53 protein-coding genes, 2 pseudogenes and 1 riboswitch (1 of these 56 cut by a window edge) are annotated in these 57,671 nt (G+C 35.1%); of the genes and pseudogenes, 43 read left to right on the forward strand and 12 right to left on the reverse strand.

The genetic code is table 11. The annotated features are described in order from the left end of the window. Together ACFQZ1_RS22650 and ACFQZ1_RS22655 are read left to right on the forward strand one after the other, a co-directional pair. Window positions 1-293: pseudogene (locus ACFQZ1_RS22650) on the forward strand (VOC family protein); the annotation flags it as partial. Between the two features lie 188 nt (window positions 294-481). Further along, window positions 482-1,519 (forward strand): annotated as a pseudogene (locus ACFQZ1_RS22655) (serine hydrolase domain-containing protein). A 94-nt stretch (window positions 1,520-1,613) separates the two neighbouring features. On the opposite strand, the gene ACFQZ1_RS22660 reads toward ACFQZ1_RS22655, so the two are convergent. Then, entirely contained in the window at window positions 1,614-3,071 is a 1,458-nt protein-coding gene (locus tag ACFQZ1_RS22660) for a serine hydrolase (protein ID WP_377884399.1), read from the reverse strand. A 268-nt stretch (window positions 3,072-3,339) separates the two neighbouring features. On the opposite strand from ACFQZ1_RS22660, the gene ACFQZ1_RS22665 reads away from it, so the two are divergent. From ACFQZ1_RS22665 to ACFQZ1_RS22685, 5 genes are all read left to right on the forward strand, one after another. Next, the gene (locus tag ACFQZ1_RS22665; protein ID WP_377884400.1) at window positions 3,340-4,296 is read left to right on the forward strand and encodes a thymidylate synthase; all 957 of its coding nucleotides are present in this window, start codon (window positions 3,340-3,342) and stop codon (window positions 4,294-4,296) included. Between the two features lie 20 nt (window positions 4,297-4,316). After that, on the forward strand, window positions 4,317-4,805 hold the full coding sequence (locus tag ACFQZ1_RS22670) for a dihydrofolate reductase (protein ID WP_377884401.1): 489 nt from the start codon (window positions 4,317-4,319) through the stop codon (window positions 4,803-4,805). A gap of 244 nt (window positions 4,806-5,049) precedes the next feature. Beyond that, complete coding sequence (locus tag ACFQZ1_RS22675; protein WP_377884402.1) at window positions 5,050-7,044, forward strand: penicillin-binding transpeptidase domain-containing protein; 1,995 nt, start codon at window positions 5,050-5,052, stop codon at window positions 7,042-7,044. Between the two features lie 1,012 nt (window positions 7,045-8,056). Beyond that, a complete protein-coding gene (locus ACFQZ1_RS22680) occupies window positions 8,057-8,695 on the forward strand; it encodes an NAD(P)H-binding protein (protein WP_377884403.1) in 639 nt (212 codons plus the stop codon). Window positions 8,696-8,802: 107 nt separating this feature from the next. Further along, window positions 8,803-10,233, forward strand: a complete 1,431-nt coding sequence (locus ACFQZ1_RS22685) for an IS4 family transposase (RefSeq protein ID WP_377884404.1) — start codon at window positions 8,803-8,805, stop codon at window positions 10,231-10,233. Between the two features lie 314 nt (window positions 10,234-10,547). On the opposite strand, the gene dnaN is transcribed toward ACFQZ1_RS22685, so the two are convergent. Beyond that, complete coding sequence (gene dnaN, locus ACFQZ1_RS22690) at window positions 10,548-11,678, reverse strand: DNA polymerase III subunit beta (RefSeq protein ID WP_377884405.1); 1,131 nt, start codon at window positions 11,676-11,678, stop codon at window positions 10,548-10,550. A gap of 1,069 nt (window positions 11,679-12,747) precedes the next feature. On the opposite strand from dnaN, the gene ACFQZ1_RS22695 reads away from it, so the two are divergent. Together ACFQZ1_RS22695 and ACFQZ1_RS22700 are read left to right on the forward strand one after the other, a co-directional pair. Continuing rightward, a complete protein-coding gene (locus ACFQZ1_RS22695; RefSeq protein ID WP_377884406.1) occupies window positions 12,748-13,383 on the forward strand; it encodes an FMN-dependent NADH-azoreductase in 636 nt (211 codons plus the stop codon). A 113-nt stretch (window positions 13,384-13,496) separates the two neighbouring features. Next, window positions 13,497-14,216 (forward strand): lysophospholipid acyltransferase family protein, encoded by a 720-nt coding sequence (locus ACFQZ1_RS22700; protein WP_377884407.1) that lies wholly within the window; start codon window positions 13,497-13,499, stop codon window positions 14,214-14,216. A gap of 30 nt (window positions 14,217-14,246) precedes the next feature. On the opposite strand, the gene trhA is transcribed toward ACFQZ1_RS22700, so the two are convergent. Further along, window positions 14,247-14,903: a PAQR family membrane homeostasis protein TrhA gene (gene trhA / locus ACFQZ1_RS22705; protein WP_377884408.1), complete on the reverse strand. Its 657-nt coding sequence runs from the start codon at window positions 14,901-14,903 to the stop codon at window positions 14,247-14,249. Between the two features lie 215 nt (window positions 14,904-15,118). On the opposite strand from trhA, the gene ACFQZ1_RS22710 reads away from it, so the two are divergent. From ACFQZ1_RS22710 to ACFQZ1_RS22725, 4 genes are all read left to right on the forward strand, one after another. Further along, entirely contained in the window at window positions 15,119-15,295 is a 177-nt protein-coding gene (locus tag ACFQZ1_RS22710) for a twin-arginine translocase TatA/TatE family subunit (protein WP_377884409.1), read from the forward strand. A gap of 82 nt (window positions 15,296-15,377) precedes the next feature. After that, window positions 15,378-16,121, forward strand: a complete 744-nt coding sequence (tatC, locus tag ACFQZ1_RS22715) for a twin-arginine translocase subunit TatC (RefSeq protein WP_377884410.1) — start codon at window positions 15,378-15,380, stop codon at window positions 16,119-16,121. A 155-nt stretch (window positions 16,122-16,276) separates the two neighbouring features. Then, entirely contained in the window at window positions 16,277-16,528 is a 252-nt protein-coding gene (locus ACFQZ1_RS22720) for a DUF2535 family protein (RefSeq protein ID WP_377884411.1), read from the forward strand. Between the two features lie 153 nt (window positions 16,529-16,681). Continuing rightward, window positions 16,682-17,524: a DegV family protein gene (locus ACFQZ1_RS22725; RefSeq protein WP_377884412.1), complete on the forward strand. Its 843-nt coding sequence runs from the start codon at window positions 16,682-16,684 to the stop codon at window positions 17,522-17,524. A gap of 105 nt (window positions 17,525-17,629) precedes the next feature. Here ACFQZ1_RS22725 and ACFQZ1_RS22730 read toward each other — a convergent pair whose 3' ends face one another. Further along, the gene (locus tag ACFQZ1_RS22730) at window positions 17,630-18,610 is read right to left on the reverse strand and encodes an MBL fold metallo-hydrolase (protein ID WP_377884413.1); all 981 of its coding nucleotides are present in this window, start codon (window positions 18,608-18,610) and stop codon (window positions 17,630-17,632) included. 135 nt (window positions 18,611-18,745) lie between these two features. Here ACFQZ1_RS22730 and ACFQZ1_RS22735 point away from each other — a divergent pair, with 135 nt between their 5' ends. Together ACFQZ1_RS22735 and ACFQZ1_RS22740 are read left to right on the forward strand one after the other, a co-directional pair. Then, window positions 18,746-19,204 (forward strand): helix-turn-helix transcriptional regulator, encoded by a 459-nt coding sequence (locus ACFQZ1_RS22735; protein WP_377884414.1) that lies wholly within the window; start codon window positions 18,746-18,748, stop codon window positions 19,202-19,204. A gap of 160 nt (window positions 19,205-19,364) precedes the next feature. Further along, window positions 19,365-19,952 (forward strand): SCO family protein, encoded by a 588-nt coding sequence (locus ACFQZ1_RS22740; RefSeq protein WP_377884415.1) that lies wholly within the window; start codon window positions 19,365-19,367, stop codon window positions 19,950-19,952. A 26-nt stretch (window positions 19,953-19,978) separates the two neighbouring features. Here the strand turns inward: ACFQZ1_RS22740 and ACFQZ1_RS22745 are convergent, their stop codons facing one another. After that, the gene (locus tag ACFQZ1_RS22745; RefSeq protein WP_377884416.1) at window positions 19,979-20,437 is read right to left on the reverse strand and encodes an Hsp20/alpha crystallin family protein; all 459 of its coding nucleotides are present in this window, start codon (window positions 20,435-20,437) and stop codon (window positions 19,979-19,981) included. Window positions 20,438-20,660: 223 nt separating this feature from the next. Here ACFQZ1_RS22745 and asnB point away from each other — a divergent pair, with 223 nt between their 5' ends. The 5 genes from asnB (at window position 20,661) to ACFQZ1_RS22770 (ending at window position 25,072) form a co-directional block, all read left to right on the forward strand. Next, window positions 20,661-22,562: an asparagine synthase (glutamine-hydrolyzing) gene (gene asnB, locus ACFQZ1_RS22750; protein WP_377884417.1), complete on the forward strand. Its 1,902-nt coding sequence runs from the start codon at window positions 20,661-20,663 to the stop codon at window positions 22,560-22,562. 97 nt (window positions 22,563-22,659) lie between these two features. Next, window positions 22,660-23,022: a GNAT family N-acetyltransferase gene (locus ACFQZ1_RS22755; RefSeq protein WP_377884418.1), complete on the forward strand. Its 363-nt coding sequence runs from the start codon at window positions 22,660-22,662 to the stop codon at window positions 23,020-23,022. 16 nt (window positions 23,023-23,038) lie between these two features. Next, window positions 23,039-23,527 (forward strand): GNAT family N-acetyltransferase, encoded by a 489-nt coding sequence (locus ACFQZ1_RS22760; protein ID WP_377884419.1) that lies wholly within the window; start codon window positions 23,039-23,041, stop codon window positions 23,525-23,527. 18 nt (window positions 23,528-23,545) lie between these two features. Next, window positions 23,546-23,875: a hypothetical protein gene (locus ACFQZ1_RS22765; protein WP_377884954.1), complete on the forward strand. Its 330-nt coding sequence runs from the start codon at window positions 23,546-23,548 to the stop codon at window positions 23,873-23,875. 210 nt (window positions 23,876-24,085) lie between these two features. Further along, entirely contained in the window at window positions 24,086-25,072 is a 987-nt protein-coding gene (locus ACFQZ1_RS22770) for an N-acetylmuramoyl-L-alanine amidase (RefSeq protein WP_377884420.1), read from the forward strand. Between the two features lie 154 nt (window positions 25,073-25,226). Here the strand turns inward: ACFQZ1_RS22770 and ACFQZ1_RS22775 are convergent, their stop codons facing one another. Both ACFQZ1_RS22775 and ACFQZ1_RS22780 read right to left on the reverse strand, forming a co-directional pair. Further along, complete coding sequence (locus ACFQZ1_RS22775; RefSeq protein WP_377884421.1) at window positions 25,227-25,394, reverse strand: hypothetical protein; 168 nt, start codon at window positions 25,392-25,394, stop codon at window positions 25,227-25,229. Window positions 25,395-25,535: 141 nt separating this feature from the next. After that, window positions 25,536-25,988 (reverse strand): hypothetical protein, encoded by a 453-nt coding sequence (locus ACFQZ1_RS22780; protein ID WP_377884422.1) that lies wholly within the window; start codon window positions 25,986-25,988, stop codon window positions 25,536-25,538. Between the two features lie 239 nt (window positions 25,989-26,227). Between ACFQZ1_RS22780 and dat the strand changes: the two genes are divergently transcribed. The 4 genes from dat to ACFQZ1_RS22800 all read left to right on the forward strand — a co-directional run bounded on the left by dat (window position 26,228) and on the right by ACFQZ1_RS22800 (window position 29,415). Next, on the forward strand, window positions 26,228-27,094 hold the full coding sequence (gene dat, locus ACFQZ1_RS22785) for a D-amino-acid transaminase (RefSeq protein ID WP_377884423.1): 867 nt from the start codon (window positions 26,228-26,230) through the stop codon (window positions 27,092-27,094). A gap of 130 nt (window positions 27,095-27,224) precedes the next feature. Further along, entirely contained in the window at window positions 27,225-27,872 is a 648-nt protein-coding gene (locus tag ACFQZ1_RS22790) for a nitroreductase family protein (protein ID WP_377884424.1), read from the forward strand. 270 nt (window positions 27,873-28,142) lie between these two features. After that, the gene (locus tag ACFQZ1_RS22795; RefSeq protein ID WP_377884425.1) at window positions 28,143-28,631 is read left to right on the forward strand and encodes a hypothetical protein; all 489 of its coding nucleotides are present in this window, start codon (window positions 28,143-28,145) and stop codon (window positions 28,629-28,631) included. A 235-nt stretch (window positions 28,632-28,866) separates the two neighbouring features. After that, window positions 28,867-29,415, forward strand: coding sequence for a cysteine hydrolase family protein (locus ACFQZ1_RS22800; protein ID WP_377884426.1), 549 nt, complete (start codon window positions 28,867-28,869; stop codon window positions 29,413-29,415). Between the two features lie 38 nt (window positions 29,416-29,453). Here ACFQZ1_RS22800 and ACFQZ1_RS22805 read toward each other — a convergent pair whose 3' ends face one another. Then, a complete protein-coding gene (locus ACFQZ1_RS22805) occupies window positions 29,454-30,044 on the reverse strand; it encodes a class I SAM-dependent methyltransferase (RefSeq protein ID WP_377884427.1) in 591 nt (196 codons plus the stop codon). 281 nt (window positions 30,045-30,325) lie between these two features. Here ACFQZ1_RS22805 and ACFQZ1_RS22810 point away from each other — a divergent pair, with 281 nt between their 5' ends. The 9 genes from ACFQZ1_RS22810 to arcD all read left to right on the forward strand — a co-directional run bounded on the left by ACFQZ1_RS22810 (window position 30,326) and on the right by arcD (window position 41,496). Then, window positions 30,326-31,444 carry a GAF domain-containing sensor histidine kinase gene (locus tag ACFQZ1_RS22810; protein ID WP_377884428.1) on the forward strand — a complete coding sequence of 373 codons (1,119 nt, stop codon included), beginning with the start codon at window positions 30,326-30,328 and terminating at the stop codon, window positions 31,442-31,444. A 13-nt stretch (window positions 31,445-31,457) separates the two neighbouring features. Beyond that, window positions 31,458-32,093: a response regulator gene (locus ACFQZ1_RS22815; RefSeq protein WP_377884429.1), complete on the forward strand. Its 636-nt coding sequence runs from the start codon at window positions 31,458-31,460 to the stop codon at window positions 32,091-32,093. A 163-nt stretch (window positions 32,094-32,256) separates the two neighbouring features. Next, window positions 32,257-32,793, forward strand: coding sequence for an NADPH-dependent FMN reductase (locus ACFQZ1_RS22820; protein ID WP_377884430.1), 537 nt, complete (start codon window positions 32,257-32,259; stop codon window positions 32,791-32,793). A gap of 1 nt (window position 32,794) precedes the next feature. Beyond that, a complete protein-coding gene (locus ACFQZ1_RS22825; RefSeq protein ID WP_377884431.1) occupies window positions 32,795-34,024 on the forward strand; it encodes an MFS transporter in 1,230 nt (409 codons plus the stop codon). A 435-nt stretch (window positions 34,025-34,459) separates the two neighbouring features. Continuing rightward, complete coding sequence (locus tag ACFQZ1_RS22830) at window positions 34,460-36,178, forward strand: alpha-keto acid decarboxylase family protein (RefSeq protein ID WP_377884432.1); 1,719 nt, start codon at window positions 34,460-34,462, stop codon at window positions 36,176-36,178. Window positions 36,179-36,701: 523 nt separating this feature from the next. Further along, the gene (locus tag ACFQZ1_RS22835; protein ID WP_377884433.1) at window positions 36,702-37,259 is read left to right on the forward strand and encodes a YdcF family protein; all 558 of its coding nucleotides are present in this window, start codon (window positions 36,702-36,704) and stop codon (window positions 37,257-37,259) included. A gap of 102 nt (window positions 37,260-37,361) precedes the next feature. After that, the gene (locus tag ACFQZ1_RS22840) at window positions 37,362-38,351 is read left to right on the forward strand and encodes an ABC transporter ATP-binding protein (RefSeq protein WP_445291729.1); all 990 of its coding nucleotides are present in this window, start codon (window positions 37,362-37,364) and stop codon (window positions 38,349-38,351) included. Beyond that, window positions 38,338-39,828 (forward strand): ABC transporter permease/substrate-binding protein, encoded by a 1,491-nt coding sequence (locus ACFQZ1_RS22845; protein WP_377884956.1) that lies wholly within the window; start codon window positions 38,338-38,340, stop codon window positions 39,826-39,828. Before ACFQZ1_RS22840 ends, ACFQZ1_RS22845 begins: the two co-directional genes overlap by 14 nt. A gap of 240 nt (window positions 39,829-40,068) precedes the next feature. After that, window positions 40,069-41,496 (forward strand): arginine-ornithine antiporter, encoded by a 1,428-nt coding sequence (gene arcD, locus ACFQZ1_RS22850; protein ID WP_377884957.1) that lies wholly within the window; start codon window positions 40,069-40,071, stop codon window positions 41,494-41,496. Between the two features lie 494 nt (window positions 41,497-41,990). Here arcD and ACFQZ1_RS22855 read toward each other — a convergent pair whose 3' ends face one another. Then, entirely contained in the window at window positions 41,991-42,155 is a 165-nt protein-coding gene (locus ACFQZ1_RS22855) for a DUF2197 domain-containing protein (protein WP_377884434.1), read from the reverse strand. A gap of 321 nt (window positions 42,156-42,476) precedes the next feature. Between ACFQZ1_RS22855 and ACFQZ1_RS22860 the strand changes: the two genes are divergently transcribed. From ACFQZ1_RS22860 to hcp, 5 genes are all read left to right on the forward strand, one after another. Next, complete coding sequence (locus tag ACFQZ1_RS22860; RefSeq protein WP_377884435.1) at window positions 42,477-42,737, forward strand: LemA domain protein; 261 nt, start codon at window positions 42,477-42,479, stop codon at window positions 42,735-42,737. Between the two features lie 83 nt (window positions 42,738-42,820). Continuing rightward, complete coding sequence (locus tag ACFQZ1_RS22865; protein ID WP_377884436.1) at window positions 42,821-44,635, forward strand: hypothetical protein; 1,815 nt, start codon at window positions 42,821-42,823, stop codon at window positions 44,633-44,635. Next, window positions 44,625-46,475: a hypothetical protein gene (locus ACFQZ1_RS22870; protein WP_377884437.1), complete on the forward strand. Its 1,851-nt coding sequence runs from the start codon at window positions 44,625-44,627 to the stop codon at window positions 46,473-46,475. Before ACFQZ1_RS22865 ends, ACFQZ1_RS22870 begins: the two co-directional genes overlap by 11 nt. A gap of 288 nt (window positions 46,476-46,763) precedes the next feature. Next, window positions 46,764-47,360, forward strand: a complete 597-nt coding sequence (locus ACFQZ1_RS22875; protein WP_377884438.1) for a hypothetical protein — start codon at window positions 46,764-46,766, stop codon at window positions 47,358-47,360. A 106-nt stretch (window positions 47,361-47,466) separates the two neighbouring features. Next, entirely contained in the window at window positions 47,467-48,753 is a 1,287-nt protein-coding gene (hcp, locus tag ACFQZ1_RS22880; protein WP_377884958.1) for a hydroxylamine reductase, read from the forward strand. A 49-nt stretch (window positions 48,754-48,802) separates the two neighbouring features. Here hcp and ACFQZ1_RS22885 read toward each other — a convergent pair whose 3' ends face one another. After that, complete coding sequence (locus tag ACFQZ1_RS22885; RefSeq protein ID WP_377884439.1) at window positions 48,803-49,294, reverse strand: chromosome segregation protein; 492 nt, start codon at window positions 49,292-49,294, stop codon at window positions 48,803-48,805. Between the two features lie 384 nt (window positions 49,295-49,678). On the opposite strand from ACFQZ1_RS22885, the gene ACFQZ1_RS22890 reads away from it, so the two are divergent. Then, the gene (locus ACFQZ1_RS22890; protein WP_377884959.1) at window positions 49,679-51,010 is read left to right on the forward strand and encodes a hemolysin family protein; all 1,332 of its coding nucleotides are present in this window, start codon (window positions 49,679-49,681) and stop codon (window positions 51,008-51,010) included. 63 nt (window positions 51,011-51,073) lie between these two features. On the opposite strand, the gene ACFQZ1_RS22895 is transcribed toward ACFQZ1_RS22890, so the two are convergent. Continuing rightward, window positions 51,074-51,466 (reverse strand): YueI family protein, encoded by a 393-nt coding sequence (locus ACFQZ1_RS22895; RefSeq protein ID WP_377884441.1) that lies wholly within the window; start codon window positions 51,464-51,466, stop codon window positions 51,074-51,076. Between the two features lie 176 nt (window positions 51,467-51,642). Between ACFQZ1_RS22895 and ACFQZ1_RS22900 the strand changes: the two genes are divergently transcribed. Then, window positions 51,643-52,782, forward strand: coding sequence for a BA2291 family sporulation histidine kinase (locus tag ACFQZ1_RS22900; RefSeq protein ID WP_377884442.1), 1,140 nt, complete (start codon window positions 51,643-51,645; stop codon window positions 52,780-52,782). Between the two features lie 85 nt (window positions 52,783-52,867). On the opposite strand, the gene ACFQZ1_RS22905 is transcribed toward ACFQZ1_RS22900, so the two are convergent. Next, window positions 52,868-53,632 carry a DUF4397 domain-containing protein gene (locus ACFQZ1_RS22905; protein WP_377884443.1) on the reverse strand — a complete coding sequence of 255 codons (765 nt, stop codon included), beginning with the start codon at window positions 53,630-53,632 and terminating at the stop codon, window positions 52,868-52,870. Window positions 53,633-53,976: 344 nt separating this feature from the next. Further along, a riboswitch (ZMP/ZTP riboswitch) is annotated at window positions 53,977-54,056 on the forward strand. A gap of 55 nt (window positions 54,057-54,111) precedes the next feature. On the opposite strand from ACFQZ1_RS22905, the gene ACFQZ1_RS22910 reads away from it, so the two are divergent. The 3 genes from ACFQZ1_RS22910 to ACFQZ1_RS22920 form a co-directional block, all read left to right on the forward strand. After that, a complete protein-coding gene (locus ACFQZ1_RS22910) occupies window positions 54,112-55,743 on the forward strand; it encodes a glutamate/serine transporter AimA (protein ID WP_377884444.1) in 1,632 nt (543 codons plus the stop codon). Window positions 55,744-56,156: 413 nt separating this feature from the next. Next, the gene (locus ACFQZ1_RS22915; protein ID WP_377884445.1) at window positions 56,157-56,309 is read left to right on the forward strand and encodes a YjcZ family sporulation protein; all 153 of its coding nucleotides are present in this window, start codon (window positions 56,157-56,159) and stop codon (window positions 56,307-56,309) included. Window positions 56,310-56,529: 220 nt separating this feature from the next. Then, a protein-coding gene (locus ACFQZ1_RS22920) for an NAD(P)/FAD-dependent oxidoreductase (RefSeq protein ID WP_377884446.1) crosses the window boundary here: on the forward strand, window positions 56,530-57,671 show its 5' portion. Its footprint extends 331 nt past the window's final position; only the first 1,142 of its 1,473 coding nucleotides appear in the window; the start codon lies at window positions 56,530-56,532; its stop codon lies beyond the right edge, outside the window.

Genomic DNA, 57,671 nt, shown 5'->3' on the forward strand with positions numbered 1-57,671 from the left:
ATTGGCTGGAAACAACTAAATAAAACTGCTTTTAGTACAGGAAAAACAGAAATATATTTTAAGGAAATTGGTGTAGAACTTGTACGAACGTTAGGCCCAAGGCATATTTGTTATCAAGCAATGAATCGTTCTGTAGTTGATGAAGTAGCACATTTCTTACATAATGTTCGTGCACCAATCATTCGTGGACCGATAGAAATAAAAGAGTATTCAGAAAATATTGTACAGTCGATTTTTATGATCCAAATGGTTACATATTAGAAGTTGTGTATGCGCCAAATATGAAGATGTAAATAAAAGATGACCTCTGACAGAGGTCATCTTTTATCATATCCGGCGAGAAGACCTCCACCTCAAGAGCGAAGCAGATAGGTGGGGATGGTTCAATAAATTAACTAAGCCAGGATAAAGATAAAAACAATTTACGAACATATATTCTTTTGTTGGAATTTACATGGAATAATATGGAGGTGGATTCGATATGGAGTTAAGGAATATAAATATTTCCGAACGTATGGAGCATTATCATGTATCTGGTTTAAGTATTGCTTTTATTCATAATGGTGAAATAAATAAGACAAAAGAATTTGGTGCAATGAAAGCAGGAACCAATAATAACGTAAATAATACCACTATTTTTAACGCTTGTTCAATGAGTAAGTTTTTAACAGCAATGCTGGCTTTAAAGTTAACTGAACAAGGTATCTTTGATTTAGATGAGGATATAAATAATAGACTTAAATATCGGAATATTCTAGAAAATTAATATACTCAAAATAAAAAAGTTACGTTACGATCACTACTTAGTCATCAAGCGGGAGTAATAGATCCTGAAGGAAGTTTTAGTGAGCTTGATTCTACTCTAGGTGTTCCTACAATGGTTGAATTATTAGAAGGAAGAACACCGTATTGTAAAGAACGTATTGAAGTGAAATATGAACCAGACAGTGATTTTCAATATTCAGATGCAGGTTTTTGTATCATACAGCAATTAATAGAAGATGTTTGTGGCAAACCTTTCGAGGTGTTAATGGACGAGCTTATATTTGAACCGTTACATATGAAAAACAGTACATTTGAACAAATAACATTCACAGTAAGCAGAGGACAATTTTCTTGTGGTCATAATAAAAAAGGAGAAGTCGTTTCTAGCGAATATCCGATCTATCCATATCCAGCAGCTTCCGGACTTTGGACAACACCTACGGATTTGGCAACTTTGGTAATTGAAGTAATGAATTTTTTAAAAGGTAAAAGTAAAATGGGTCTTTCTGAAAGTAAGGCAAAAGAACTAATTACTTCACAAGGTTGTAAAGAATGGACTGGTTTAGGCGTTTTTCTTGATGGTTCAGGACAAGAAATTGAATTTTCTTCACTTGGTTGGGGAATAGGATTTCAATGTATGTTCGTTGCATACCCATATATAGAAACAGGTGTGGTTATGATGACAAATACAGATTTAGGAGTTCATCAAATGAAGGGCATTATTGGGGAAATATTTGCATCTCTTACTATGTAATGAGTTGAATTACAAATAGGATTGTTTAAAGACAAAGAGCGCTGCGTAAAAATCAGCGCTCTTTATTTTGGGAATAACCTTACTAGTGGAAATTCTATTTTACTATTTTCGTAAATAGAAGTTGCTTAGTGCCTAACATTGCTGGTAGGTGCAGTTTAAGCTCGTTTAGTTCACCTGCTGTATTCATCTCATAAGAAACTAACATGTTCATTTCCATTTGGAAAACATTCCATTTTGTACTGAACATATCATAGTGATGATGGTTCATTTCAATATTGAATGAAGCAAATTTTAAATATAATGATTCATTTCGTTTGTGTACTTCTATTGTTCCGTAAGCAGGATGTTCAAACGTTCCAGTATAATCCTTTAGCGGATGTGAAAGAACGGTTTCCTTTACTTGTGGTAGTGGCTTGTTCATTTCTTTCATTATTTCTTTAAACTTTGCTGTATCTTCTATCGCACGTTTGTGCCAATCAATTGGTTCTAATCCAAGCAATTCATCATAAATTTGATGTGCAAGGTAAGAAGGGAGTAACGTTTTACCGGAATTCGTTAACACGACAAGACCAATATTATGTTCTGGCATAAAAGAAACAAGAGATGTGAATCCATCGATATTACCCCCGTGATGGATTTCTTTATGTCCGCGATAGGCGCTAATAAACCAGCCGAGACCGTAACTGTTTAATGGAGTTTCTGGTATAGTAAACATTGGCTCATCTGGAATTGGAGTATGCGGTGTATACATTTGTTGGAGCAGATTTTGTGCAAGTAATTCATGTTCGCCCACTTTTCCCTTATTTAAATGAAGTAGCACCCATTTTGCCATATCGTCTATATTTGAGTTCATACATCCAGCAGCGCCAATTGTATCAATATTGCAGAAAGGCACTTCTGTTATTTTTTCATCATTCTCAACATAAGGAAGTGCATGGTCATCTGATTTTTGTGAAGTGGTAACTGAGAAGTTTGTACGTTCCATTTGAAGCGGTTCTAAAATATGTTCCGTTACATATTGTTCCCATGGTTGATTTGTAATGTTTTCAGTGATGCAGCTGATCGTAGCATACATTAAGTTGTTGTATAAAAATGCCGAGCGGAATGGTGCATCTAGTTCTAAGTGGCGAATGTTTTCTGCAATATCTTTTCTACTTAAGGAAGTTACGTACCATAGTAAATCATGACGACTCACACCGGTGCGGTGAGATGCTAGGTCACGAGCTGTAGTTTGTGTGCTTGCTAGCGGATCATGAAGTGAAAAAGTTGGAATATAGGTTTGTACAGGTGTATCCCAATTAAATTTTTGCTGCTGCGCAAGTAAACTTAGAGAAAAAGTGCCAAATGCTTTTGTTGATGAACCAATAGCGAATAATGTTTTTGATGTAACTGCTTTTTTATTTTTTGTATCACGGTACCCATAACCTTCTGAGAATACTACTTCTCCATTTTTTACAATAGCAACTGCAGCTCCAGGGACGTTTAAATCTTTCATCATGTTTTGGATTTTCGTATGTAATTTACTTGTAAGAGGCATTTCAGTTTTTTGCATAGTAAAACCTCCACTCATATATTATTTACTTCCGCACTATAGTTTCTTGAAAAGGATAGGAAAACCCTTTTTCTTTTTGTGGGAAAGATTGACAAAAGTATGTCAGATTTTGAAGATGAAAAAATTTTTTAATACGGAGTTTTGTACGTGTATTCTGTATGAAAGAGTTTTTTACTAAAAAGGTCGTGTGAAATTCAAATGCATATATGATAAACTCCATATAGGAAAAAAAATGTTACATAAAGCAATTGTGAAAGAAGGTTACTTGATGAAACACGCAGAGTATGAATATTTAAATATGTGCCGTCACGTTATGGAAAACGGTACGAGAAAAGAAGACCGCACTGGTACAGGGACAGTATCTGTATTTGGGTATCAAATGCGCTTTGATTTAAGTCAAGGTTTTCCGTTACTTACGACAAAACGTGTGCCGTTTCGTTTAGTAGCGAGCGAACTTCTTTGGTTTATGAAAGGTGACACAAACATTCGTTACTTGTTGCAGCATAATAATAATATTTGGAACGAATGGGCGTTTAAGAACTGGGTAGAGAGCGATGCGTATACAGGACCAGATATGACAGACTTTGGACTGCGTTCTCAGCAAGATGAAGGTTTTAATAAGCAATACGAAGAACAAATGGAATTGTTTAAAACAAAAGTGTTAGAAGATGATGAATTTGCGAAGCGTTACGGTAATTTAGGAGATGTATATGGAAAACAGTGGCGTGCATGGAAAACGGCTGCTGGGGAAACGCTTGATCAATTGCAAGATGTAATTGATATGATTAAGAAAAATCCTGATTCCCGCCGTCTAATCGTATCTGCATGGAATCCAGAAGATATACCAAGTATGGCACTGCCGCCTTGTCATACATTATTTCAGTTTTATGTGGCAGACGGGAAATTATCTTGTCAGCTATATCAACGCAGCGGTGATATTTTCCTCGGTATTCCGTTTAATATAGCGAGTTATTCTTTATTAACACATTTAATTGCACATGAGTGTGGCTTAGAAGTAGGAGAATTCGTTCATACAATTGGTGATGCGCATATTTACACAAATCATTTTGAGCAAGTGGAAAAACAATTAGCACGTGAACCACGCCCGTTTCCAAGGTTAAAGCTAAATCCAGATGTGAAATCTATCTTTGATTTTGAAATGAATGATCTTATGTTAGAAGGATATGATCCACATCCAGCAATTAAAGCACCGGTAGCTGTGTAAGTAAAGATAGGGGGATATATATGATTTCATTACTTGTAGCAATGGATAAAAATCGTCTAATCGGTAAAGACAACCAATTACCTTGGCATCTTCCGGCAGATTTGGCGTACTTTAAAAAAGTAACGATGGGCCATCCAATTATCATGGGAAGAAAAACATTTGAATCTATTGGAAGACCTTTACCTGGGAGAACAAACATTATTTTAACCCGTAACACAAATTATGAAATGGAAGGCTGTGAAGTCATCCATTCTATTGATGATGTGCAGAAAATGGACGAGCAAATGAATGAAGAAATTTTTGTAATTGGCGGTGCAGAGATTTTTAAAGAAGTTCTTCCATTTGCAGATCGCTTGTATATTACGAAAATTGAAGAGGTATTTGAAGGCGACACATTTTTCCCAGAAATTAATTACGATGAGTGGGAAGAAATATCTGTAGAACAAGGCGTAACAGATGAGAAAAATCCATATACATATGCTTATCATGTATATGGTAGAAGAAAATAAGGAGAGAGAAGATTGGTGTGTTACATACCAATCTTCTTTTTTTGTTGTCTATTCTAAGTACACTCCACAATTTTATATCCTCTCATTTTTGTTTTTATATTCAGAAAATCTCATATAAAAATTTTCTGAATGTTATAATGGTAATATAAAGAGCGGCGCATATTGCATCGTTTTTTTATGGATAAATTTTATAAAATTGGATTTTTATAGTATGATAGTGTCGAGATATAAAGGAGGAGAAAATGTGAAAAAGATATGGGGAATACTTCTTGTTTTTTCATTGCTACTAGTAGTAGGCTGTGGGAAAGAAGAGAGGCCAGAGCAAGCGATGGATACATATGTAAAAGCATGGAATGAACAAAAGTTTGATAAAATGTATGAACAGTTATCGCAAGAGGCAAAGCAGTCGATTACAAAAGAAGATTTTGTAAAGAAATATGAAAACGTTTATACAGGAATTGCAGTCAAAAATTTAAAAGTAGAAGCAGTAACGAAAAAAGAAAACAAAAAAGATGAGAAAAACAATGCGAATGTACCTTTTAAAGTAAGTATGGATACAATCGGCGGGAAGATTATGTTTGAAAATGATGCAAAACTTGTGAAAGAAAAGGATGGAGATAAGGAAGTCTGGAAAGTTGATTGGACTCCGTCATTTATTTTTCCAACTATGAAACAAGATGATAAAGTACTTGTTCAATCATTTTCGCCAAAGCGCGGTGAAATTTATGATAAGAATGGAAGCGGTTTAGCAACGAATGGGAAAGCTTCTGAAGTTGGAGTTGTGCCTGGAAAATTAGGCGAATCAGCACAGCAAACAAAAGAAACATTAGCAAAGTTATTACAAATGTCGGTTGAAGATATCGAAAAGAAATTAACAGCAAAATGGGTACAACCAGGCTATTATGTTCCACTTTCTATTTTACCAGAGGGTGCCAATGAAAATGATTACATTTCTATGCCCGGTGTAGCGACACGTACAGTAAATGTTCGTACATATCCTTTAGGAGAAGCTGCGGCACATTTGACAGGCTATATGGGGAAAGTGAATGCAGAGGATTTAAAGAAATTAGGGGACAAAGGATATAAAGCCGATGATCCTGTTGGAAGAACAGGTCTAGAAAGTGTTTTTGAAGATAAACTTCGCGGTGAAAAAGGTGGACGTGTTTATATTGCAGATGCGAAAGGGAAAGAATTAAAAGAACTTGCCAAAAAAGAAGCGAAAGATGGCGAAAATATTACACTAACGATTGATGGAAATTTACAACAAAAAATTTATGCAGAAATGAAGGGCGAAGTGGGCTCAAGTGTAGCAGTGCAGCCGCAAACAGGAGAAACATTAGCGCTTGTAAGTAGTCCATCATACAATCCAAACGCTATGATTAGAGAGTCAGCGAAAGCAGAGCGAGATGCTTGGAATAATGATCCGAAAAAGCCGATGACAAATCGGTTTACACAAGTATACGCACCCGGTTCTGTTTTTAAACCTATTACAGGTGCAATTGGCCTAGAAACAAAAACGCTTAATCCAACAGAATCTCTTAAAATTGATGGTTTAAAATGGGCAAAAGATTCTTCTTGGGGTAATTACTATGTAACGCGTGTCAAAGATGTCAATCCAGTTGATTTTGAAAAAGCAATGATGTATTCTGATAACATTTATTTTGCGCAGGAAGCATTAAAAATTGGTAAAGATAAGTTTATAGAAGAAGCGAAGAAATTTGGATTTGGTGAAAAGTTACCGATTGAGTATGGATTTGCAACTTCGCAAATCGCAAAAGATGGTATGAAAAATGATATTCAGCTTGCTGATACAGGGTATGGTCAAGGTGAAGTTTTAATGTCATCTCTTCACGTTGCATTATCTTATGCGCCAATTGTAAATGAGGGGAATATTCCGTCTCCACACCTTGTAAAAGACGAAAAGCAGGTAAAGGCGTGGAAAGAAAATGTGGTATCCAAAGAGAACAATGCTATTTTGAAAGACGCTTTAATAAAAGTTGTGAATGACCCAGAAGGAACAGGTAAGATTGCAAAATTAGATGGTATTACGCTTGCTGGAAAAACAGGAACAGCGGAATTAAAAGAATCAAAAGAAGCAGATGGTAAAGAGTTAGGGTGGTTTGTTGCATTTGATGCAAATTCTCCAAATATGGTTGTGGCAATGATGATTGAAGATGTAAAAGGTAGAGGTGGAAGTAGTATTCCGGCTGAAAAAGTCAAACGTGTGTTTCAAAAGTGATGGACAAGGAGCTATCTCATTCAAAATTAAATAGACTATAAGACTAAAAAGGTGTTTTCACGTATAGAAAGCACCTTTTGTTTTCTTTCCATGATTCTTTTTGATGAATTGTTGAACCGATTCTTTAAAGGGATACTCATAATGTATATCCTATACATGTACAATTAACACAATGTCATATTATTGAAATTCAAAAAGATTATATATCCCTTGCCTATCAATAATTAAGCCTATTTCCTTTTCCAATATTTATACAGAAATGTATACATCCTAGTTTTATCATGTAGGATTTTTCTGAATTTCCTTTATTTCCTGTATATAAATTGTATAGTTACTATCTAGTCTAATACTTTATTTTAATAAAGACTCTTTTTACGATATGAAACTGATTCATGAGTCTAAATCATTATTTAATTAAATTAGAAAAATAAGAATAGGGAAATCTAATTAGAGCAACACTGTGCAGTCTAAAACATTTTTCAAACTGAACAACAACTCCCCCTGCTCCACAATAAGTATAGGGACTATCAAAGCAATCTCCATTATGAACTCTTATCCTTTATTACATCTATTTATGGTCCATATTCTGCATCCTAACCACATATTCCTTCTTGGGGTACCGTCACATCGCCATCAACTTAAGAAATTGATTGTCCCCCAAAACGAAAAAAATGAGCTAAATTCTCATAAATAACTGCAAAATAATAAAATTTTTGTTTTGGGGACAATTCAAAGTACTAAATTGATGACAACGTGGCGGGACTCCTAAAATAAAATTATAATTAGCATTGCTTTTAACAATGTGACAATAATTATTGTCAGACCTCCATTTCTGTTGCGATTTATCTTGTTATTTAAGGCATTAAAAGAAAACCCAAGAACAAATAGGTAATTTATGTTAAAATATAAAGAAAAATGATAAATATTATTAACTGTGAAAAGGACAAGATTGTAAAATAAGAATCTAATTCGGAAGGATTGAGTTTATTTATATATTCTTAGGAGTGATGGAATGGATAATCCTTATAAAATAGCTGTAATTGGTGGCACTGGTAAGGTAGGACGTTATATAGCTTCAGAATCGTTAAAAAATGGCTACCAAGTTCGTATGCTTGTTCGGAACCCTAAAAATTTAAAATACAACGATGATAAAATTGAGATTGTAACAGGTACTGCGGAGAATGTAGATGCAATAAGACAACTACTCGAAGGTTGTCTTATTGTTATAAATTGCTTTGGTCAACCTATGAGAGATACACCTATATATAGCAAAGTTACCAGAGATATACTTGAAGTAATGAAAGAAAAGGATATTAAGAGATATATTGGAGTTACAGGAGCTTCTCTCAACATTATAGGAGATAAAAAAAGTCCTTTAAATAAGATTGGAGCAAAAATGTTTGAAGTGCTCTTTTCCAAAATGATGAAAGATAAAAGAGAAGAGCTGAATATTCTTTTGAAAAATAAAGACCTTGATTGGACACTAATAAGACTACCTTTTGTAAAAGAGGGTATTGAAGTAAGAGCGGTCAAAGAAAGTCTTACCGATATGCCTGGGACAATGATTTCAAATAAAGAAATAGCAAATTTTATAATTAGCCAGATTGATAATAAAGAGTATATTCATAAAACACCTTTTATTGCAATTTAATATAAGGGTAGCGTCACATCGCTATCAACCTAATAAAACAAAATACCCCTAAAATGAAAAAATACGCTATTCTTTCTGTAGAATCATAGGAAAGGATGGCGTTTTTTATGGACCTCTCGCTTTCTGAAGAATTACATCTATTCTCACAAGAATTACAACGCTTTCTATCTCCAGTAGTCCTACAAGACATCGCCAGACAAGTTGGCTTTGTAAAGCGATCTAGTAAATATCAAGCAAACGAACTTATTGCCCTTTGCGTATGGCTCAGTCAGGAAATCGCTAGCACATCACTTACACAATTATGCAGTCGGTTAGAAGCTTCCACTGGGGTACTAATGAGCCCGGAAGGATTGAATCAACGCTTTAATCCAGCAGCTGTCGCATTCCTTCGAGAAGTCTTTACTTCTCTTCTCACACAAAAACTCTGTTCCAATCAATCGCTTTCTGCATACATGATGTCTATTTTCAATCGTATTCGTATTTTAGATGCGACGATGTTTCAGTTACCAGATACCTTCGCCACTGACTATCAAGGATCAGGTGGAAGTAGTAATACTGCGGGGGTGAAGATTCAACTTGAATACGATTTACTCAGTGGTCAATTTTTAAACGTACAGCTTGGGCCAGGAAAGAACAATGATAAAACATACGGTACCATTTGCCTTGAAACCGTTGAAAAAGGAGACCTATGTTTGCGTGATCTCGGTTACTTCGATTTAAGTGATTTACAAGCGATTCACGATAAAAAGGCTTACTATATCTCGAGGTTGAAGCTGAATACACGCATTTATATCAAGAACCCTGAGCCAAAATACTTCAACAATGGTACGTTAAAAAAGCAAACAGAATACATCCAACTTGATATGACACAAATGATGTCTAGTCTATCCCCTGGTGAAACGATGGAAATCCCCGAGGCATATATTGGCCAAAATCAGAAGCTTCCAGCACGTGTCATGATCCATCGTTTAACCGACGATCAAACACAAACACGTTTGAAAAATCAAGCAATACGTGAGAAGAAAAAGGGTATTATCATGAAGGATAAAAGTAAGCATTTGATGAGCATGAATGTATATATTACGAACACATCGCCAGAAGAAGTACCGACTAACTATGTGCATTCCTTGTATTCACTGCGTTGGCAAATAGAGATTTTGTTTAAAACATGGAAGTCGTTCTTTGAAATTGATGAGTGTAAGGGCATCAAAAAAGAACGTCTTGAATGCCATTTGTATGGTCAACTCATTGGCATTCTCATCTGTTCCTCTACGATGTTTCAAATGCGACAGTTTCTACTCGGAAAGCAGAAGCAAGAACTAAGCGAATACAAAGCAATTTATATGATTAAGGATTACTTTCCATTACTGTTCCAAGCAATGGCGGTTGACACAGATGAACTTTCGGCAATTCTGCATCGCCTCTATCAATTGCTTAAAAAAAATGGTCGTAAATGTCATCGTTACAAAAAAATGACCGTCTTTGATATTCTGGGTGTTGTCTATGAAACGACGGTGAATAAAAGACAAGTTGCCTAGCGGAAAAATCACATTCTCATAGGTTTATTTGGCATGTTTATTTTTCCAAAACTCATTAGTCACAGTACAAAAATCAAGGTGTAGCTAGGGTTTCTCACCGTTAGCTTGATGGGCATGGGGTACCGTCAGGGAAATGCGGATTTACAACGTTAAGGAAATTCTAATATTAAAAAGCCCGATTTCTTTTCTCAATTAAAATAGAGAAAAGAAATCGGACTTTTTTCGTTTCTTCATTAAAGTGTTCGATTATCGAGTAACATAGTCTTGTTCAATTAAAGATCACCGTTACTAACAGTAATAAAATCCTGGTCTATTTAATATGATCGCACTGGTGAAATAAGATGAAGATATGAAGAATTATCAACAGGTTCAATTAAGACTGGTCTCATTGAACCACCAAAACTTAATCTTATCTCTTCTTCTTTTATTACTTTTAAAGCATCCATTAAAAAACTTCCATCAAGTGAAATACTTAATTCAATCTCTCCGTTAATCATCTTGATATTTTGTGTTTCTTCTATTTTCCCTAATTCTGATGAGGTAGAAAAAATTCTTATCTTTGTACCATCCTTTATTTCTAAATTTACATTATTATTTCTCCATTCATTTGCAAAAAGACATGCTCTATCAATACCTTTTAATAGTTGAGTTGTGTCCAAAGTAATTACTGTCTTCGAATCTTTTGGTAACAATCCCGAAATGTTAGGATAATTACCTTCAATTAATCTTGAAAAAAGTGAGATAGTGTCTGATTTAAACACTATATAGCTATCTGTTATATAAATATGTATTTCACCGGTTTCATTTTTAATTAACTTAGTAAGCTCATTTAAGCTTGTACTCGGAACAATGAAAGAACCATTTACATTTGTTTCTATTGCAAGTTCTCTTAGTGCTAACCGATGAGAATTTGTTGCAGCACACGAAATTTGGTTTTCTTTAAAAGACATATTAACTCCTGTCAGGACAGGTCTGGACTCGCTCTTAGAAACTGCGAATACAGTTTGATTAATTATTTCCATTAATTCAATACTGGAAATTTTAGTGTATTTAGCTTCATCAATTTGAGGAAGACTTGGGTATTCTTTAGGGTTAAATCCGTTTAGGTTGATTACAATTTCATCAGACTGAATGGTAACTAATTGTTTTTCGTTTACTTTTAAATGTATATTACTAGGGAGCTTTTTAGCAATTTCACTTAAATATTTAGCAGATATAACAATACTACCTGTCTTATAAACTTCCAATACCTTTACATCATTAATCATTAAAGGTACTACTTTTTCAATAACAATATCAGAATTGCTTCCAATAAGGATTAAGCAATTTTTTTCAGCAATTATCTTAATACCTGTCAAAATAGGGAAAGGGGTTTTTAAAGATACTGCTTTACTAACCTCTGAAATTGCTTTGTTAAAACATTCATTATTTATTATAATTTCCATAATAAAGTTCACCCCATTTTAATCGTTAGTAAAACTAATTCGACAAAATTACTGAAAATTCCTATTTAACTAAACTATCTTAATTCAAATAAAATGGGCTCATTAGACTCTTTAAGAACACTGAAACCTTCTCAACGTTGTTAAAAGCAGGGGAATCGTCTTGAAAATGAGCTTAGTGTTGTAAATACGCATTTTCCTGATGGTACTCCCTTCTTAGACTAAACTGACCTTTAGTTTAAGTGTAAATCTTCACAATTTCACTTCCGATTAACATAAATATCCAATTTCCCTCTATTAAGAAAGAACCGAAAACGTCCGTTTAAGGAACTTTATTTATTTCTAACGAAACTGACAGAAATACGGTCAAAAAACAGTTCCAAAACTCATTACCAAAAACAAAGTACCATAACAAACAATAAGCATCGTTTATGGAACATTCTTAACGTACGGTAAAACCAAGTTTTTTAATTGAAAAAATCCTTAGCGTACGAAATTCGCGAAATGTTGGCGAGACCCCATGCCCATCAACTTAAGAATTTAGAATCACCCCAAAACAAAAAAATGAAAATTTCTCAATTTTATCGTTTTGAGGTAGTTTATTTTTGTTAGGTTGATGGCGATGGGGTAACCCGTTTTATCAGCTTGATGGACATGTGGCGAGACCCTAAAAAAAAATAAGAGGTAAACACATATTAAACATGACTAATATGTACTTACCTTTATTTTTTGAGGATTTTTAACTTTTAGGTCTTGATAATTGTTTGTGAGATAGCTCTTTTTTATTTGGCATTCCTACTTGAAGATGATGGGAAACCAAAGAAGAGAGGGAAATAACAGCCGATATGCCTCTAATTGTTGATAGCTTTCCGTAACTTAGTTATGGATTTCTTTCACTGATGAAAGTCATATTCAATACAGTTATTCACTTACTAAAAAAAAGTAACTATTTTTGTTGACAGATAAACATTAATTATATATTATTACTTATGTAAGGTAAGTAATTTACTTTTCAATAATAAAATCTCGAATTGAAGATATTAACGAAGAGAAAAAAGGGAGAGAAATCAATATGACAAAAGTACTATTTATTACAGCAAATCCAAATTCAGCAGAAGTATCATTCGGCATGGCAGTAGGAGCAGCATTTATTGAAGCTTACAAACAAGCAAATCCACAAGATGACGTTGTAACAATTGATTTATTCCATACAAACGTACCTGCAATTGATGGTGAAGTACTTGCTGCTTGGGGAAAACTTGGTGCAGGAGAAGGCTTTGAAACATTAAGCGAAAGTCAACAACAAAAAATTGCAGCAATGAATGGAAACTTAGAAACATTTATGCATGCAGATAAATACGTATTTGTAACACCAATGTGGAACTTGAGCTATCCACCAGTTGTAAAAGCATACTTAGATAATTTATCAATTGCAGGTAAAACATTTAAATATACTGAAAATGGTCCAGTTGGTTTATTAGAAGGCAAAAAAGCGCTTCATATCCAAGCAACAGGCGGTGTTTATTCTGAAGGACCATACGCAGGAGTGGACTTTGGTCGCAACCACTTAAATGCAATGCTAGGTTTCATGGGTGTAACGGATGTAGAATATATTGCAGTAGAAGGTATGAGTGCAAATCCTACACAGGCACCTGAAATTAAAGAACAAGCAATCGAAAAAGCACGTAAATTAGCAAAACAATTCTAATCTATCATATTATAAAAAATGTCCAAACGCTTGTCGTTTGGACATTTTTTCTTCTTTTTCCTTCGTTTGTCTAGTATAATGAAGAACGGAATGACAATATGTGGGGGTTCTATATGATTCAAACGGTTTTTAAGATTTTGTACTTAATTTTAATTGTAATTGGTATTACGCCAAGAATGTGGCGTATAAAACGAAAGTTACATACACTATCACCGCAAGAAAAAGATCATCAGGTTTTTAAAACAACAAATTGGTTTGGTAAGAAGATGATTCATGTAGCTGGATCAACAGTACAAGTGAATGGACTTGAAAATGTACCACAGGATAAGCCAGTGCTAGTAGTAAGTAATCATCAAAGTGATATGGATATTCCTGTTTTAATGGGCTATTTAAATAAGCCAATTGGATTTGTTGCGAAAGTAGAAATTAAAAAGTTTCCACTTGTATCAACATGGATGGAATTGATGAACTGTGTATTTATGGATCGTAAGGATCGCCGTCAATCTTTACAAGCTATTAAAGATGGAATTGAGCTGTTAAAGCAAGGACATTCTATCGTTATTTTTCCAGAAGGAACTCGTAGTAAGGGTGCTGGAATGGGAGAATTTAAAGCTGGTAGTTTCCATCTTGCTGTCAAATCAGGTGTAGCGATTTTACCAGTAACAGTGGACGGGACTTATAAAATGTTTGAAGCAAACGGTAATCGAATGAAACCAGCGCATGCAACAGTCACGATTTCGAAACCAATTACAGCAGAACAATATCAAAATATGGATATTAAAGAATTAACGAAATATACGCAGGATATTATTGCGAGTCAGCTAAATAAGTAAAAAAGTCTCAGCTATAAAGCTGAGACTTTTTTACGCTACAGGCAACACATAAAATAACACGCAGAAAAACATCAACGTACTTCCGCCTAATACAAATACGTGCCAAATTGCATGATTGAATGGGAGCTTTTCCCATAAGAAGAAGATGGCGCCGACAGAGTATAAAATTCCACCGGCTAATAATAAGGAAAAGCCATGCCCTGTTAAGCTTTCATATAACGGCTTAATGGCAACGATGATGAGCCATCCCATAATGACATAAAACAAAGTTGACAGTTTAATAAAGCGACGTACAAAAAAGATTTTAAAGACGATTCCGGCAATTGCTAACGTCCAAATGATTGCGAGTAATGTCCAGCCCAGTGGTCCGCGCAGTGTAACGAGTAGAAATGGTGTATATGTGCCAGCAATTAATAAATAGATGGCAGAATGATCTAAGATAGTAAATAACTTTTCTACTTTTGGGTGATGGATACTATGTAATAGCGTTGAACATAAATAAAGTAAAAACATGCTCACACCATATATAGTAAACCCTACAATTGCCGATGCTGTTCCGTACTTTGCGGCATGGATAATTAAAATAATTAACGCAGGGATACTTAAAATGGCACCGATGCCATGTGTAATTGCATTTGCGATTTCCTCTTTAACAAACTGAGTCATTCGAGTTATCTTTTGAGTCATGTTTCGACTCCTTTCTTACGTAGTAAAATGAGGAGTATAGTTTCTTTCACCATATCATATACGAAAGGAATAGGAAATGAAAATTGTATGAAAATTATATTTTCAAATTTTTTTGATAAAAGATAGCGGATACATTGACGTTTTCAAACTTTTTTGACAAAATGAAATTATGGGATAGTAGAACCATTCAATCTACTTATAAGGGGGATGGAAATATGTTTTCAAATATTGGTTTTCCAGGCTTAATTTTAATTTTAGTAGCTGTGCTTATTTTATTTGGCCCCAAAAAATTACCTGAGATCGGACGGGCTTTAGGGGAAACTTTAAAAGAATTTAAGAAATCAACAAAGGAATTAACAGATGATGCTTTTCAAGAAAAAGAACGTAAATAATATATGTATTGTTTAGAAAAGATGTAAGGCGAGAATCTCTCTTGCATCTTTTTTATCTGATGAAAAAAGAGTGGTGAAAAAAATGGATGATCGAGAAATGAGTGTTATAGAGCATATTAGTGAATTACGAAAGCGTTTAATTATTACCGTCCTATCATTTGTTTTTTTCTTAATTATAGGATTTGTATACGCAAAAGATATTTACTTTTTTCTTGTGAAAGATTTAACAATGAAATTGACAGTTTTAGGTCCAAGTGATGTATTATGGATTTTCTTTTCCATTGCCTCGCTTTTTGCAATTGTTTGTACTATACCAATAGCTGCATTTCAATTATGGTTATTTGTAAAGCCGGGTTTGCATCCGCGGGAACAAAAAATGACTTTAATGTATATTCCTGTGTTATGTATATTATTTATTGCAGGACTATGTTTCGGATATTTTATTGTGATGCCGTTTTTATTTCACTTTTTAACGCAGCTTGGAAGTGAGATGTTTAATACGATGTTTACAACTGAGAAATATTTTTATTTCGTATTAAACTTAACTGTACCATTTGCGGTTATATTTGAATTACCTATTGTTGTTATGTTTTTAACAAGCATTGGCTTTTTAACGCCATACTTCCTACAACAAATAAGGAGATATGCATATGTCGTATTGATTATTATAGCATCATGTATATCGCCACCTGATTTTTTATCTCACAGCTTGGTAGCAGTGCCTCTTATATGTATTTATGAGATTAGTATTATTCTGTCGAAAATTGTGTATAAACGTAAACAAAATCGTGAAAATGATTTTGTTTCAAAAAGTGCCTCTTTATGATGGGCACTTTTTTTATTTCTTTGTTATACTATTTATGTAAGCGTATACAATATAAAGAAGAAAAAAATTAATGCTTCTCCAAAATTTAGACAAACTTTTTGTCTTTGTCGGTTTATACTAACATTATAAATCCAAAAAAAAAGAGGATTGATATCGTGATTATGAAGAGTTTTTATTTTACTCACCCAACAGGAAAATGCGTAAAGGTGGTCGAAATTCCTGTGCTACAAACACAGCACCCATTAGCGTTTCAAATTCAGTCGCGTCTTCAGCTCTTTATCTCCAAAATTCAAAAACAAAAACAACCAAGGTTTTCGTACTCATTTCGAGAATATTTGCGAGGTTGTTTAAAATGGAATGATTATTCAAATGTATATGAAACAAATACGCTAGAAAAAAATGCATAGAAAAAATGTAAGGCAGAGCAAAAGTGCTCTGCCTTACATTTTTTAGCCACATAAAGCGAGAATTTTGTCGGAAAATTACCTTAAAATGTTGAAAGCAGTGGGAATACTAGTATAATAACAGGGAGAGCGTAGTGGAAAGGGAAGAAGTAAAACATGCAAAAAATTAAAATTGTTACAGACTCAACGGCGGATTTATCACAAGATGTGATTGAAAAATATGATATTCACGTTATCCCATTATCAATTTCTGTGAACGGACAAACTTATTTAGATCGTGTAGATTTACAACCAGATGAGTTTATTGAAGAAATGGAAAAATCGGAAGAGTTACCAAAAACATCTCAACCAGCAGTTGGTTCATTTGTAGAATTGTATGATCATTTAGGCGAGGACGGCAGCGAAGTTCTTTCGATTCATTTAACAAATGGACTAAGTGGATCAGTTGCAACAGCAAGCAGTGCAGCAACAATGACAAATACAAAAGTAACGGTAGTAGATTCTTTATTGATTACTCATGCTTTAGGATATCAAGTAATTGAGGCAGCGAAAATGGCGCAAGAAGGACGTTCTTTAGAAGATATTTTAAAACGTGTTGAAGAAGTTAGAAAAAACACGCGTCTATTCGTTGTTGTTGATACGTTAGAAAACCTTGTAAAAGGTGGCCGTATCGGTAAAGGAAAAGCAATGATTGGATCTTTATTAAATATTAAGCCGATTGCTAGTGTTGAAGACGGGGTCCTCAATCCGATTACTAAGGTACGTAGTCAAGGACAAGTCGTAAAAACATTAGCGAAAATATTTGAAGAAGATATAGCTGGTAAAACAGTAAAAGCAGTTGCGATTCCACATGCAAAAGCATTACCGTTAGCGCAGAAGATGAAAGAGGCAGTTGAAAAGATTAGTGGATTTACACAATCAGAAATTTTCTTTACAACACCTGTTATTAGTACACATACAGGTGTTGGGGCGATTGGATTCTCTTATTTTGCAGAATAGAAAAGAGCTACTTGATTATATTCAAGTAGCTTTTTTCGTGCCGTACAAAATAAATAATGCGTACCGTATAAATGCTGATACTAATCATGTATTGAGTTTGTAATATTATATATGCATACTTTCTCTTTTTACTTTTTCTTCTTGTATGGAGGGAGGAGTAGCTATATATGTTTGCCCAAGAAATAAAACATGCAACTGTTCCCATGGTAGCATTCGTAAATTCCAATTGCTGCGAAGTCTTGTAATCGCCTCTTTTGGTGTTTCATCTGCGAGCGGAAATGTACCGTAATGCATTGGGATAAAATGTTTTGCTTTTATATCTAAAAACGCTTGCACTGCTTCTTCTGGAGAAATATGCGATACCTTCATAAACCATTCGGGTTCATAGGCTCCAATTGGCATGAGGGCAATATCAATGGTAAAGCGGTCCCCAATTTCTTTAAACCCCCGAAAATATCCGCTATCGCCGCAAAAATAAATGGTTTCTTCTGTTGTTTTGTTCTCAATGATCCATCCTCCCCAATGAGAGGAATTCATATCAAATAGAGATCTTCTCATCCAATGCTGAGCTGGAACAAAGTGCAAATGTACATTATTAATTACTGTATGTTCCCACCAGTTATATTCTTCAACATGGAAAAATTTCTTTCGTAAAAATAACTTTTTTAAACCACTGGGTACTAAATACAGTACATCCGATTTTAGTTGACGAAGTGTGGGAAAGTCGAGGTGATCGTAGTGACCGTGAGAAATAAGCACCACATCAATGGGCGGCAGTTCTTCAAGAATTAGTCCGGGATCCGTAAGCCGTGGTACAACTTTAACTTTTTTAGACCATACAGGATCGGTTAAGATATTGAGTCCATTTGTTTGAATAAGGAATGTCGAGTGACCAACCCATGTAACAGTTGTTTTATCTTCATTTTCACGTAAGAAAGTATCTTGTTTTACAGGCGATTGTTCTATAATGAAGGAAATGTCTTTTTTCTTTTGTTTGCGTTCTTTTCTCCATCGTAAAAAGTCTCTTATTGGTTTTTGTGTACTAACGCTATCCATGTTCTCATAACGTTTTCCGCACATGAACATCACCTCACATAAAATCTGTTTAATGCTATTGTATTGAAATGTAGTAAAGGAAAGAAGTGAATGAAATTGACTAATTATTAAAAAAGTGTAAAATTACAACGAGGTAATCTTTACAAAGCAAGCAGAGGTGTTCACATGAATAAAGAAGTAATGGTATTGACAATCGCCAAAAAAATGAAGCTTATTCGAACAGAATATAATTATACACAAGAAGAAATGGCAGAGATTCTAGGTCTTTCCAAAAAGACACTTGTTCAAATTGAAAAAGAGCGTATTTTGCCTTCGTGGGCGACTGTTATTGCAATATGTGCGTTGTTTCAAGACAGTGAAGTACTGCAGTCTGCGTTTGGGGGATCTGCTCTTGAAGTTGTCCAAACAATCTCTCATCGTCATATTGAATATAAAAAAGAAAAAACGATGGGTGGACGTGTATGGTGGAAGGAAATTGAGAAAAAAGGACCTTTCCGCTTACAGCAAAACATTATCAGTCAACATTATCGTATTTTAGATGACAAAGAATATAGATGGTTTAGTACATTTGAAAAAGAAGAAGCTATTGAAAAATTAGTACGATTTAGTGAACAAGTGAAGTAAACACTTCTCCTGTAGTGTTTACCTTTGTTACAATAAGGTGAAACTTTCATTAGTAGGATTGTTCTGCATTGATAGAGAAATCTTGCAAATGGACTCTTATTGTTCGTTAACATAGGATAGAAGAAATGTTATATTTTGAAAGAGAGAAAGGTGTTCTAGAATGAAGAAATATCAAAAATGGATTGGTATTCTTACTACTTTTTGCTTACTAGTCTTAGCTGGATGCAGTTCAGGATCAAAACTTCGAGATCCATTAAATTGGGATGTCGAAAGTTTTCAATACATAAATCAAAATGGTGAGAAGTTTGGCACGAAAGATTTAAAAGGAAAAGTGTGGGTAGCGGATTTCGTATTTACACATTGTCAAACAGTATGCCCACCACTGACGGCTAATATGGCGAAATTACAAAGTCTGGCGAAAGAACGAAAACTAGATGTTCAATTTGTATCGTTCAGTGTTGATCCAACGGTAGATAAGCCCGAAAACTTAAAAACATTTGTACAAAAGTTCACGGATGATACGAAGAACTGGAATTTGCTAACTGGGTATACGCAAGATGACATTGAAAAGTTTGCAAAGAAAAACTTCCAAATGCTTGTTGACAAACCTGACAATACAGATCAAGTTATTCATGGGACATCATTTTATTTAGTAGATCAAAACGGGAAAGTTATGAAGAAATATAGTGGTATTACGAATACACCGTATGATGATATACTTCGTGATATTAAGCGTTTAACACAGTAAAAAAGGATGCCAATGGGCATCCTTTTTTATTCAATCGATAAAATATCATGCTGCTGCGGAAGTTTTGGTGCACGAATTTCTAAAATGCCATCTTGATAAGAAGCTTTCGCTTGTTTTTTATTAATCGTATACGGTAGTTTAATCATGCGGGAAGCTTCTGACACTGCGCGTTCGCGGCGATAATAATTATGTGATTCTTTTATTTCTTCTCCTAAAACTTCTTCTTTTACGGAAATTTTTAAGTATTCACCCTGTATTTCAATTTGAATCTGTTGTTTTTGAACACCAGGAAGCTCAGCTTTTACAACAAGGTCTTCTCCTACTTCAAATAAATCAACAGGGAATGTTAATAAACGATTTCCTTTTTGGAAAAAGTGATTCATATCTGCAATAACATCACGAAGCGGTGTTTGTTCGAAAAAGTCATCGATTTGCTTTAAGTAACTTCGAAATGGCGGACGTGAAGGTTTTTGTTCATCACTCATAATTTCTCCTCCTAAAGATAAATCTGAAATATCATATGACTAAAATGCCTAAATGTGAGTGTGTTTTTTTCAGTTGTGTAAGAAATTGAAAGTTGATAAAGGATAAGATAAGAATAGGAGCGGTTTTTTTGTACTTTTTGTCGCCATATTGTTATGATTATGCTAGTATAAATAGGGTTAGTAGTATAGAAAAAGAATGAAAACCGAAAGAGGGTAAGAAAGTATGTGTGGTTTTGTAGGATGTTTATGTGAAAACCCTAGAGAGTTTTCGGCAGAAGAAAAACATCAATTTGAAAATATGAATACGATTATCTTTCATCGTGGTCCAGATGATGAAGGGTACTTCCGTGATGAACATGTACAATTTGGCTTCCGCCGTTTAAGTATTATTGACTTAGAGGCAGGACATCAGCCGTTAACGTATGAAAATGATCGTTATGTAATTATTTTTAATGGTGAAATTTATAACTATGTAGAGCTTCGTGAAATGCTTCTTGAAAAAGGTGCAACATTTGCGACGCAATCTGATACAGAAGTAATCATTGCATTGTATGCTCATATGAAAGAAAAATGTGTAGATTACCTACGTGGTATGTTTGCATTTATGATTTGGGATCGCGAAGAGAAAAAACTTTTCGGTGCGCGTGATCATTTCGGTATTAAGCCACTTTACGTTGCACAGCACGGAGATACAACGTTCTTTGCATCTGAAAAGAAAAGTATCTTACATGTGATGGAAGATAAAGGGGTAAACCCAGCTTCTCTACAACATTACTTTACGTATCAATATGCTCCGGAGCCTGAAACATTAACAGTGGATATTAACAAAATTGAGCCGGGTCATTACTTTGTAAAAGAGCTTGGGAAAGAGATGGAAATTCGCCGTTATTGGCAACCATATTTCAATGCATCTGATGCAACGAAAGAAGAGCATATTCAAGCAATTCGTGACGTATTATACGATTCTGTGAAAATGCATATGCGCAGTGATGTACCAGTAGGTTCATTCTTATCTGGTGGTATTGATTCATCTATTATCGCATCTATTGCAAGAGAAATGAATCCGAATCTGTTAACATTCTCTGTTGGTTTTGAGCGCCGTGGCTTTAGTGAAGTTGATGTAGCGAAAGAGACAGCAGAAAAATTAGATGTAAAAAACTATAGTGTATTCGTAACACCGCAAGAATTCATGAATGAATTCCCAAAAATTATGTGGCATATGGATGATCCATTAGCGGACCCAGCAGCTGTACCATTGTATTTCGTTGCGAAAGAAGCGCGTAAACATGTAACTGTTGTTCTTTCTGGTGAAGGTTCAGACGAGCTGTTTGGTGGATATAATATTTATCGTGAACCAAACTCTTTAAAAATGTTCTCTTACATTCCTAGCCCAGGAAAACGTGTGTTAAAAGCGTTAAGTGGTGCATTAAAAGAAGGATTTAAAGGAAAGAGCTTCTTAGAGCGCGGATGTACACCAATTGAAGAACGTTACTATGGAAATGCGAAAATCTTCCGTGAAGAAGAGAAAGCAGCACTTATGAAGCACTACGATGAGAGTGTTAATTACATGGATATTACGAAGCCACTGTATGATGATATTAAGAACTATGACGATGTAAGCAAAATGCAATACATTGATATGTTCACGTGGTTGCGCGGCGACATTTTATTAAAGGCTGATAAAATGACGATGGCACATTCATTAGAACTTCGTGTACCATTTTTAGATAAAGAAGTATTTGATGTTGCATCGAAAATTCCAACAGAATTAAAGATTGCAAATGGTACAACAAAAGCAATTTTACGTGAAGCAGTACGCGGTATTGTACCGGATCATGTATTAGATCGTAAGAAGCTAGGATTCCCAGTACCAATTCGTCACTGGTTAAAAGATGAAATGCATGATTGGGCTGTAAATATCATTAAAGAAAGCAAAACAGAGCATTTAATCGACAAGCAGTACGTATTAAACTTATTAGAAGCACATTGTGCAGATAAAGGCGATTACAGCCGTAAAATTTGGACAGTACTTGCATTTATGGTATGGCATCAAATTTTTGTTGAGCATAAATATGATACAAATGTGTTCCATGAAGAAACAAAGCGTGCTTATAGCTTAGTATAAATAGAAAACCTTAAGATAACATTGTTATCTTAAGGTTTTTTTCATAAATACTTGTCCTACTTGATACAATAATAATAAGAATGAAGGTGAAATAGTTATGTTAACGTTTGAAAAAGTGATAGATGAAACAAACCTAGTTGTAGAAGAAATGTTTTCTTCTCATGACTTACCAGCTGCTCAAGATGTAGCGTATTGTATAAAAGCAGACGATACATACGTAGGGATTATTGATTATTCTCTGCAACAAAGTAAAGCAATTTTATCGTATCTTCTCATTCATCATGATTATGAAGGATACGGGTATGGAACAAATGCTTATTACACGTTTGAAGAAATCGTCAAAAGAGACGACGTGAAAGAGATTGAAGTCACACTTACAGATAAGAATGAAAGAGTGATAGCGTTTTTTGAACAATTTGGCTTTCAACAAAATAATCATGTCTATATAAAGCAATTGTAATGGGGGAGACGAAGAAATGGAAATTCGCAGCGCATATAGAGAAGATGTAAGAGCTATTTTACATATATATAATGATGCAATTGTACATACAACCGCTACATTTGATTTGCAAGAGAAATCATTAGCCGAAATGAATGTATGGTTTGATACACATAATGAAATGTACCCAGTCATCGTTGCTGAAGAAGATGGTATTGTACTTGGTTATTGCTCTTTATCTCCATTTCGGGAAAAAGAGGCATATAAGCAGACGGTAGAAATTTCAGTTTATGTGGAAAAGCAAGCGCGCGGAAAAGGTATTGCGAAGAAATTAATAGAGCGCATACTTCAACTAGCAGAGGAATTGAAGCATCATACTATTATTGCTGGGATTACAAATGGGAATGACATAAGTGTGAAGTTGCATGAACAGATGGGATTTTCATATGTAGGATGTTTTCGAGAGGTTGGCTATAAGTTTAATGAGTGGCAAGATGTGTTATTTTATCAGTACATTATAAAATAAGGTGGGAAGTGTATGAGAGTGACACTAGCGCTTATTCTAGTTCTAAGTTGTTTTTTATTTGCAGAGTTGTTTCAGTTACTTGTGAAAAATATATTGAATAAGAAGCGTACACCATATGAGTGGCGATATTTCCCTTTGTTTTCTATACTTTTTCTTGCACTATACACTTTGCAAAAAGTCACTCTTTTTCCACCACCAATTGCAATTTTTTTGAAATTAGGTTTGCTATATAGCTGTATTGGTCTAGGAATTCTATTCTGTCTATTTTGTATGAGATATGTACACTATCAAACTTATATTTTTATTTTAAATTGGTTGAAACGAGATGATAAGAACCGTCTTTCATAAGGCGGTTTTTGTTTATCCTGCTATTTGCAGACAGTAAGACCCCCACCTTAAGCTTGAGAGAGAAGCAAAGAAAATAGCAGTGGGGGATGAAGAAAACCTCCACTGATGGAAGTTTCATTGTATCATTGCACATTCTATCAATTTTATGAATAAAATAAGACAAGCACAATAATATGTGTTTTAATGGCAGGAAAAGAAAGGGAATGATTGATGAAACTTGTCATTGATGCAGGCCATGGTGGATACGATTCCGGTGCTGTTGGAAATGGCTTAGTAGAAAAAAATCTTACGTTACAAATTGCACAGCGTGTTCATGATATTTTACTAGCGAACTATTATGTGGACATTGAAATGACACGTGAAAGTGATGTATACGTAGCATTATCACAACGAGCAAATATCGCTAATTCATATAATACGGATTTTTTCATTTCATTTCATATTAATAGCGGTGGGGGGACAGGCTATGAAGACTATATTTATAACGGTCTTCCAAGCGGTAGTTCTGCAGTAGGAAAACAAGCGAAAATGCATGAAGCAGTACGCCCCGTTTTAGATCAGTATGGATTAAAGGACCGCGGTGCTAAAATGGCGAATTATGCAGTATTAAGAGAAACAGCTATGGACGCTCTCTTAACAGAAACAGCATTTATTGACACAACATTTGATGCGAATTTACTAAAGAATCAACGATTTATTGAAGATTTATGTCAAGCTTATACACGTGGTATTGTGAATATAATGGGACTATCTGCAAAAGCGAATCCGAATCCTCCAGCACCAAATCCGCAAATAATTGGTGTAGCAAATATTCTGGGAACGAACGTAAATTTACGAACAGGTCCTTCAACGAGCTACTCAGTTATTCGTAAGTTAAATGCACCAGAATCGTATGTTGTTTATCAAGAGAATAATGGATGGTTAGGTCTTGGAGCAAATGAATGGATTTATTATGATTCGTCTTATATACAGTATATGAAGTATAGAAATCAAGATGGGAGCCCAATTGGTTTAGCCAAAATTCGCGGAACAAACATCAATTTACGAACAGGACCATCAACTAGCGATTCGGTTATTCGTAAGTTAAATGCACTAGAATCGTATGTAGTGTATCAATATCAAAATGGTTGGCTTGATCTTGGAGCTAGTCAATGGATATATTATGATCCATCTTATATTGAATATACTTCTTATTAATTAGAAGAAAAGAATCCATGCTTTTATGGATTCTTTTTTATCTTAATTTTGTCAGATGCATCATAAAAAACTAGGGTTCCTTGTATTTTACAGGATCCCCTAGTTTTTTATGAGTGGAAAGGTATATTTTGTGAAATTGCAAAAAGGCATTCCATTACGATAATTGCTTGAAATAATAACGTTTTCTTTTATTCATTCGTAGCTTTTGGCGCTGTTCCTTGTGAAATCGCTGCTTCCAATTTTGACTATAATAATGAATAGAACGCACAATTAAAGGTGAAAATGCTCCACTGAAACTATTATATCCTTCGAGGAATCCCAAGCTAATCCCCCCTTTATTAAAAGATAAAAAACTGTGGGAATTAGATACCTTAAACAGTTTACGTTAAATATTTTATGTATATATATATGTTATGAGCAAGTCCTTTTGTAGATTATGTTAGCGTTTAAGGGAAGAAGTAATTTAAGTTACTGTAATTTTATCTTTTACAAATGTATAAATAGTTTGAAATTGTTCATCTGGAATATGTGTAACGCGTTCTTCTTTTAATGCAGAAGAAATAGGTTTTTTAAAATAAATTACATTTGTTTTTACCCCTAAAATATGACCAGTATGAGCAATGCAGCGTGTGAAGTCACGGTAATGTAATGTGTGACATTTTGTTGTTAGACCTTGTTGCTCAGCCATGATAATTTGTCTATCAGTAAAAAATAAAAAGCCAATTGCTGTATGACGAAATGCCCCAGTTGATAAGTGATAGAAGAGCTCGTTAGGTGCTAGTTCTCTTTTTAACATTGTGATCGCATGTAAATAGAATTGCTGCATCTTTGCTGGAAGTACAGGGGCTACAGTTGTTAATTCATCATAAGTGAAACAGCTATAGTTTGTTTTAATTTCTATATTTTGGATATACACATGTGTTCTCCTTTTGAATATTTTGAAATAACGATATTATTATAAAACAAAATTCACTGTAGATAAATTAGAAAATCTATTAAATTCGAGTTTAAATCGTGTTTTTAATTTTATGGCCTTCTTAAGAATAACAATAAATGTAGAGATACTCTTTATTGTTTGAAATTAAAGAAAATTATTACTTTTAGAACGATATAAGTTGTAAAATGGAAGTATATACGAAGAGGAGGCGAGAGATTATGAAAAGTACTCATAAAGATTGGATTTTATTTAATGGAAGCATTGTGAATACGAAAGAGAAAGAACCAATGATTTCATTAGAAGAGAGAGGGTTACAGTTTGGGGATGGGATATATGAAGTATTTCGTTTATATGATGGAAAGCCTCATTTATTAGATCTCCATTTAAATCGTTTCTTCCAATCTATGGAGGAAATTGAATTAGAACCGCCATTTACAAAAGAAGAGCTCATTTCTCAATTGCAACAATTGATTGAAAAAAATGAATTCGAAGAAGATGGAAATGTATATATTCAAATTTCAAGAGGGGTACAACCTAGAAATCACTTATTTGAACTAAACCTCCAACCTACATATTTTGCAAATATCGTACCATTTTCAAGGCCAACTACTCTTATAGAAAATGGAATTAAAGCGACAGTAGCTGAAGATATTCGCTGGCATCGTTGTCATATTAAATCTCTTAATTTACTTCCTAATATCATGATTAAAAATAAAATTGCAAAAGAAGGCTATTATGAAGCGATTTTAGTTCGTAATGGCATTGTAACAGAAGGGTGTCATTCTAATTTCTTTATCGTAAAAAATGGAACCCTTATTACACACCCTGCGAATCAATTTATTTTATATGGAATTACACGCCATCATGTTATTTCCTTAGCAAAGAAATTGAACATTCCTGTAGAAGAACGACAATTTTCTCTTCAAGAAGTTTATGGTGCGGATGAGTGTTTCTTTACAGCTACACCCATTGAAATTGTACCAGTGACGCAAATTGGAGAAGATTGGTATCAAACGGGAGAACAAAAAATTATAAGAAAGTTGCAGGAAGCATATAAAGAAAGTATTTATATTATGAACACATAGTAAAATCAGTTTTATTAGTAAGTAGAGTCAATTGTTAAAAAGCTGGAACATGTCCAGCTTTTTTTAGTTATATGATATAATCAGACAGGTAGGGATTTTGAAAACGTTATAAAAGGGGATTTTGAATTATATGGATTATCAAGCATTTAAAGATATTATTCATGGACGCCGTAGCGTTCGTAAATTTACAGAGCAAGATGTTTCTGTGGAAGATATCGAAGAAATTATTGATTGTGCGAGATATGCACCGAGTGATACAAATTCGCAAACGTGGGAATTTATCGTTATTATGAATCGTGAAAAAATCAAAGACATAGAAGAAATGACATGGAACGCATTACATAAACGAGCAGAAGAGGCAACAGAAAAAGGAGAAGAAAAAGCAGGAAAGTTATTGACTCGTTCTTTTGGACCATATGCAACAGCTTTTTCAGATGCTCCTGTTTTAATCATTTGCTTAGCAACACCATATCAGTCTAAGTTTCGTGAAAAAATTTTTGATCCGATTGATTTTGTTCCAGAATCTATTTGGGAAGAAGAAGGAATTAAAAGCAGCTGTTTAGCTGCACAAAACTTAATGCTCGCAGCACATGCACGTGGTCTTGGTACATGTCCAATGACAGGCCCGGTGTTACTAGCACAGGATGAACTAAGAAGCTATTTACAAATTGAATCTAATAAACAAATTAATATGGTAATTGCATTAGGGCATCCAAAGGACCAGCCGAAAAAGTTAGCTCGAAAAGAAGTGGCGGAAATTACAAAGTTTATCATATAAAGTAAAACTTTATTGATAGGGGTAAACGTTGAAATAATCTTAGTTGTAAGGACTAAGATTATTTTTCGTGTAGATAGGTTGTAAAGAATGCAAAAAAGATTTACTAAAAATTTCTTAAAAAAATAATGATGATAATAGGGGGATAAGTGTGGTACAGTTAGTTGTGTAAAAGTAACATGCTTTGTTTATGAAAGTGTTCTAAATAGATGTAAATATTCGAGAGTTATTTTAATATAATAAATTAACATTAAGATACAGGGGGAATGGATTTTGAAAAAATTCATAATCACTGGATTATCTATTATGTTGTTAGCGGGCTGCGGAGTAACAAAAGAAAAGAAAGTTAAGGAAGAAAGGCAGCAAGAACAAACTGTTAATGCGCAGCAGGAAAGTAAATATTCATTCCCAGAAGGGATCACTTCAGTTGGTGAAGGAAAAGTGAAAGTAATTACACCAGATGGTACATCAGAAAACGGGAATGTGCCTGTAGTATTTATAAAAAAAGATACGATTATTCAGCAAGTAGAAATCGAACTTGCAAATTTCCAAGAGGATAAAGAAATGTTTATATATATTGATAAGCAATTTGAAAAAACGTATCAAGCAAGCGAAGTAAAACAAACGACAATTGCATTGAAAGAAAAGACATTACAACCAGGTATTCATACCGTAACAGCAATACAGTATGAAAATAATGATCCGAATGGAAAAGTAATCAACTTTGCACAGGCGAAGTTTGAAAATAAACCAGCACAGTAAGAAGAAATCTGCTTTATGAGCAGGTTTCTTTTGCTTTTATCCCGCTACTTTTGGGTAGTGAGACCCTCAACTCAAGATTCAAAGAAAGCGAAGAAGGTAGGTGGGGGATGAAGAAAACCTCCACTGATGGAAGTTTCACTTTATAGGGATTTTTGTAACAAATGTCGAATATGTAATAAGGCGTCGTTATAACGCGTTTTCTATTGTTTACTGTGAAACGAAAGGGAGAGAAAAGATGAAACGAGCACTTATTAATATTGATTATACATATGATTTCGTAGCGGAGGATGGAGCATTAACATGTGGAAAACCAGCGCAAGTTATAGAAGAGTCTATTGTAGAAATAACAAAGCAGCATATTGAAAATGGAGATTATGTTGTGTTTGCTGTTGATAAACATGTAGAAAAGGATCGTTATCATCCAGAGGCTAAATTATTTCCATCGCATAATATAGCGGGTACGCAAGGAAGAGGCTTATATGGTGAATTGCAAAATGTATATGAAAAATACAAAGATAATGAAAATGTATACTATATGGATAAAACACGGTACAGTGCTTTTGCGGGAACGGACTTAGAAATTAAGCTTCGCGAAAGAGGAATACTAGAAGTACATCTCGTTGGTGTCTGTACGGATATTTGTGTGCTACATACAGCAGTTGATGCTTATAACAAGGGGTTTCGTATCGTAGTGTATGAAAAAGCAGTTGCCTCATTTAATGAGCAGGGGCATGAGTTTGCATTACAGCACTTTAAGTCCTGTTTAAATGCGGAAGTAAAGTAGGAAAAACCGCCAGAATAATAAGGGTTCTGGCGGTTTCGTTATTTTCTTGCAACTATACAAATCGATCCCCTATATTCATGAAATACCACATTGTTATATCCAGTTTCTTTTAGTAATTTTTTTATATCTTCTTTTGTTTTAAATTGTGTCATATGATAATTTATTTTGTAGAGTTCAGCCACAATGATAAAATAGCCATTTGGTTTTAATACCCGAAATATTTCTTTCACATCGTTTGCTAAGTTTGGCCAAAAGTAATGGGTTTGAAATGCAGTAATAACATCAAAAAAGTGATTTGAAAAAGGAATAGAAGATACGCTTGCTTTTTTTATAAGAACTTTCCCGGATTTCACAGCTTCTTTATTCATTTTTATAGAGTCTTCTACTGCTTTTTCGGAATAATCTATGCCGTATACTTTTCCATACAGGTTCATTTTAGAGAGAGTATGTATTGTTTTTCCTCCACCGCAGCCTATATCGAGTATTATCGCTCTCTCATTAATTTTAATTTTGCTTAAAGCCCATTTTGTCATATTCGCATGAGCCACATTCATGATACATAACATAGATGATCCGACAACACCTTGTGGATTTTTAGCTTGTTTAATTAACCTGTTTAATAAACTCAATTCCCTCGCGCCTTTCTTACCTTGTTTTAATGTACAAAAATCTTCATTGTTAGCAATTCCCTTGTATATTTTCCCTATATTTCCTCTTAATTCCTTTATATGGAAGAGAAATGTGCTTTTTTATTTCTGGGAAGTAAAATCCTTACCCTCAAGATTATGAAGAAGCAAGGAAAATAGGCTGGAGATAGTTGCTGGAATTTAATTAAATAGTGATGGGAAATTCGTTTCATTTGTAGTATTTAGAAATTTCTTGATGCTATAATTATAAAAGGTGATGGAACATGAATGAAAATGAAAAACAAATGCATCGATTGCAAGCGCTCAAAGAAATTGCGGAGTTATTAAACGAAGCAACGGATTTGCAGAAAATGTTAAAAAAGGTACTACATACGCTATTACAAGTTATGAATTTGCAAACAGGATGGGTTTTTTTTATTGATGAAAAGGGAATGCATCAAATGCTTGTTGATACAAACTTGCCACCAGCACTTACACGGGAAGGAAAGAAACCAATGTGTGAAGGGGATTGCTGGTGTATTGATCGATTTGTAGCTGGACGTTTGCAAAAAGCAACAAATATTATTGAATGTAAGCGAATAGAGGATGCGATTGAATATAAATGGGGAGAAACAGAAAGTATTACTCATCATGCGACGATTCCGCTTCAAGCAGGAGAAGAAAAGTTTGGATTGTTAAACGTTGCTTCTCCTCATAAAACGCACTTTACAGAGGAAGAATTAGCTTTATTAGAAGCGATTGCTTTTCAAATCGGGACAACGATTCAACGAATTAGGCTAGTTGAGAAGGAGCAGAAATATGTAGTCGTTGCAGAAAGAAATCGATTAGCACGTGATTTACATGATTCTGTCAAACAGCTTCTCTTTTCAATTATGTTAACAGCTAGAGGAACGATTGATATGACGAAGAATAAAGAATTACAAGAGATGTTGATGTATATAGGAGAGTTATCACAAGAAGCGCTGCAAGAGATGACATTATTAATTTGGCAATTACGGCCTGAAGGTTTAGAAAAAGGTCTTGCTGAAGCGATTCAGAATTATGGGAATTTACTTGGTATCCATGTAACCATGCGAATTGATGGAGTTATTTCGATAAGCGATGAAATGGAAGAAATGCTATGGCGTATTAGCCAAGAGGCGCTCCATAATTGTAAAAAACATGCTTCTTGTGAAAAAGTATTTGTACATATAAAAATAGAAAACAATATGTTGAAGTTTCAGATTGAGGATGACGGTGTAGGATTTATTAAAGAAAAAGTAAGAGATTCTGCGCTTGGTTTGAAAAATATGCAAGAGCGTATTGAGTTAATGAAAGGAAAGTTTTATATTCAAACGAAACCGGGAGAAGGAACAAAAATTGGGATTCAATTACCCATTTGAAGGGGGAAATCCATTGAAAATAAAACTACTACTTGTAGAGGATCATCATATTGTACGAAGAGGTCTCGTTTTCTTTTTAAAAACAAAAGAGGAGTTTAATATTATTGGTGAAGTGGGAGATGGAGAAGAAGCGTTGCAATTTATTCAAAAAGAACGACCTGATGTTGTATTAATGGATGTGTCTATGCCGAAAATGGACGGAATCGAAGTAACGAAGCGTATGAAACAATATGATCCATCTATTAAAATACTAATGTTAAGCAGTTTTTCAGAACAAGATTATGTTCTTCCAGCACTTGAAGCAGGTGCAGATGGATATCAATTAAAAGAAGTACAACCGGATCAACTTGTAGCTTCTATTATTGCAGTTCATCAAGGGAATGCTAATTTCCATCCGAAAGTAACTTCTGCTTTTTTAGGACGCCAAGCAACAGTTGAGACAAAGCAAGATAGTTTATCTATGTTAACGAAGCGGGAAAAAGAAGTGTTGCGAGAAATCACCAAAGGGAGAAGTAATAAAGAAATTGCTGCAGAACTACATATTACAGAACAAACTGTAAAAACGCATGTTTCAAATGTTCTTGCTAAATTAAATGTAGATGATCGAACGCAAGCGGCTCTATATGCGGTAAAGAACGGTGTTATATAGGAAGAATGAATTGAAATAAAACAGGAACTCATACGAAAGTATGAGTTCCTGTTTTATTTTTTCATACTATTTTCTCAATCGTTTTCCGTCTTTTTTACGGTTTATGAGAGGGAATTTTCTGATAATATAAATGTATAAATTCAAACAAGGGAGAGAAATAATCATGAAACTAGTTGTAATTAACGGTACACCACGTAAATCTGGTAAAACTCGCGTCATTGCAAAGCATATTGCGGAGGCTTTTAAAGGAGAATTATATGATTTAGCTATTGAAGCACTTCCATTATATAACGGAGAAAATTCTCAATATGAATTACAAGCAGTAGCAAAATTAAAGAAACTTGTAAAAGAAGCAGATGGAGTTGTACTATGCACACCTGAGTATCATAATGCAATGAGTGGTGCTTTGAAAAATGCATTTGATTTTCTTGGAAGCAGCGAGTTTATGCATAAGCCAGTTGGGCTTCTTGCGGTTGCAGGCGGTGGTAAAGGCGGTATAAATGCCTTAAATAGTATGCGCATTGTTGCAAGAGGGGTATATGCAAATGTTATTCCGAAACAAGTTGTCATTGATAGTCTTCACGTACAGAACGGAGAATTGGGTGAAGAGGCAAAACCACTTGTTGCGGATTTATTAAAAGAATTGAGAGGATACATGAGCATCTTTCCAGAACTGAAAAAACAATTAGGAGCTGATTAATATGTCATCTCTTTACCGCGATTCTCGGTTGTACTATATTCTTGGAGCTAATAGCTTATCTGCGATTGGCTCCGGCATTACGATGATTACGATTTCGTGGCTGCTTGTAACGTCACCAGGTGGAAATACAATGTTTGGCTATATTTCGATTATATCCACACTTGTTATGTTTTTGTGTACACCATTTATTGGACATTGTATTGATCGTTTTTCTCGTAAAACGCTACTCTTAGTGAATGAAGCCATCGGAGCAATTGCTGTCGGCATTATGGTATGTTGGGGATTTACCGGTCATTCCTATGAAACAATACATTATATTGTGCTATATATAACAGGTTCATTTTACTATTTAGTATTTTATCCGAACATTTTTGCCTTTAATCAAGAAGTATTTGCACCGGAGCATTATAAATCATTAAGTGGAACGATGGAAATACAGGGACAATTGACACAAGTTATTGCTGGTGCGGTTGCCAGTTTTATGATTACAATTGTTGCTGTGAAATGGATTTTATTTATCAATATGTTAGCGTATGTAGGTGCATTTATATTATTATCATTTACTCCTTATACAAGACAGAGAACAGAAAGCGGAAAACAACCATTCACAAAACAAATTTTTGAAGGCATTCATTTTATGAAGAAAAGAAAGAAATTATTTTGGTTTCTATTTGCGACATATATGCCGTTTATCGGTGTTATGATGACAAATTATTTAATGCCTGTGTACATTTCGGATGTATTAAAGGAAAGTGGATCCGTATACGGCACGGAAGGAATGATGTACGGTATCGGTGCAATGCTTGCAGGGATTGGCATTCCAATTCTTATGAAATATGTAAAAACAGAAGTGTCAATTGTATTAACAGTGCTCATATATACAATTTCAATTACCGTAATGGTTCTAAAACCATCAGTCTTTTTACTATATGGTCTTGCTATTTTTATGGCGATGGGAAATGCCGGCACGCGTGTTGCACGCAATGTGCTCATGATGGAACAAGTTCCAAACGAAGTAATTGGCCGTGTGGATAGTCTATTTCGATTTGTTGGTACAGGTGTACGCGTTATTCTTCTTCTTGTCTTTACAACGTTTGTATCTCAAATTGGTGTTATGATTCCGTTTTATGCACTGAGCATTTTATTAGTTGTTGCAACGTGTATAGGATTTTTATATTTGAAAGTGAAGCAGCAAGAACGAATTCATATTACCAATAAAACAGTTGTATAGTAGCGAATCTAATACACATCATATAGATGTAACATTCTAAAAAAGGTGTGAAATGATATGGGAAAAACAAAAGCATTAGGTTCAGCTAAGCATAAAGGAAATCAAACACAGGATCATACTTCTTCAAAGAAAGCACGCAATGCCCAAAATGCAGGGCAGCGTCAAGGTTAGAAAAATAGCGAGGATTTAATTTAAAGACATATAAACATTAACAGTAAAGATAGTAAGGATTGATTATCCCTACTATCTTTTTTTATAATATCATTTCGTCAACGCCTTACTTTACCATTACTTGAACAAAATAATTAAAGGATATAACGTACAGAAGATCGCTCATCGCTCCGCATGCCGGATAACCTGTTTAATGAAGGGGAACATTAAAAGGGTACTATTACACAGAACAAGCCCCAAAAATGGATAAGGAGTGAGTGAGCAATGGATAACATGATGGCGGAGGGCGGCTCTGGCTCGCCAACCGGAACGGCTCAAAAAACAGTTGGCCAGTATTTGTTCGATTGCTTGAAGATGGAGGGCATTACCGAAATTTTCGGCGTCGCAGGGGACTATAATTTTACATTGCTTGATGCTCTGGAACGGTATAATGGCATCCGATTTATAAGTGGAAGGAACGAACTAAACTCGGGTTATGCTGCGGATGGCTACGCAAGAATCAAAGGCATGTCCGCTCTTATTACGACCTTTGGGGTCGGGGAGCTCAGCGCCTGCAATGCGATAGCGGGAGCCAACAGCGAGCATGTGCCAATCATTCACATTGTGGGTGCGCCTCCTGAGAAAGATCAAAAGGAGCATAAGCTGATGCACCACACCCTAATGGATGGAAATTTTGATATCTTCCGGAAGGTGTATGAGCAGATTACGGTGTATACCGCGGTGCTTACTCCGGAAAACGCCAAGATTGAAATTCCGGCTGCGATTCGCATTGCTAAGGAAAAGAAAAAGCCGGTATACCTGGTTGTGGCAGATGATTTAGTGAACAAGCCGATCACTGCCCGGAAAGAGCCGATGCCGCCGCGTCCAACGTCTAACCTAAAAACCCTTCAGGCTGCGGCGGATCACGTCCGTCGGCTGCTAGAGCGTGCTCACAGGCCAGTTATCCTGGTGGATGTCAAAACAATGCGCTTTGGCCTTCAGACAGCAGTTCGGCGGCTGGCCGACGCTATGAACGTGCCTGTTGTGACGATGATGTTTGGGAAGGGGGCATTCGACGAAACCCATCCAAATTATATCGGAATGTACCTAAGCTCTTTCGGAAGTTCTGAAGTCCAAAGTACGGTGGAAAATGCAGACTGTATCATTGCGGTCGGGATGTTATGGGCGGACACCAACACCGCGAATTTTACCGCAAAGCTGAACCCGCTGGTGACTATCAATATTCAACCGGACATGGTCAAGGTCGCTGAGGCAGAATATCCGAATGTTTTTGCAGCCGACATGCTGCGTGCAGTGCAGAAGGTGGGTTACATAGGTCAAGGTTTGGCGGGAAATTTGTTATTCCCTTACGATCAAGTCACAGCTAGTGCCGAAGAGCCTCTAATGGCGGCCGGCTATTATCCCCTTTTTCAGCGCATGCTGAAAGAAGGCGATATTGTGATCGCCGAGACAGGGACGTTCTACAATGGAATGGCTGAGGTGAGACTGCCGAGCAATGTAACATATATTGGGCAAGGAGGCTGGGGGTCCATCGGTTACGCAACCCCCTCAGCGTTCGGTGCCATTATCGCCGCGCCGGAAAGCCGGGTGTTGCTGTTTACAGGTGACGGCTCCTTGCAATTAACAGCCCAGGAGATCAGTTCCATGCTCTATTACGGCTGCAAGCCCATAATCTTCGTCTTGAACAACGATGGTTATACGATTGAGAAATATTTGAATGTCAAAACAGAGGATCAAAAGTACAACCAAATCCCTCGATGGTCTTACACCAAGCTGGCCGAAGTCTTTGGAGGCAACGCGTTTACCGTTACGGTCCGGACCTATGGAGAGCTTAATCACGCTATAATCCAAGCTGAAAAGGAACGTGCCGAAAGACTCTGTATCATTGAAATGATCGCTGGGAATCCGATGGACGCACCCGAATATATGCGACAGATGCGCAGTTATACGGAGAGGCAGGAGATGCAGCGCAGCCAGAAATAGTCTCGAATAATACGAGTGTTCCTGAAAGATGGATCTGATCTTTAAGGGGGTACCCTTGAAAAATGGTTATGGAGAAAAATTAGCATTTTTAAGCCGCTCCCTTCTATTAGCTACCTATACTTTGCTAAGCAATTCTTTCTGTTACTCCCAGATGGATTAAAAATACCATTATTTTGATGGTGTTTTTAACTCATGTGAACATTATGGATTATCTAAAAAAATGGCGTTCCATGTGGGTAAGAGTTAATAGGAAGAACTTGGAGTTTTCATTGTGAATTATTACACTTAAACTTACGGGTGTGATTCTTCAACAAGAAATATGGTTTGTATATAAGAAAGCCTGTATCTATGATTACTAAGTAATCATAGATACAGGCTTTTAAATTCAATCTTTATAAGTCTTTATATATGTTTAATATGATATCTCGCTATTTTTTTGAAATCAAGTGCGGACTACAAGATAAACTACTTCTGCATAATCCCTTTCTTTTATATAATAAAAAGAAAGGGAGAGAACTGCTATATGAATAAATGGTTTTTATTATTACTGTTGTTATTGCCGCCATTATATGTTGTTTATATGACATACCGCATTAAGAAAATTGCTAATGAAAAGGTAAGTCATACAGCACCGTACGTTTTAGTGTTAGGTGCAAAATTATTTGGAGATAAACCGTCATTATCACTACAAAATCGATTAGATGCAGCGCTAGGTTATTTACAGTTGCATCCAGAAGTAAAAGTAGTTGTATCTGGTGGGCAAGGAGACGACGAGGATATTCCAGAAGCACTTAGTATGTGCCGTTATTTAATGGGAAACGGTATTGAAAAAGAACGGATTTTACTCGAAGATCGTTCTACAAGTACATATGAAAATATAAAGTTTTCTATTGATTTATATGATGTGAAGCATGCGGTTGTAGTAAGCAACACTTATCATTTATACCGAACAAAAATTATTGCAAATCGTTTAGGGATGAGGATGGAATCGCTTGCTGCACCAACGCCAAAGCGTTCAAAGAAAAAGGCATATATACGTGAATATGCTGCTATTATGAAAACAATTTTAGTGGATCATTAGGGCTCAAAATAGAGCTCTTTTTTATTTTGAGAAAACAAATCATTTGAAAATAGCTGGAATTTCCATGAGAATGGAAGAGAGAATGAAAAAGGAGTTGTGTATGTGATTCAATTTGAACGTGTTTCAAAAACATTTGATGATGGAACGAAAGCAGTGGACTCTCTACAGTTAGAGATTCGTAAAGGAGAATTTTTTGTTCTGATTGGCCCGAGTGGATGCGGGAAAACAACGACAATGAAAATGATTAATCGATTAATTGAAACAACAGAAGGTTCCATTTTTATTGATGGAAAGAACATTCGGGATTATAACATTCATGAATTACGATGGGATATTGGCTATGTATTGCAACAAATTGCATTATTTCCGCATATGACAATTTCAGAAAATATTGCGATTGTGCCGGAAATGCGCAAATGGAGTAAATCGAAAATTCAAAAGCGTGTTGATGAATTATTAGAAATGGTTGGTTTAGATCCTCATATATATAGGGGACGTATGCCAGATGAATTATCTGGCGGTCAAAAGCAGCGTGTTGGTGTTGTGCGGGCACTTGCTGCTAATCCGAAAATTGTTTTAATGGATGAGCCATTTAGTGCACTTGACCCTTTAAGTCGTGAGCAGTTGCAGCGTGATTTAGTAGTCTTGCAAAGAAAGATTCAAAAAACAATTGTCTTCGTAACACATGATATGCAAGAGGCGTTATCGCTTGGTGATCGCATTTGTATAATGAAGGATGGAAGAGTTCTCCAACTTGATACGCCAGAAGTGATTTTACAAAATCCCGCAAATACATTTGTAGAAGAATTTATTGGGAAGCCAAGATTATCAACTTGGTATGATAATAGAAAAGTAGAGGATAAAGTATCCATATTGGCACAAGAAGGGAAACGAGTTGATGGTATTCCAATTTCGACTGAAGTTACCCTGCAAGATGCTTTACTTCGTTTAGAACGTGAAAAAGAAATACCAATTGAACAAAACGGTACATATATTGGTACATTAACAAGTCAATATATCGTTCATAGTCAATCAAATGAAAGAAAGGGGATAGACAGTGTCAGCATTATTACAAACGATGCAAGAGCGTAAACAAGAACTGTTAAGTGCTCTTTTGGAACATTTACAAATTTCGTTGATTGCTTTATTTTTCGCAGTTCTTATCGCGGTTCCGCTTGGCATTTTGTTAACAAGACGAGAACGCATTGCCGAATGGATTATTGGTACTTCTGCTGTGATGCAAACCATTCCTTCCTTAGCGCTTCTTGGGTTATTAATTCCATTAGTTGGTATCGGAAAGGTCCCAGCTATAATCGCTCTTGTTACTTATGCATTGCTTCCTATTTTAAGAAATACATATACAGGTATTCGCAAACTAGATCCATCGCTTATTGAGGCAGCAAGAGCGATGGGTATGAACAGCTGGAGACGATTATGGAAAGTAGAAATACCACTTGCCTGGCCTTTTATTATGGCAGGGATTCGGACAGCAATGGTACTAATTGTTGGTACAGCGACATTAGCTGCTTTAATTGGAGGCGGGGGATTAGGAAGGCTTATCTTGCTTGGAATTGATCGAAATGATCACGCTCTTATTTTGTTAGGTGCTATTCCAGCTGCACTATTAGCATTGTTCTTTGATGGAGTGCTACGCATGATTGAGCATGCAGGATATTCACCAAGGCGAATAGTTGTTGCAACAGTTGCTGTAGTTGTAATCATAATCGCACCTTTTCTTTGGAGTACACAGAAGAAAGATATCATAATTGCTGGTAAGCTTGGTTCAGAACCGGAAATTTTAATTCAGATGTATAAACAATTAATTGAACAGGATACCGATTTAAAAGTAGAAACAAAACCAGGTTTTGGAAAAACATCTTTTGTATTTGAAGCATTAAAATCTGGAGAAATTGATATTTATCCGGAATTTTCAGGAACAGCATTATCAACTTTTGTAAAAGAAGAACCAAAAAGTACAGATCGTCAAGAAGTATATGAGCAGGCGCGAAATGGCATGGAGCAGAAATATAATATGAAGCTGTTAAAACCAATGAAATATAACAATACATACGCATTAGCGGTGCCAAAACAAATCGCGGAGCAGTATAACATAAAAACTATTTCTGATTTAAAAAACGTCTCTTCTTATATGAAAGCTGGATTTACACTTGAATTTGCAGATAGAGAAGACGGATATAAAGGAATACAAAAGCTATATAATATACAGTTTCCGAATTTAAAAACAATGGAACCGAAATTGCGTTATAGTGTGGTTCAATCTGGTGATGTAAATGTCATTGATGCCTATTCAACAGACAGTGAATTACAGCAATATGGTCTACAAGTACTAGAAGATGATAAAGGGTTATTTCCGCCCTATCAAGGAGCACCATTATTACGCGAAGAAACGTTAAAGAAATATCCAGAGATTGAAAAATCATTAAACAAACTTGCTGGGAAAATTACTGATGAAGAAATGCGTAAAATGAATTATCAAGTGAATGTAGAAGGGAAAGCAACAGAGAACGTAGCACATGAATTTTTACAAAAAGAAGGACTGTTGAAATAGACATAATTTACAAATATAACCTTTGAAAAGTCGTTTATACAAAAATAAACGACTTTTTTTGTGCATACTTATACTTTTTTTCGAAAAAGTATTCCATTTTTGTTCATTTTCTTTTAGAATAAGTAATGTTTTTCTGAAAGAATATAAAATGAAACAGTTCGTCATTTTCAGGGTACGTATTTGATATATAAATGACTCATAATATGAATGCCTGTTAGAACGGAAAGAACACATCAAGAAATTGCAGATGGGGTGATACCAATAGAAAAGAAATTAGGATTTTTTCCATTAATCGCACTTGTAGTAGGAACAATGGTTGGAGGCGGGGCATTTAGTTTACCGCATGATTTAGCAACAGGAGCCAACAGTGGTGCTATTTTAATTGGTTGGTGTATTACAGGGCTAGGAATGATTCCGCTTACTCTCGTATATCAATCGTTGGCATATCGAAAGCCTGAACTTGAGGGCGGTATTTATAGCTATGCACGCGCTGGATTTGGGGAATATATTGGATTTAACAGCGCATGGGGATATTGGATTGCTGGAATATTAGGTAACGTTGCAACAATTATGATGTTATTTAACACATTAGCATATTTTTTCCCGATTTTTAAAGGCGGTAATAATGTCCCGGCTATCATCGGTGCATCACTCGTATTGTGGACGCTTCATTCTCTTATTTTACTTGGAATTCGTGAAGCCTCTATTATGAATTTTATTGCGACAATTGGTAAGCTTGTTCCAATTGTGCTATTTATTGTAATTATGATTACGGCGTTTCGTTGGGATACATTTACGCATGACTTTTGGGGAAAAGGCACAGTCTCATTATCTTCTGTATTTGGACAAGTGAAGAACACGATGCTCGTTACGCTTTGGGTATTTATTGGCGTAGAAGGAGCGGTCGTTTTATCAGGACGAGCGAAACGTAGTCGTGATGTTGGAAAAGCAACTGTATTTGGTTTACTGCTAGTAATGAGTATTTATATTCTTATTTCTGTTTTATCGCTAGGGGCGATGTCACGAGAGGAACTAGCAGCACTTGAAACGCCGTCAATGGGACATGTACTTGAACATGTCGTTGGTTCATGGGGAGCATTGGTTATTAACTTAGGATTAATCGTTTCTCTTATCGGTACATTAATCGGCTGGTTTTTACTCGTTTCGGAAATTTCTCACGTGGCCGGAAAAGACGGTGTATTTCCAAAGGTATTTACAAAGACGAATAAAAATCATACACCGCATATGGCATTATGGATTTCAAACTGTGTTGCCCAAGCAATATTTATTATTGTGTTATTTTCAGCATCCACATATCAGATCATGTATTTTATTGCATCGACATCGATTTTACTTCCATATGTATTTTCAGCGCTATATCAGCTGAAATTAGTAATTACAAAAGCATATGAAGGAAATAGATTGAAAGATGGGATACTTGCTATTATGGCATCAGTATATGGTTTCTGGCTTGTGTATGCAGCTGGATTGAAAAACCTATTACTTGTTTCTTTAGTATATGGTATTGGACTTATTGTATATATCGCTGCAAGAAAAGAACAAGGCAATCGCTGTTTTACCCGTTCCGAACAATATGTGATGGTTGTCATTTTACTTGCAGCGTGTGCATCTATTTATATGTTAGCTACTGGAAAGATTGGAATGTAAACATATTAATACAAAAAAGGATTTATGCTAGGTTATTTATCAAGACCTAGATCGTAAAAAGCCATAAAAAATAAAGGATGGCACATATTAGTTATGACTAATATGTGCCATCCTTTTACTTATTAGTTCTGTTACATATTCATTTTGAACATTACCCAAACCACAAAAGAACCCATTACGTTCTTAGAATGCTTTCATTTTGAACAATATTAAACTGTTTTTTATTAATGAACTGATTGTCATCTGTAGTTTTGTAATAAAGTTTGATAAAAAGGACGCAGCTAATCCTTATTAGACAGCAAGCAAAAAAGAATCCATTTTGAAAAAAGATCGATCAAAATGGATTTTACAGTTTTAATATAAATGTGATTTTTATAAAAAATTTAATGACTTTAGGGTAGGTTATGTTGGGCATTAGCACCCGTTAGCGTAACAAAAATGAGAAGCAATTGGACATTATATATACTAGCAAAAATGAGTGGTGGATATTACCACTATCTAAAAAAATGTTTTATTGCTTCAAGTTGTATTTTATGATTACATTCGTCACAACAATATTTCCCTTTCGGATTTTTCTTGAATTGCTTATATTTTTTAGTTCCTTCATATACCCGAAATACATTTTTACAACAAAAACAAATAACCTCATAAAATATCATGTACTTCCCCCAAACTTAAAACAAATACATTATTCTCAACATTATATACATAATAAACTATTTTTCAGGTGTCTGGTTATACAATATGTAATGTAAAGAAAAAAAGGAACCATGTCTTCAGAATGAACATAGCATCCTCTCGAAATTATAGTATGTTTAAAAGTGTGAGCATAAATCCTTTTTTATTAGTGAATTTGGTTTATCTAAAAGGGAATCATTTCTTCTGTGTGGTTTCTTATGTATCAATTTTAAAAGAAATAGCAGGGATTTCTTTTAATTAACAGAATATTTAGTTTATAAGGTGTGTAGGAGGGGATTGTTATGGAAGAGGCGGAAAAATTAGTGCGAATTGCCGAGTTAGCGAAAGACGTTCGAAAGTTATTGGTGCAAGAGTCGTTCTTTAATCGACATCCCGAACTGCGCGGAGCGGTAGAGAATTTAGCGTGTTCTGTAGAAGTTTTAGCCAATATGCATATACAAGGAGACGAGAATGCAGAAGATACATTACGTTATGTATTAGCAAAAATGAAGATTGCCCACAATGCAATTTTTCAAGAAAAACAAGGTTCTCATTTAACCTGACGATAAGCGTCAGGTTTTTTGTTTCTAGTTTGCTTTTATTGTTCATACAATGATAAAAGCATCGAAAAAAGAAGGTGAGCGAGATGAAACTAGAGAAGGCTCTTCATCCAAGTTTTGTAAAAAGATTACAGCATATGCGTTTTGTTGGAAAATTTGCGGAAGAGCAAAAGGGTAAGGAAGGCTCGTTTTTTGTCGTTTGTCTTTCACCAATTCCAAATATTATTGCAGCTGCTTTTGGAGAAAATTCTAATATATTTAAGGGTTTATATAAAAATAAACAAAATGAAAAGTTTTTTACAAGTATAAAAGAAGGAAAAAGAGAAAAACAATTGTTATTATTTCGTCTTTCATATACAGGAGGCGCTTTATATGTAGAATTACTACGTGCTGAAGAACGGGAAATAGCAAATTCTTATAAAATGATTCCTTCTCCTAAACTATCAGTTCCAAAGGCGAGAGAAGTATTTGAAAGAAAACTTGGAAAAGGATATATTTCATTTTTAATACCAAAGTTTCCGCATGATTTTGGTACGCCAGAGTTGTTATGGTATGAAGGACGGATATATGGGAACATATTTTTGAAGCCATCGATTAGCGCCATTACGTATCGGGAGCAGAGGGGGGATGTTCGTTACCTTGATATAGACGACTGGGGTCAATATGCCGAGATGAATGTCGAGAATAGCTTGTTTTTTGTCCCAACAGAAGTGTATGAACAGTTAGAAAAGCGAGTAAAAGAGGATGGAAAACAAATTGAAATTATTGATATAGGTAAACAAGAGAAAGGAAATGAATGGAATGAACGTGAATATTCTTTTTTACAATATGTAAAGCAAAGTATCGCAGAAAAAGAATTATATATTGATGAGAGTGATATTTATAATTTTCATGTTTGTGTAAAGACAAATCTATTAACAATAGTGGGAGGGATGCCTGGTATTGGAAAATCACAATTTGTGCAAACCTATGCGGAAGCCCTCGGATTAACATTTGGGAAAGATTTCATTTGGATTCCGGTGTCACCATCTTATCAAGAACCTCATGATGTACTAGGCTATCTACATTCAAATGGAACATACATGGAAAGTGAAACAAAACTTGTACGAACACTTTTAGATGCCGCTGAAAATCCAAATCAATTATATATGATTGTATTTGATGAAATGAATATGTCGTATATTGAGCATTGGTTTACTCCTTTTTTATCTCTCCTGCAGTTAGATCGGAAAAATCGTATTTTATCTTTGTATGCAGCTGGTAATGAAAAAGAACAGGATATACCATCACAAATTGAAATTGGTGATAATATCATTTTTATTGGAACAGTTAATTTTGATGAAACAACAAAGGAGCTATCTGACCGTTTATTAGATCGTGCAAATGTTGTATTCCTTCAAAAAATCCCATTTTGTGAGATGAGCATGGTAGAGGAAAAAATGCTGCATCTTCCGTTTGCATTTTCTGTTTCTGCATCAGAATTTCAAATGAATTGGGTTCATCGCAAGACAATGCTCGATGTATTTACAGATGAAGAGTTAGAGTTATTAGATAAGATACATCAACTGTTATTTCTTCACGATACTTCAAAAGGAATTTCTTTTCGCGTTGCGTCAGCAATTGCATCTTATTTAAATAATATTCCATGTGATGAATGTCGATCTTTGTTAATAAGCCGTGAAGAAGCATTTGACATTCAAATAAAGCAACGTATTTTAACGAAGTTACGCGGTACAGAAGCGACAATTGGTGCATTGCTTCGTGAAGAAGGAAAAAAAGAGATGTCTCTTGTACAATTGCTGCAATCAGAACTTGCAAACCGTGTATCAACATTTGAACATTCTCTAATGTATATGAAGCAAAAACGGCGGGAATTGGAGCTGTACGGATATGTTAAATAAGGGTGTATATGAAACAGAAGTTGTGGAGACAGGGGAGAGGCTTCCTTTTGTGCTGAAAATAATAGTAGGAGCAGAAGAGAAGGGTGAACATATTGTATTGAATAAACTTTGTACTTCGCCATTTACAATTTCTTCGTGTGTTTACAAAATTCAAGAATTAAAACCGCTCCGGCTACATATACAATCACAAAAGTCAATAAAGATTACGTTTATTTGGAATAAAGTATATGAAGGACAAAAGCAGCATATGGAATGGAAATATGAACTCCATGAACGCCAACGTACTGTTTTACTATATGAGCATGGTAAAACAGACTATTTATACCCATGGCGCTGTGGTGTGTATCATTTTGAAGTACAGGTTGAAGAAGAACTGTTTTACGGAGCATTTCAAATTGTTCCGAAAAACTTTTTTGATGATCAGCTAGAGTTAATTCAAGAATATGTAAAATCTGTGTTAGGTGAGATTATTTTAGATCGTGGGTATTATAAAAAGACGTTTGTTACGTTTACTGATATTGAGGATTATTCATACATGCGCATGCTCCGTATGCTGCCGCAAAAAATGAAAAAAGTAAAGCAGTTATATTATGAAGTGCAGCAAAAAACAAATTTTGAACAAGAGTATATATGGGAGATGAGAGAGAGAAAACCAACAAGAAAAAGCATCATTACACGTGAGAAAAAGCCGTATGCAAAATGGTATAATCGTTGCTTTAGGGAGAAAAAGCATTGTAAAGAAAATGGCTATGTGAAATATAAAACGAAGCAATTTTATAATAAGCTATTAGAAATTGATTCATTTTTACGTGAAACCATTCAGAAACTAGAGAGTGCACAACAAACGCGGAGAGAAGAGAAAAAAGCAGTGCATACTATTTTACAAACGATTGAACGAAATGGATCTGTGACCGAACGGGACAAACAAAAATATCGCAACATTCATTTGTTAAAAGACACTGACCTACGCAAAATGGCAATGAAAATTCAAGAATATAAAGTGCTCTATACAATTTTACAAAGTACACTCACATATTTTTCATATCTTCTATATACACCGTTTTGGAGAGGGGTTCGGGAAGAAGTTACACTTACAACACATTCGCTGCCTCCTATATATCATCAATTATTACATCAGCTTGAATTTTCACCGCATCGTAATGAATTAGAAACATCGTTTTTATTTGTATATAAGCCGACATTTTTAATGTATGAGTACTACGCGTATTTTACTGTTATTGCAATTTTACAAGAGATTGGTTTTATTGATTACCTGTCAATTGCAGAGCAAGTTCAATCTTATTTTTATTTAGACGGTTTACAAGATGGAACAACAATTGTGTTAGACAATAAAGATTTGCAGCTGCATGTAGCATTTAATGATTTAATTGAAACACATCCGCTTATTGCGCTTAGTAAAAATAGTCATTTTTATAATGGAGAAGACACAAAAAAGCCGGATATCCGAATTGATTGTTATAAAAGAGGAGAAACTGGCTATGAATATCAATCATCTATTATTATTGAAGTGAAATATAGTCCAATGTATAACATTTTTCAACCAGTTGGAAATACGAAAGCAACTGAACAGATGTACAAATATTGGTCAATTAAATATGTAGAAGAGCAGAATGGAAAACGATTATTTCATCGCCGGGCGATTTATGAAGTCATATGTGTGTATCCAGGAAGCAATATGCATGCGAAAAAAATTGAAGCAGGTTGTGGTGTATTTGTACAATTGTATCCGTATAAAACGAAAAAGGGAGAAGAGAAGCTAGCAGGGAAAAAAGAGCTATTAAATATTTTTCGGCATTGGTTAACGGAGATAAGGAAATGAAGTGAAATTTTTATTAGTGGGGATCTTATCTCCACTTGTTTTTTATTTCCTCTTAATATTGAGATGAGGATGTTATTCCTGGTGTGTAACATGTTTCCTTTTAGTAAATGTTGTCATGTCTTTTGTGAATTTATTATATAAATGTAAAAGTAATACAGGAATGATGATTTAAATATGGAAACTATAAATAAAGAAATAGTTTTTCTTGCATAGCATGTTTCCTTTTTATATGATATATGGTGAAAGCGCTAACAAAAAAGTAAAGGGTGATGAGAAAGGCGGGGGAGTATGTTCCAACGTGTTCAAACAAAGGAAGAACATTTTTGGTTCGAGCAATTATGGGGAGATTTTTGTGAAGAACGAAACTTAATGTTTGTAGAACGAAATTTAACACCTTCAAGATTTTTATTGGTAGAAGAAAATCATTATATCGGAACTGTTGAATGTATAAGTTATACAGTACCTGAGCAATCAAATTCTGAGTTTTTTTACCCGTTTTCTAAAAATAAATATATAAAAGATTTAAAAAACGTGTACGAAATTGGAAAATTAAGTATTGCAAAAACATCTCGCGGTCGTGGACAATTTAAACAACTTGCGACGATTTTATTTATACATGCATTAGAAGTAAAAGCAGAGTGGTATATTGCGGTTGTAACAAAGCGTATGTATATGTACTTACGTTCATTAGGGTTTCCAATCGAGCCAATTGATGATTCATTTGCTATTAATGATAAACTACAAGGTGTACCAGTTCGCATTCATGTTAAGAAAGGATTAACTCATATGTACTCTTTAAAAGAGTTTCGTGATGTAATTCAAGGAAATGCACATGCGCAAGCTTTAATCCAAGAAAACAGTAAAAAAATTATGTTAACAAGATGAATGTTGTCACAAAATTGCATCATTCCATGTGATTATCATCACATCTTCCGATAGTGATTTGTATTACGCTTACACTGTAACGATTGCTAGAGAGGGGATGGGAATGATGTTTTGTCATCAATGTGAACAAACGCCTACCGGCGGATGTAAAGTGATTGGAGTTTGTGGTAAAGACGAAACAATTGCAAGCTTACAAGATATTATCGTCTTTGCTTTAAAAGGAATTGCTGCATATCGTACCCATGCAGCGCAATTAGGGTACACAGATCCATTTGTAGATGCAGTAACACATGAAGCGTTATATATGACGTTAACAAATTCAAATTTTAATGAACAAGAACATTTAGATATGGCAATGAAAGTCGGAAAAGCCGCTATTCGCGTGATGGAACTACTTGATAAGGCACATACTGAACATTTTGGAGTGCCGGAACCAGTACAAATTACACAAAATCGTGCCTATGGAAAAGCGATTATTGTTACAGGGCATAATTTATTTGCCCTAGAAGAGTTATTAAGGCAAACAGAAGGAAAAAATATCAATATTTATACGCATTCTGAAATGCTGCCAGCACACGGTTATCCGCAGTTAAAAAAATATGCACATTTAAAAGGGAACATTGGAAAGGCTTGGTACGATCAGCGTCGTTTATTTGAAAAATTCCCAGGAGCTATATTAGCAACGACAAATTGTGTTATGCCAATTAAAGGCACATATGCAGATCGCTTCTTTTCCTATGACGTTGCAGGGTTAGAAGGGGTACGTAAAATTGAAAATGATGATTTTACACCGCTTATTGAAACGGCATTGAAACTTCCAGATGCACAAATGGAATCAGAAGAACAATTAATAACAGGATTTCATCATGAGACGGTATTATCGCTTGCACCAGAAATTATTGATGCTGTGAAAGCTGGTAAAATTCAACGTTTCTTTGTAATTGCTGGCTGTGATGCACCGGGAAAAGGTGGAGAATATTATCGTGAATTAGCAACATCATTACCAGCAGACACAGTTATTTTAACGACATCTTGCGGAAAATTTCGCTTTAATGATGTAGATTATGGTGTTGTACCAGATACGAATATACCGCGTTATATTGATTTGGGACAATGTAATAATTCGATTTCAACAGTGAAAATTGCAGTAGCTTTAGCGGAAGCGTTCCAATGCGAAGTGAATGAGCTGCCAGTCAGTATTGTACTGTCTTGGTTTGAGCAAAAGGCAGTAGCGATTTTACTTGGATTATTTAGCCTTAGTATTCAAGATATTCGTATTGGCCCAAAAGCGCCGGAATTTATATCACCGGGCGTACTGCAAGTGTTGCAAGATGCATTTCGCTTAAAACTAATTAAAACAGCAGAAGAAGATATGAAAGCTATGCTATCATAATAAAAAAGACGATGTTTATGAAGAACATCGTCTTTTTTATTATGATATTTTAAAATCCAAAAATACTTAAAAGCATTTTACGACGCTTCGGTCTTTCTTCCTGTTTTGCTGCTGCTACTTCTGGTGCAATATAAATTGGTTCTTTTCGTTTAAGTGCCATTTCTAATTGCTCAATTTTTGCCTGCATTTCTTCCATTTCATTACGGTGTTGTAACAATTGATAATTTACAACGTCATCTGCTTTTTCTTGCAATTTTTCTTCAAGCCGATCTAAGCGTAAGGAAATGTCTTTTAATTGTGTTATAAATTGTTGCATTTCATTGGATGGTGCTGCTTCAGCAGCATGATAAGAAGATGGTTCATGTTCTTGAGTTTGTACAGAGCGTTGAAATTCAAGCATTTGTTGTAAATCTTGTTCGTAAAAAACATAGTGTCCAAATTTATTCTTTTTTAATTCTAATCCGATTTGCTGTGCAAGACGGATGACAGCTTTTGGACTAGTACCTAATTTTTTTGCAATCATCGGCGTTTTATATTCCACAATAACCCCTCCCATATCTTGTTGTTAGAAGGTTTCGTGATAGCTTGTTCGTTCCCTGCATGCTTGACAAAAGAAGTGAGAAATCGGCAAAGAAAGTGCTTTTTCACAAAAATAATTTTTTAGGAAAGGAAACATCTCGAAAATGAACAAAAGTTGTCTAATTTCAGTTGTTTCTCTTATTTGACGAAGAGTATAAGTTTCGTTATCATAAACGTAAATATCTTTTTTAAGTATGCATATAATGTATAAAAGGTGATTGCTAGTGTAGAAACTTGTAAGATTGTTAGAAAAGTCCTTTCTTTAGAATAATACAATTAGGAGGTGGCTTCCTTACTTACAAAGTGAGTAAGGAAAACGTATTTGGACATATTTAGTATAAGTATGGTGATTGTTTTAATTGCCTTAACTGCTTTCTTCGTTGCGTCTGAATTTGCAATAGTCAAAGTTAGGAGCTCACGCATCGATTATTTAATTGCAGAAGGAAATAAACGTGCAACTGCTGCGAAAACGGTCATTACAAACTTAGACGAGTATTTATCAGCGTGTCAGTTAGGAATTACAGTGACAGCACTCAGCCTTGGATGGCTAGGAGAGCCGACGGTTACACGTGTGCTTGATCCGATTTTTGTAAGATTGGAAGTGCCTCCCTCGTTGGGATCCGTCTTATCTGTTTCTCTAGCTTTAATGTTTATTACTTTTTTTCACGTCGTAGTAGGTGAGTTAGCTCCAAAAACATTGGCAATTCAAAAGGCAGAAGAAATTAGTTTAGCAGTTGCAAGGCCGCTTATCCTTTTCTATCGACTAGCGTATCCATTTATTTGGACATTAAATGGTTCAGCACGTATTGTTACGAGAATGTTTGGGTTAAAACCAATGCATAAACATGAGGTAGCACACTCAGAAGAAGAGTTACGTATGCTCGTATCAGAGAGTTATAAAAATGGTGAAATTAATCAATCGGAATATAAATATGTAAATAAGATTTTCGAATTTGATGATCGACTTGCGAAAGAAATTATGGTTCCACGTACAGAGATGGTAATTTTAGAAAAAGAGCAATCTGTTACGGAAGCAATGAAATTGATGTCAAATGAGAAGTATACAAGATATCCTATCATTGACGGCGATAAAGATCATGTTATTGGTTTTGTAAATTTTAAGGATATTTTTACAGATTTTGTGAAACATGATGGTGCAAATAAAGAAACCGTTGCACAGTATGCTCGTCCGATTATTCAAATTATTGAATCAATTGCTATTCATGATTTGTTTGTGAAAATGCAGCGTGAACGCACACATATGGCAATTTTAGTGGATGAATACGGCGGAACATCTGGACTTGTAACAGTTGAAGATATATTAGAAGAAATTGTTGGTGACATACAAGATGAATTTGATACGGATGAGAAACCGGAGATTCAGCGCATTAGTGAAACGAAAATAATTTTAGAAGGAAAAGTACTTGTTAGTGAAGTCAATGCATTATTAGGGCTTTCAATTGACGATGAAGACGTTGATACAATTGGCGGTTGGATTTTAACAGAGCACCTTGAAATTGAACAAGGTGATATTGTGGACATTGAAAATTATAAGTTTCGTATTGTTGAATTAGATGGTCATTACATTAAACAAATTGAAGTGACGAAGCAGATTGCACCGCAACCTGTAGAAGTTACAGAACAACATGTGTCACTTCAAGAACAAGTAAGTTCATAACCTTGCCTATATGGTGAGGTTTTTTATTAAAATGCACCCGACTTCTAGTCAGGTGCATTTTTGTTAGTTCATCTCTTGCTTATAAATTTCATCTTCTACATAAATGTACTCTTTCTCAACTGCTGTATCATGCGCGAGTACAAGGCCAATTGGTGTATTTGTATCTTTATTTTGTACAATTGTAAACGGTACTTGTTTTTCATTTGCTAATTTAATGTATTTAGATAAATGTGGGTAAGCGATGCTACCGTTCACATACAGTGTTAATCCTTGAGCAGAACCCATGCTTTCTTTTACTTCTAAATATACCTTTGTTTGCATCACTTGCCCAAGTGTTAATGCAATCTCCACACGCTCACGCAATGTACTTAAAAACATGTTTCGTTCTTCAGGTTTATTTTGTTTTTGTCCATGAATACCTTCTTGAAGATAATCTTCCACATTTTTATTTCCCATTTTTTTCACACCTTTCCTATTTCTATAGTACGAGAGAAATAAAAGAGATGCAAAAATGTAATTTCACGTACTGTATTTTTAAATTTTATCAACATGAAATAACAAAATGTGACACTACTCTCTTAACGAAATTTGTTTTTTGTGTTAATATTCAAAATATATAGGGTATTTTTCGTATGGAGATGGAGGGAATGGGGGTTTTTCCAATCGATAAGGATATTAGTAAAATGTTTTGTACGTACTTAAAAAAGAATAGTCAACAATTCGTAGAGAACTGGAAAAACAAAATTATTATTTCAGCAAACGATCCGTTTAAACAAGAAGTTGTTGAAAATGGAGAAAATTTACTAACATTAATGATGGAACTCATTATGCAAGAGAAAGAGATTGAGCATATTAGACCGTTATGTGAGAAAATTGCCATTGAGCGTGCGGGGGCAGATGCGAATATTGGAGATTTTGTCTATAATGCGAATATAGGACGGAATGAATTATTTGAGGCAATGTGTGAATTAGATGTGAGTGCTCGTGAACTAAAACCAATCATGGGGAAAATACATACTTGTTTTGACCGTCTAATCTATTATACGGTTTTGAAATACTCAGAAATTATATCGAAAAATTTGGAAGAAAAGCAACAATTCATTAACGAAACACATAAAGAGAGATTGACAATTTTGGGACAAATGTCAGCAAGTTTCGTTCATGAGTTTCGCAATCCTCTAACTTCTATTATGGGGTTTGTGAAATTGTTACAATCAGATCAACCGCATCTTCCATATTTAGATATTATTTCGCATGAGCTTGACCAACTAAATTTTAGAATTTCTCAATTTTTACTTGTTTCAAAGAAAGAAATATGGAATGAAGCAGAGCGGTTTTGGTTGAATGATTTATTTCATGATATTATTCAATTCTTATATCCGAGTTTAGTGAATGCAAATGTTTCTATTGAGAAAAATTTGCCGGAGCCAATACCATTTATCGGGTATCGAAGTGAAGTTAGGCAAGTGCTTTTAAATATCTTAATGAATTCCATTGACGCTCTTGAAGGAGCAGAGGAAAGTAAAAGAATTGTTATTGATGTGTGTGAAGATGAAGAACTAATACATATTTTTATTAAAAATAATGGACCGATGATTCCACCAAAAAATATTGAAACAATATTTGAACCATTTGTAACGACAAAAAAATTAGGAACTGGAATCGGCTTATTTGTTTGTAAACAAATTGTGGAGAAACATAAAGGAGCCATTACATGTAAGTCAACAGAAGAATGGACAGAATTTCATATTTCTTTTGAAAAATCTATATAGAATAAAATGAAACCCTCATTAGTAGGGGGATTACTGCTCGTTAATGCGGGAGAAAAGTCTACACAGCGACAGCAGTGTAGACTTTTTAATTTGTTAAAAATATGGTTTCTAACTTTGGTGATTTATTTGCATAACCTAGTGCAACAATTGTATAAATTTTATTTGCCTCAATTTTTACTTCGGGAATTGTTAATACAACGTTTTTTGTTCCCGTAACTGATACTTCTATATCTGCTACGCCAGGACTTACTTGCAAGTAATCTGTTGCCTGTTTAAATGCAACCTTTTCGAACAGTTTTTCTCCATCTTTTAAAGCTACATCTACTTCGGGGGTATCAGGAGATAAATGGACGAATCGTATTTTTGCTTGACCGTATGGTAGAGGTGTATTATCAATGAGAGGTAACAGTTGAAGTTTATCAACATTACCAGCAGCCGTAAGGGTATATACATGGTTCCCCATTATAGGAACGAGAGCTGAAAAGATTGGAGTTTCATCACCGGCAGGTACGATATCAATGCGGTATTGTCCTTGTGTAAGTGAAAGGTATGGACTATGTTGCTTAAACGAAATGTTTTTCACCACTTTTTGTCCATTTATGACAATATCAACAGTAGATGCATCAGGAGAAGCGTGCAAGATTCGAACGTGAGATGGTAATGATTGTTCACTTGAATGTGGTAATGATACACGGCTTTGCTCGTAAGCCTGTACAAATTTTTTCATAACTTCATAGTGTTTCAAATATAATTCCATATATTTTTGTGGATTTATATATTTGTAATAACAAGCAAGGTGCTCGTACATTGCAGCTTGCTGCGCATACTTTTCTACTTCAGATGGATTCATTTATTTTCCCTCCTCTAGCATCATCATTACAACTATATGCATGTACAATTCTCATAAGTACTTGATAACTGTTTATTATTTCTTTTAAGAGAGAGGAAAAAGTCTTATCTCAATTGATTTTTTAAGGCAAAAGTTAACGAATATTTTTGCGTAAAAAAACAGTAGCTTTTTGGAAATCAATGATTTCTGAATGCTTTAACTGCATTTTTTTGTATATCTTTGAAGAAATAAAATAGTAAATTGTTATTATCTAAAAATAATTACGTGTTGTTTTTGAATTATATAAAATGTATTAAAGCTATTGTTAATTTTCTAATAGTATTGTATATTGAAAAAAGAATTTAATTCCCATATGTAACTGGCGCAACATGGATTACCATGAGGGAGCATATGGATTTATGAGCCGCGCGCCTGGGCAAGCACTTGATATTTTTTCAAGTGCTTTTTATTTTTCTATAATAGAAAAGGAGTAGATTGGGATGAATTCTATGCACAGGAAGATGGGGACGTTTGCCCTTACTATGACGGGGCTCGGTTCCATGATTGGCTCAGGATGGTTATTTGGAGCTTGGAGGGCTGCAGAAATTGCGGGGCCAGCTGCAATATTTTCTTGGATGATTGGTATGGTTGTTATTTTATTTATTGCATTGTCTTATGCAGAACTTGGAGCAATGTTTCCTGAAACAGGGGGAATGGTAAAATATCCACAGTATTCCCACGGTTCATTGGTTGGATTTTTGGCAGGGTGGGCCAATTGGATTGCGATTACTTCTACGATTCCAGTAGAAGCCATTGCTTCTGTTCAATATATGAGTACATGGCCCTGGAAATGGGCTAGTTGGACACATTCACTTGTACATGATAACGTCCTAACATCTAAAGGATTACTCGTTGCATCTGTATTACTTTTCGTATATTTTTTCCTAAACTATTGGACAGTTAACTTTTTTGCAAAGGCAAATTCTTGGATTACGATATTTAAAATTATTGTGCCTGGAATTACTGCTGGTGCCTTGTTATTTGTCGGATTTCAAGAAAGTAACTTTACAACTTCACAGGGTATGGCACCATATGGATGGGCAAGTGTACTCACGGCAGTTGCTACTTCTGGAATTGTATTTGCCTTTAATGGATTTCAAAGTCCAATCAACATGGCCGGTGAAGCGAATAAGCCGAACCGCTCTATTCCGATTGCAGTCATTGGATCAATTTTGATTGCTACAGTTGTATATGTTGTGCTGCAGGTTGCCTTCATTGGAGCAGTAAATCCGGTGGTAATTGCAAAAGGATGGAATCATTTAAATTTCAATTCTCCGTTTGCTGATTTGGCGATTGCACTCGGAATGAATTGGTTAGTTATTTTACTGTATGCTGATGCGTTTATTTCTCCATCTGGGTCTGGAACTACTTATACTGCAACAACAGCTCGTATGGTTTATGGAATGGAGAAAAATGGTTACCTTCCTAAAAAATTAGGTGTTTTACACCCTGTGTATGGTGTTCCACGTCCAGCTTTAATTTTGAACTTAGGTATATGTTTTCTTTTTTTAATATTATTTCGCGGATGGGGCGTTTTAGCTGAAATTATTTCAGTTGCCACGTTGATTTCTTATATTATGGGGCCAATTGCATTGATGACGTTACGAAGTACAGGGGGGCATTTATATCGTCCATTTCGTTTAAAGGGAGCTAAATTTATTGCTCCGTGTGGTTTTGTTTTTGCATCTCTTACTTTGTATTGGGCACGCTGGCCACTAACAGGTGAGGTATTGTTCATCATGGCAATTGGATTACCGATTTATTTTTATTATCAATTTAAAAATAAATGGCGCGGATTTAAAAATCAGTTCCGTTCAAGTATTTGGTTAATTGTATATTTACTATGTATGGTAACGATTTCGTATCTTGGTAGTAACAAATTTGGCGGAATAAATATAATACCATATGGCTGGGACATGCTTCTAATTACAGCAATAGCACTTGTTTTTTATTATTGGGGAGTTAGAAGTGGAAGTTATACAGAATACATGATAGAAGCTGAGAAAATTAATGGATCTTTATCAGTACAAGATGATAAGAGTGAATTTTCTTCTAAAAGCCAGGCGGTGTAAACGGTTATCATTACCATATTTATAAAGAAAAAACGCAGCATATTGCTGCGTTTTTTCTTTTACCGTTATAAATTTTGTCTCTGTATTATCCGGCTATTCTTGGGTAGTAAGGACCTACCTCAAGATTGAGAGAGAGGCGAAGAAGATAGCTGGGGAGATGAGGAAAAACCTACTGATGGAAGTTTCACTTTATCTTTACCAGTAATCCTATATTTAAAAATTACATTATATGGATTATTTAGCCTTGCGAAATTCGACCATAGTCCTGTAAATATTCATCTTGCAGGAGATGGAATCTTTAGCTAAGTGGGAGATTTTTTTTATTTCTAGGCAAACACACATACAAAATGAGGTTTGTCCTACATATTTTGTCAATGTAAACTATTTTAAATGGATGTAAGGAGTGAAAAACTATGTGGGGTTATGGTGGAGGATATCCAGGCTATGGTTGTGGATATGGCTACGGCGGCGGTTTTGGCTGTGGAGGCTGTGGATATGGCTTTGCGATCGTTGTTGTGTTATTTATTTTACTAATTATCATTGGAGCTACTTGCGTGCGCTTCTAGTTAATTAGAAAGAGCGTCATGGTGAACCGGTTAATCACACATTAATCGGTTCTTTCTTTGTTTAAATCCTTATTTAACCAAAAAAAGAGGAAATAATAATGTTTTTACGAACATTAACGTTATCATTCTGCGGATAATTCGTAAAATTCATTGACATTCCAAATGGAACATGATACCTTTAGTAAGGATTTTCTAAGGAATGCAATGGGGGAATGAATACATGAATACGAACTATGATGTAATTGTTGTAGGTGCAGGTCCTGCTGGGATTTTTGCTTGTTATGAAACAATTGTTAAAATGTCAGACGCAAAAGTTCTGTTAATTGATAAAGGACATGATATTTATCGCCGTAATTGTCCGATTCTTCAGAAGAAAATAACGAAATGTCCACCTGCAGCTGGAAAGAAAGATCATGCAGGATGTTTACCGGCATGCTCAATTACAAATGGCTTTGGCGGTGCAGGGGCATATTCAGACGGTAAATTTAACATTACAAGTGAATTTGGTGGTTGGATGACAGACTATTTATCTGCATCGACTGTAATGGATTTAATCAAATATGTGGATGAAATTAACTTAGCACACGGCGCAACTACTTCAATTACAGATCCATTAACGGATGAAGTTCGTGATATCGAAAAACGTGCTTATGCAGCGGGATTAAAACTATTGCGTGCACAAGTTCGTCACTTAGGTACAGAACAAAACTTAGAAATTTTAAAAAGCATTTTTGAATATTTAAAAGAGAAAATCGATATGAAATTTAAAATAGAAGTAGACGACATTGTAACTGAAAAAGTAGAGAATGAACATGTCGTACGCGGCATTGTTTTAAAAGACGGAACGATGCTATCTGCGAAAAAAGTAGTAATTGTACCAGGACGTGACGGATCTGCTTGGTTAACAAAAATTATGAAAAAGCGCCGTTTAAAAATGAACACGAATCAAGTTGATATTGGTGTTCGTGTTGAAACTTCAAACATTGTGATGGAGGAAATCAACAAGCATCTCTATGAAGGGAAATTCGTATTCAATACATCTGTCGGAACGCGAGTACGTACATTCTGTAGTAACCCGTCTGGTCACGTTGTTGTTGAAAACCACTCTGGTATTATGACAGCGAATGGCCATGCGTACAAAGATCCTGCGCTTGGCAGTGATAACACAAACTTTGCACTCTTAGTATCACATCAATTTTCAGAGCCATTTGATCAGCCGAACGAATACGCACATGAAGTATCACGTCTAGCAAATCGTATTTCAATGGGCGGAGTTACGGTACAAAAGTACGGAGACATTTTAAAAGGTCGTCGTTCTACACCGAAGCGTATTCAAGAAGGTTTCCTTGAGCCGACATTAAA

Source organism: Bacillus sp. CGMCC 1.60114 (assembly GCF_042676365.1).
Classification (GTDB): Bacteria; Bacillota; Bacilli; order Bacillales; family Bacillaceae_G; genus Bacillus_A; species Bacillus_A rhizoplanae_A.

What these genes read in the sequence shown, in the direction of transcription:
- ACFQZ1_RS22660 (WP_377884399.1), bottom strand. Translation starts at nt 3,071, where the DNA reads ATGCAAAAAACTGAAATGCCTCTTACAAGTAAATTACATACGAAAATC.
- ACFQZ1_RS22665 (WP_377884400.1), top strand. Translation starts at nt 3,340, where the DNA reads ATGAAACACGCAGAGTATGAATATTTAAATATGTGCCGTCACGTTATG.
- ACFQZ1_RS22670 (WP_377884401.1), top strand. Translation starts at nt 4,317, where the DNA reads ATGATTTCATTACTTGTAGCAATGGATAAAAATCGTCTAATCGGTAAA.
- ACFQZ1_RS22680 (WP_377884403.1), top strand. Translation starts at nt 8,057, where the DNA reads ATGGATAATCCTTATAAAATAGCTGTAATTGGTGGCACTGGTAAGGTA.
- ACFQZ1_RS22685 (WP_377884404.1), top strand. Translation starts at nt 8,803, where the DNA reads ATGGACCTCTCGCTTTCTGAAGAATTACATCTATTCTCACAAGAATTA.
- dnaN (WP_377884405.1), bottom strand. Translation starts at nt 11,678, where the DNA reads ATGGAAATTATAATAAATAATGAATGTTTTAACAAAGCAATTTCAGAG.
- ACFQZ1_RS22695 (WP_377884406.1), top strand. Translation starts at nt 12,748, where the DNA reads ATGACAAAAGTACTATTTATTACAGCAAATCCAAATTCAGCAGAAGTA.
- ACFQZ1_RS22700 (WP_377884407.1), top strand. Translation starts at nt 13,497, where the DNA reads ATGATTCAAACGGTTTTTAAGATTTTGTACTTAATTTTAATTGTAATT.
- trhA (WP_377884408.1), bottom strand. Translation starts at nt 14,903, where the DNA reads ATGACTCAAAAGATAACTCGAATGACTCAGTTTGTTAAAGAGGAAATC.
- ACFQZ1_RS22710 (WP_377884409.1), top strand. Translation starts at nt 15,119, where the DNA reads ATGTTTTCAAATATTGGTTTTCCAGGCTTAATTTTAATTTTAGTAGCT.
- tatC (WP_377884410.1), top strand. Translation starts at nt 15,378, where the DNA reads ATGGATGATCGAGAAATGAGTGTTATAGAGCATATTAGTGAATTACGA.
- ACFQZ1_RS22725 (WP_377884412.1), top strand. Translation starts at nt 16,682, where the DNA reads ATGCAAAAAATTAAAATTGTTACAGACTCAACGGCGGATTTATCACAA.
- ACFQZ1_RS22730 (WP_377884413.1), bottom strand. Translation starts at nt 18,610, where the DNA reads ATGTTCATGTGCGGAAAACGTTATGAGAACATGGATAGCGTTAGTACA.
- ACFQZ1_RS22735 (WP_377884414.1), top strand. Translation starts at nt 18,746, where the DNA reads ATGAATAAAGAAGTAATGGTATTGACAATCGCCAAAAAAATGAAGCTT.
- ACFQZ1_RS22740 (WP_377884415.1), top strand. Translation starts at nt 19,365, where the DNA reads ATGAAGAAATATCAAAAATGGATTGGTATTCTTACTACTTTTTGCTTA.
- ACFQZ1_RS22745 (WP_377884416.1), bottom strand. Translation starts at nt 20,437, where the DNA reads ATGAGTGATGAACAAAAACCTTCACGTCCGCCATTTCGAAGTTACTTA.
- asnB (WP_377884417.1), top strand. Translation starts at nt 20,661, where the DNA reads ATGTGTGGTTTTGTAGGATGTTTATGTGAAAACCCTAGAGAGTTTTCG.
- ACFQZ1_RS22755 (WP_377884418.1), top strand. Translation starts at nt 22,660, where the DNA reads ATGTTAACGTTTGAAAAAGTGATAGATGAAACAAACCTAGTTGTAGAA.
- ACFQZ1_RS22760 (WP_377884419.1), top strand. Translation starts at nt 23,039, where the DNA reads ATGGAAATTCGCAGCGCATATAGAGAAGATGTAAGAGCTATTTTACAT.
- ACFQZ1_RS22770 (WP_377884420.1), top strand. Translation starts at nt 24,086, where the DNA reads ATGAAACTTGTCATTGATGCAGGCCATGGTGGATACGATTCCGGTGCT.
- dat (WP_377884423.1), top strand. Translation starts at nt 26,228, where the DNA reads ATGAAAAGTACTCATAAAGATTGGATTTTATTTAATGGAAGCATTGTG.
- ACFQZ1_RS22790 (WP_377884424.1), top strand. Translation starts at nt 27,225, where the DNA reads ATGGATTATCAAGCATTTAAAGATATTATTCATGGACGCCGTAGCGTT.
- ACFQZ1_RS22800 (WP_377884426.1), top strand. Translation starts at nt 28,867, where the DNA reads ATGAAACGAGCACTTATTAATATTGATTATACATATGATTTCGTAGCG.
- ACFQZ1_RS22810 (WP_377884428.1), top strand. Translation starts at nt 30,326, where the DNA reads ATGAATGAAAATGAAAAACAAATGCATCGATTGCAAGCGCTCAAAGAA.
- ACFQZ1_RS22820 (WP_377884430.1), top strand. Translation starts at nt 32,257, where the DNA reads ATGAAACTAGTTGTAATTAACGGTACACCACGTAAATCTGGTAAAACT.
- ACFQZ1_RS22825 (WP_377884431.1), top strand. Translation starts at nt 32,795, where the DNA reads ATGTCATCTCTTTACCGCGATTCTCGGTTGTACTATATTCTTGGAGCT.
- ACFQZ1_RS22830 (WP_377884432.1), top strand. Translation starts at nt 34,460, where the DNA reads ATGGATAACATGATGGCGGAGGGCGGCTCTGGCTCGCCAACCGGAACG.
- ACFQZ1_RS22835 (WP_377884433.1), top strand. Translation starts at nt 36,702, where the DNA reads ATGAATAAATGGTTTTTATTATTACTGTTGTTATTGCCGCCATTATAT.
- ACFQZ1_RS22845 (WP_377884956.1), top strand. Translation starts at nt 38,338, where the DNA reads ATGCAAGAGCGTAAACAAGAACTGTTAAGTGCTCTTTTGGAACATTTA.
- ACFQZ1_RS22855 (WP_377884434.1), bottom strand. Translation starts at nt 42,155, where the DNA reads ATGATATTTTATGAGGTTATTTGTTTTTGTTGTAAAAATGTATTTCGG.
- ACFQZ1_RS22860 (WP_377884435.1), top strand. Translation starts at nt 42,477, where the DNA reads ATGGAAGAGGCGGAAAAATTAGTGCGAATTGCCGAGTTAGCGAAAGAC.
- ACFQZ1_RS22865 (WP_377884436.1), top strand. Translation starts at nt 42,821, where the DNA reads ATGAAACTAGAGAAGGCTCTTCATCCAAGTTTTGTAAAAAGATTACAG.
- ACFQZ1_RS22870 (WP_377884437.1), top strand. Translation starts at nt 44,625, where the DNA reads ATGTTAAATAAGGGTGTATATGAAACAGAAGTTGTGGAGACAGGGGAG.
- ACFQZ1_RS22875 (WP_377884438.1), top strand. Translation starts at nt 46,764, where the DNA reads ATGTTCCAACGTGTTCAAACAAAGGAAGAACATTTTTGGTTCGAGCAA.
- hcp (WP_377884958.1), top strand. Translation starts at nt 47,467, where the DNA reads ATGTTTTGTCATCAATGTGAACAAACGCCTACCGGCGGATGTAAAGTG.
- ACFQZ1_RS22895 (WP_377884441.1), bottom strand. Translation starts at nt 51,466, where the DNA reads ATGGGAAATAAAAATGTGGAAGATTATCTTCAAGAAGGTATTCATGGA.
- ACFQZ1_RS22900 (WP_377884442.1), top strand. Translation starts at nt 51,643, where the DNA reads ATGGAGATGGAGGGAATGGGGGTTTTTCCAATCGATAAGGATATTAGT.
- ACFQZ1_RS22905 (WP_377884443.1), bottom strand. Translation starts at nt 53,632, where the DNA reads ATGAATCCATCTGAAGTAGAAAAGTATGCGCAGCAAGCTGCAATGTAC.
- ACFQZ1_RS22910 (WP_377884444.1), top strand. Translation starts at nt 54,112, where the DNA reads ATGAATTCTATGCACAGGAAGATGGGGACGTTTGCCCTTACTATGACG.
- ACFQZ1_RS22915 (WP_377884445.1), top strand. Translation starts at nt 56,157, where the DNA reads ATGTGGGGTTATGGTGGAGGATATCCAGGCTATGGTTGTGGATATGGC.